Here is a 57,671-nt window from a genome sequence, read left to right on the forward strand (position 1 = left end):
ATGAAGAATCGACACGCGCCCTGCAAGCGGCAGGCGATACGCCGTCAATATCTGCCCGATACCGATGTTCCGGAATTCCGGCCTCGGTTTTTTTACGGCTTCAGCCATGCTAGACCCCTACTTGTAGTCACACTAATCCGCAATTTTAGCGCCTTTTCATATCGCGCTGCAGCGAAAACCCCGACAGGTCCGTTGCAGCACGCGCAATAAAGGCACCGTCAAAAGGCACGCGCACGAGATGCCACGCCTTCATTCAGCCCGATTCAACTCAGATCGTTCTGATAGTAATACCCGGTTGTGACATACCAACCTCGCCGGACTTCCACCGGCCTGTCACCGTAGGTATAGGACACGCGCTCCACCGACAGCAGCGGGAAACCCGCCGGCACGTGCAGCAGATCGGCCACCGACGGCTCCGCCGCTACCGCGCGGATTTTCTCCGTAGCGCGGATCATGCGCGTGCCGAATTCCGTTTCGAACATCGCGTACAGGGGCCCCTTGTACTCCGAAAGCCGCTCGAGCGTCAGTCCGCGAAATACGGCACCAGGCAGCCAGATTTCGTCAAGCACGGTGACTTCGCCGTCGAACTGCAGCAGACGCTTGATCAGAACTACGGGATCGGCCGGCTTCAGATCGAGTTGCCGCGCGATTTCCGCCGACGCTCGCAGACGCCGGCATTCGAGCAGCCGGCTCACGTGCGGATGCTCGGCGCCGTCATCAGCCAGTAACCGGAGAAAGCGAAACTGCGCACGATCCTCGTTGTGCGTCGCAACAAACGTGCCTTTACCCTGACGGCGCACGAGGAGATTCTCGGCGGCAAGTTCGTCGATCGCTTTGCGCACCGTGCCCTGGCTGACCTTGTATCTGGCCGCTAATTCGACTTCACTAGGAATGATCTCCCCGGGCTTCCATTCGCCGCTTTCGAGGCTCTGCGTTATCAGCCCCTTGATCTGCTGATACAGAGGGCTAAAAGTGGGCGACGCAGCGGGGACGTTCGCGGATACACCTTCGCCAGCGGCCGTTTGACCGTTCGGATTCGTGGTGTTGGCCGGGTTGGAATTCATGCGCGCATTTCATCATAAAGGGCTGGGCCGCGTCCAGCGTTTCCCCGGCAATAGATGTGTCTTATATAAGACATAAGATAAGGTTGACTTTGCGTCTGCCGACTCCTACACTCCTTGTCGAGCAAGGGTTTGCGGGGTTTTTTGGCAGTTGCGATCTGCATTCGTTTCGCAGCGCCGCGACGCACCGGCAGCCACTCTGCACCATGCTGTTCCCACGCAGTCCAGGTTTCGATTCGCCGCCATTCGTTGGTCAGACGCTCGCCGAAACGCGCTGTTTGCAGGAGCCGCAAGGTGCAGCGGCTACGCGGCGCCTCGCTGGTCCGCTCCCGCCCTCTCAGAGAAATACCGGGCCGCCCCCAAGTTTTCGCGTGCGGGCCGGACCAGCCGCGAAACGGCGGTCTGAGAGCGCTCGGCAGTACAGGTTTCCGGCATGGCGGTCTTGGCGCAGCGCCGCTGTCGGTCCGCAATTCATGGGCTGACAGCGGGCGTCCGCAAACACTGAATTCCGCCGTGTTTCACAACGCTTCGAGGAACGCGCATATAGAATGGCGTTTTCCCTAGCGTCTAACGCATCGTCCTGGAGATTTCTCAATGGCTAAGCCCGCAAAGCGCGTTGCCGTCACCGGCGCCGCAGGTCAAATTGCTTACTCCCTGCTGTTCCGCATCGCCAATGGTGATCTGCTCGGTAAGGACCAGCCGGTTGTGCTGCAACTGCTCGACCTGCCGCAAGCGCAAGGCGCCGTCAAAGGCGTCGTGATGGAACTGGATGATTGCGCATTCCCGCTGCTGTCGGGCGTCGTGATCACGGACGACCCCAAGGTCGCATTCAAGGACGCTGACGTCGCCCTGCTGGTCGGCGCACGTCCGCGTTCGAAGGGCATGGAGCGTAAGGACCTGCTGTCGGCCAACGCTGAAATCTTCACAGTTCAGGGTAAGGCGCTGAACGAAGTCGCGAGCCGCGACGTGAAGGTGCTGGTGGTCGGCAACCCGGCCAACACCAACGCCTACATCGCGATGAAGTCGGCACCCGATTTGCCGAAGAAGAACTTCACCGCCATGCTGCGCCTGGACCACAACCGCGCGCTGTCGCAACTGGCCGCGAAGTCGGGCAAGCCGGTCGCTTCGATCGAAAAGCTGGCTGTGTGGGGCAATCACTCGCCGACCATGTACCCTGACTTCCGCTTCGCAACCGCAGAAGGCCAGAGCCTGACGAAGCTGATCAACGACGACGAATGGAATCGCAACACGTTCATCCCGACCGTCGGCAAGCGCGGCGCGGCGATTATCGAGGCACGCGGTTCATCGTCGGCAGCGTCGGCGGCTAATGCTGCAATCGACCACGTTCGCGACTGGGTGCTCGGCACGAACGGCAAGTGGGTCACCATGGGTGTCCCGTCGGACGGTTCGTACGGCATTCCTGAAGACATCATCTACGGTGTGCCGGTGATCTGCGAAAACGGCGAATACAAGCGCGTGGAAGGTCTGGAAATCGACGCGTTCTCGCGCGAGAAGATGGACGCCACGCTGCAGGAATTGCTGGAAGAGCGCGAAGGCGTTCAGCATCTGCTCGGTTAAGCACCTGATGCAGAACAACCGGAACTCCGTAGCTTCATCGCAGCGGGTTCCGGTTTTTTTCGTGCAAATCGAGCGAAGCGAGCCAATCTGGCGCTTCGCGCGGTTCGCACCTGATTCGAACGCGTTTTGCCTGTCTGTACGATCGGACAGAACGCGCCCGAATCGGTTTTCCCTCAACAAAAGCCCACGCTCCTGACGCCGAAGATGCGCGCCCTCACACCCGCCGAAGTGCTGTTTGACGGCGAAGTGCCGCCCGCTGTGCTGCCTGCCTGCGACCACTACGCCGGCAGCGAAAAGCTGATGCTGAAATCGCTCGCGTTACAGCAGCAACTTGGCCCGGTGTTCGACATCACGCTCGACTGCGAAGACGGCGCGCAGGTCGGCCGCGAAGCGGAGCACGCGGAACTCGTCGCGTCGCTGCTCGGCAGCGAGCATGACCGCTTCGGCCGCGTCGGGGTGCGGATTCACGACTTCGACCACCCGCACTGGCGCGACGACGTCCGCCTGATTCTGCGCGCGGCAAAGCGTGCGCCCGCCTACATCACCCTGCCCAAGATCCGCAACGTACCCGACGCCGCCGAAATGGTCGCGTTTATCGAGGCCACGCGGCGCGAGCTTGGCGTCGCCAGAGCAGTGCCAGTGCAATTGCTGGTTGAAACACACGGCGCGCTGACGCGTGTGTTCGATCTTGCCGCGTTGCCCGGTGTCGAAGCGTTGAGCTTCGGTCTGATGGACTTTGTTTCGGCGCACGACGGCGCGATCCCCGATACCGCAATGCGCTCGCCTGGGCAGTTCGATCATCCGCTGGTGCGCCGGGCCAAGCTCGAAATTTCCGCCGCGTGCCATGCGTACGGCAAGGTGCCGTCGCACAACGTCAGCACTGAAGTGCGCGATATGAGCGTGGTTGCAAACGACGCGGGACGCGCACGCAACGAGTTCGGCTACACGCGCATGTGGAGCATTCACCCTGCGCAGGTCGAGGTAATCGTGGCCGCGTTCGCGCCACGCGACGAAGAAATCGCCACCGCCACCGACATTCTGCTGGCCGCGCAGTCCGCCCAATGGGGACCCACGCGCTATCGCGACACGTTGCATGACCGCGCGAGCTACCGCTATTACTGGTCGGTGCTGCGCCGGGCGCAATCCACTGGCCGGGCCGTTCCGCAAGATGCAGCGCCGCTTTTCGGGGAAGCAGCGCAATGAGCAAACAAACAGGAGAGTGCGGGAGATGAGCGAGACAACGCAATCCGCCGGCGCACCAGGCGGCTTTAAACCGAAGAAATCTGTCGCGCTGTCCGGCGTGACCGCGGGCAATACGGCACTCTGCACGGTCGGCAAGACCGGCAACGATCTGCACTACCGCGGCTACGACATTCTCGACATCGCGGGCAATTGCGAGTTCGAGGAGATCGCGTATCTGCTCGTGCACGAAAAGCTGCCGACACAGGCCGAACTCACCGCCTACAAGACGAAGCTCAAGGCGTTGCGCGGCCTGCCCGCCAATGTGAAGGCCGCGCTCGAATGGATTCCCGCTGCCGCGCATCCAATGGACGTGATGCGCACTGGCGTCTCGGTGCTCGGCACCGTGCTGCCGGAGAAGGACGATCACAACCTGCCCGGCGCGCGCGATATCGCCGACAAACTGATGGCGTCGCTCGGCTCGATGCTGCTCTACTGGTACCACTATTCGCACAACGGCAAACGCATTGAAGTGGAAACCGACGACGATTCGATCGGCGGCCATTTCCTGCATCTGCTGCATGGTGTCGAGCCGTCGAAGTCGTGGGTCGATGCAATGCATGTGTCGCTGAACCTGTATGCCGAGCATGAGTTCAACGCGTCGACGTTCACGGGGCGCGTGATCGCGGGCACCGGTTCTGACATCTACTCGGCAATCACGGGCGCAATCGGCGCGCTGCGCGGACCGAAGCACGGCGGCGCGAACGAAGTCGCGTTCGAGATCCAGTCGCGCTACCAGACGCCGGACGAAGCGGAAAGCGATATCCGCCGGCGCGTTGAGAACAAGGAAGTGGTGATCGGCTTCGGTCACCCGGTCTACACGATCTCGGACCCGCGCAACAAGGTCATCAAGGAAGTGGCGAAGAAGCTTTCGAAGGAAGCGGGCAACAACAAGCTTTTCGACATCGCGGAAAGACTCGAATCGGTGATGTGGGAAGCGAAGAAGATGTTTCCCAACCTGGACTGGTTCAGCGCCGTGTCGTATCACATGATGGGCGTGCCCACGGCAATGTTCACGCCGCTTTTCGTCATTGCACGCACGGCCGGGTGGAGTGCGCACATCATCGAACAGCGGATCGACAACAAGATCATTCGCCCGAGCGCGAATTACACCGGACCTGAGAATTTGAAGTACGTGCCGCTAAATAGGAGAAAATAGCGGTCGCTGTGCGCTTTCAAGGCGCGTGCAGTTCAACCCCGCGGCCGCCAGGACCGGTAGCCCGCGCAATGTTTAACTGAAATTAGATAGAAAGGTTTTCTCCCATGAACAAGCTGTTGATCGCCGCCGTCGTCGGCGCCCTGTCCACCACAATGTTGACCGTCGCGACCGACGCCGCCGCAGAAACGGCGACTGCCGCAAAGCCGGCTGCCAAGAAGGCTGTTGCAAAGCGCCCGCAACCGCGCCGCCTCATCAAGCGCAAGGAAAACCCCGCCAAGGAAGCCAAGGTCGATCCGGTGCCGGAAGGCGCGGAAAAGTGGTCGTGCAAGGAAGGTCTGGCCTTCGAACTGAAGGGCGACATGAAGCGTGACCAGATCGTCACGGTTCACTGGGCGAACAAAAACTACAACCTGCCGCGCGAAGCGACCACCACGGGCGCAGACCGTTTCCACGACGCCGCAACCGGTATGGATCTGGTCGTGATCCCGACCAAGGCCATGCTGTTCCAGGACAAGGACAGCTCGCGTCTGGCCGACGAATGCCAAACGGCGGCGATGGCGCAGGGCGCACCGGCCCCGACGCAGTCGAACGCAATCAACAAGCTCGGCAACTAATCACGTCGTCAGGAAAGCTCCCCGATGTCCGCTCCGATTTCCAACGTGCGACCCGATCCGGACAAAGTCCTGGTCGATATCGTCGATTACGTTCTGGATTATCAGATCGACGGCACGCTCGCGCTGGAAACCGCGCGTCATTGTCTGATCGATACGCTCGGCTGCGGACTCGAGGCGCTTACCTACCCCGCCTGCACCAAGCTGTTGGGACCCATCGTGCCGGGCACGATCGTCCCCAACGGTGCAAAGGTGCCGGGCACGCCGTTTCAGCTCGATCCCGTTCAGGCCGCCTTCAACATCGGGGCCATGATCCGCTGGCTCGACTTCAACGACACCTGGCTCGCCGCCGAATGGGGGCATCCGTCGGACAATCTGGGCGGAATTCTCGCGACAGCCGACTGGCTCTCGCGCACTGCCATCGCAGCCGGCAAAGCGCCGCTTGCGATGAAAGACGTGTTGATCGCAATGATCAAGGCGCACGAAATTCAAGGCTGCATCGCGCTCGAAAACTCCTTCAACAAGGTCGGGCTCGATCATGTATTGCTGGTAAAGCTCGCGTCGACGGCGGTAGTCGGTCAAATGATCGGCCTCACGCGCGACGAGCTGATCAATGCGGTCTCGCAGGCGCTCGTCGACGGGCAAGCGCTGCGCACGTACCGCCACGCGCCGAACACCGGCTCGCGCAAATCGTGGGCCGCGGGCGACGCGACCTCGCGCGCAGTTCGTCTCGCGCTTATTTCGAAGACGGGCGAGATAGGCTATCCGTCGGTGCTGACCACGAAAACGTGGGGCTTTTACGACGTGCTCTTCAAGGGCAACGAGTTCAAGTTCCAGCGCCCGTACGGTTCCTATGTGATGGAAAACGTGCTGTTCAAGATATCGTTTCCGGCCGAGTTCCACGCGCAAACCGCTGTGGAAGCGGCGATGTCGTTGCATGCGCAGCTTCAGCTGCAAGGCAGGCGCGTGGAAGACATCCGCAAAATCACTATCCGCACGCACGAAGCCGCGCTACGTATCATCGATAAAAAAGGTCCGCTCGACAATCCGGCCGACCGCGATCATTGCATTCAGTACATGATTGCTGTGCCGCTGATCTTCGGCCGACTGACGGCTGCGGATTACGAAGACGCAGTCGCGCAAGACCCGCGTATCGACGTGCTGCGCGCAAAAATGGCATGTGTGGAAGACCCGCAGTTCACAAAGGATTACCACGATCCCGAAAAGCGTTCGATCGCCAATGCACTGACGATCGAATTCAACGACGGATCAAAGTTCGACGAAGTCGTAGTCGAATACCCGATCGGTCACAAGCGTCGTCGCGAAGACGGAATTCCGTTGCTGGTGGAGAAGTTCAAGACCAACCTCGCGCGCCGCTTCCCGGTCAAGCAACAACTGGCGATTCTCGACGTGTCGCTGGATCAGGCACGGCTCGAAGCCATGCCGGTCAATGAGTACGTCGATTTGTACGTCATCTAGTCAAGTTAAGTACTGTAGTTCCGCGATCAAACCAAGGAAAACACCATGGCCCACAACCTCCACAAAACGCTCAAGGAATTCGACAGCGGTTCCGGCAAAGGCAAGTTCTATTCCCTGCCGCAACTCGGCAAGGCACTGAACATCAAGATCGACCGCCTGCCGGTTTCGATCCGAATCGTGCTGGAATCGGTGCTGCGTAACTACGACGGCAAGAAAATCGCCGAAGAACACATCACGCAACTGGCGAACTGGAAGCCGACCGCTCCGCGCGTCGACGAAATCCCGTTCGTCGTGTCGCGTGTCGTGCTGCAGGACTTCACCGGCGTGCCGCTGCTCGCCGACATCGCGGCAATGCGCGGCGTGGCGCAACGCGTGGGCAAGAATCCGAAGTCGATCGAACCGCTGGTCCCGGTTGATCTGGTGGTTGACCACTCGGTGCAGATCGATCACTTCCGCGAAAAGAATGCACTCGACCTGAACATGAAACTGGAATTCCAGCGCAACAACGAGCGCTACCAGTTCATGAAGTGGGGCATGCAGGCATTCGACACGTTCAAGGTCGTGCCGCCGGGCGTCGGCATCGTTCACCAGGTGAACCTCGAATACCTCGCACGCGGTGTGCACAAGAAGGCCGAAGGCGCGGACACCGTGTACTACCCGGATTCGCTGGTCGGCACCGACAGCCACACCACGATGATCAACGGTATCGGCGTAGTGGGCTGGGGCGTGGGCGGTATCGAAGCTGAAGCCGGCATGCTCGGCCAGCCGGTGTACTTCCTGACGCCGGACGTGGTCGGCGTGAACCTGAAGGGCAAGCTGCGCGAAGGCGTGACGGCGACCGACCTGGTGCTGACCATCACCGAACTGCTGCGCAAGGAAAAGGTTGTCGGCAAGTTCGTCGAGTTTTTCGGCGAAGGCACGCGCTCGCTGTCGCTGCCGGACCGCGCGACGATCGGCAACATGGCGCCGGAATACGGCGCGACCATGGGCTTCTTCCCGGTCGACGAAAAAACCATCGACTACTTCAAGGGCACGGGCCGCACGGACGCCGAAATCTCGGCGTTCCAGAACTACTTCAAGGCTCAGAACCTGTTCGGTATTCCGAAGGAAGGCGACATCGACTTCACGAAGGTCGTGACGCTGGATCTGGGCACCGTCGCGCCGTCGCTGGCTGGCCCGAAGCGCCCGCAAGACCGCATCGAAATCGGCAATGTGAAGTCGACCTTCAGCGACCTGTTTTCGAAGCCGGTGGCAGAAAACGGCTTTGCCAAGAAGGAAGCCGATCTGGACGCGCAGTACACCACGAGCAACGGCGTCAACGTGAAGAACGGCGACGTGCTGATCGCCGCGATCACGTCGTGCACGAACACGTCGAACCCGAGCGTGCTGCTGGCCGCCGGCCTGCTCGCGAAGAAAGCTGTCGAAGCCGGCCTCACGGTCGCTCCGCACATCAAGACGTCGCTGGCTCCGGGATCGCGTATCGTCACCGAGTACCTGACGAAAACCGGCCTGCTGCCGTATCTGGACAAACTGGGCTTCACGCTGGCTGCGTACGGTTGCACCACCTGTATCGGCAACGCGGGCGACCTGACGCCGGAACTGAACGAAGCCATTACGAAGAACGACATCGTCGCGGCAGCGGTTCTGTCGGGCAACCGTAACTTCGAAGCGCGTATTCACCCGAACATCCGCGCGAACTTCCTGGCCTCGCCGCCGCTGGTCGTGGCTTACGCTATCGCCGGCAATATCACGCGCGACCTGATGACCGAACCGGTCGGCAAGGGCAAAGGCGGCAAGGACGTGTACCTCGGCGACATCTGGCCGACCAGCGACGAAGTCAACGACCTGCTCAAGTTTGCGCTGGACGCGGACGCGTTCCGCAAGAACTACGCGTCGCTGACCAAGAAGGGCGACCTTTGGAGCAAGATCGAAGGCGAAGAAGGTCAGGTCTACGACTGGCCGAAGTCGACGTACATCGCCGAGCCGCCGTTCTTCGGCAACGATTTCTCGATGACGCCGGCCGACAGCATCGCGGCAGTCAAAAACGCGCGCGCATTGGGCATTTTCGGTGACTCGGTCACGACCGACCACATCAGCCCGGCTGGCTCGATCAAGGAAGACTCGCCGGCAGGCAAGTGGCTGAAGGAAAACGGCGTGCAGAAGGCCGACTTCAACAGCTACGGCTCGCGCCGCGGCAACCACGACGTGATGATGCGCGGCACGTTCGCGAACGTCCGGATCAAGAACCTGATGATCCCGGCGAAGGCAGACGGCTCGCGCGTGGAAGGCGGCCTGACGATTCATCAGCCGAGCGGCGAACAACTGTCGATCTACGACGCAGCGATGAAGTACATCGACGCCGGCACGCCGACCATCGTGTTTGCAGGTGAAGAGTACGGCACCGGTTCGTCGCGTGACTGGGCTGCAAAGGGCACGCAATTGCTGGGCGTGAAGGCTGTGGTCGCACGCAGCTTCGAGCGGATCCACCGTTCGAATCTGGTCGGCATGGGCGTTCTGCCGCTGCAGTTCAAGGGCTCGGATAGCGTGCAGTCGCTCGGCATCACCGGCGAAGAAACGTACGACATCGAAGGCCTCGGCGCAGACTTCAAGCCGCAGCAGGAAGTGACGCTCGTGATTCGCGGCAAGGACGGCAGCGAGAAACGCGTTCCGGTGCTGCTGCGTATCGACACGCCGATCGAAGTGGACTACTACAAGCACGGCGGTATTCTGCCGTTCGTACTGCGTTCGCTGCTGGCCGCTTAAGCATCGCGGCAACGCAAACAGCTTGGCTGTTTTGCAGGGGCTGCGTCCTGTGGAGGGCGCAGCCGACTTTCAAAGCCCGACCTTGGTCGGGCTTTTTTTTCGTCGATTATTACTGTGAGTGGCCCGTCTGGAACGCCGCCGGGTTGTCGGTGATCCGGCGCTGCGTCATGTGCGCATTCCAGTCGATGTCGCCCGGCGCAGGCCCACTTGCACGCACACTGACATTTGCGCGCCGCTGCTGCACAGCCCAATCGCGCAACGCGGCGCGCTCCACGGAATCGTTCGCAGACGATTGCGATGTAGCCGTTCCCGGCTGGCTCGACAGAGACAGGCGCACCGGAGATTCGATAGGACGACTCAACCGTGCATGCTGTTCGATCTCTGCGTCGATTGCGTGACCCACCGCAGTCGATCGACGGAGCTTCGCGACACGGTCAGCCGCGACGGTATGGCGGGACTTGTTCGCTGACCGTTGCGACTCCGCGCGCTGGGACAGGCTTGGCGTCTCGACAGGATGCACGGCATCCGGCGACGCAGCCTTTACTGACGACAACGCGTGCGTAATCGTTGAATGCGTTTCTACTGCTTCTGACGCGGTTTGGGCCAACTCAGGCCGAACATTCGCTAACGGATTTACTATGACGGGGCCGGCTTGTATCGCCGCGGTAGACGGTCTCGCCGCCGGTTCAAAGCTGCCGGCGACTTCGTGTGTGGAACATGTCGCGAGTAGCCAAGCGAGCGCTATGCTGCAACTCACGAAGATGGCCGCGCTCAGAATATGGTCCGACCGTGACGACCTCGGCCGTGTGTGATCTGCCTGGAGGTAACGTTTCGCTTCAGCCAATTGTTCATCGAACCGATGCGAATCGTCTCGCCGCTGTGGCAGCTTGTAGAGGAACAGAATTCTTGGGTTCTGCGGAATTCGACCGCGATGGTTCGCAGATGCTGCATATCGCGGCACGCCCGGGATCGCCGCTTGAGGCGCGCGTTGCTGTCTGTGCGACGTCGACCGCCGCCACGATCCGAAAGGCGGAGGCAGACCCGACAGCGGGCGTGCACTGGGAAGCGCCAGAGCGCCCTGTATCAACGCCAGCGGCCTATTCATGATGATGTGTTCCGGTGTGGATAAGACGCTGCTTCCAGTTGCGCGATCAAAGTCCTTCCACGCGCTATGAGTGCGTCAATCGAGTCGGCATTGCGCTGAGACAGCGAGGTACTCGCGTGCCGCAGTGCGTGCATTAAATGCTGTGCGCCCACGAGACCCACTGCGCCACTCACTCTGTGCAGCAAGGCCGGCAATTGCGCCGATTCGAGTTCGCAACGTAGGTCGCTTAGGCGGCCGAGATCGTCACGCATCGCTCGACACCAGCCGTTCAGAAACGCGTCCAGGTCGATGCCTTCGTCCGCGAGCGCGTCGAGATAGCCGGGATCAAAAGGCTCCGTCGGCTCAGAAAGCTCGACGGGCTCGAAAGCACGGTTGAAATTCGTCTTATCCATACCCCAAAAAATCTAGTCGACCAGCTTGTGCAACGATGCGAACTCAATCAATGCCGCCAGCGATGACAGCCCAAGTTTCTCCTGAATGCGGCCCTTGTAGGTGCTCACTGTTTTGTCGCTCATGAACAGCGCGTCGCCGATCGACTTGTTCGACATGCCCTTCGAAAGCATCTGCAAAATGACGAGTTCCTTGTCGGAGAGCAACATGATTCTGCCCTCATCACCGGTCGGCGACACGCCCGGTGTAATGGTCGCGCCGTCGGGCGCGACCGGAAATACGGTGTAGCCTGCGAGCACCGCCTCCACGCCGCGCATGATCTCCTTCATCTCCTGCGATTTGCCGACAAAGCCATGAACGCCCGAGCGCATTGCGCGCGGCGCGAAAGTGGCCGGGTCGTGCCCCGACAGCACCATCACGCGGATCGACGGATGTGCAAGTTTGAGCCGCGGAATGACGTCAAGTCCGCTGATACGCGGAATGTCGAGATCCAGTATGACGAGGTCGGGCTTGTGCTGGCGAGCCATTTCGACGGCGGTCTGTCCGTTGTCCGCCTCGATCACTTGTTCGACGCTCAGCAATTGCATTAGCTGCAACCTGACGATCATCCGAAACGCTGGATGGTCGTCGATAATCAGAATAGTTGACATGTGTTGCGTTCCTCCTGAAAAACATCCAATGCCGGTTGCGGCCCATCACGGCCCTTGCAGACCATTGCGGCCGCCTGCTGCCATGCGCCACATGCGTGTGGACTACGACGTCCGGCGGCGATACAAAGGCACGTTAGGGAGCGGCAACGACGCGCTCGATCTCCACGCGGCGATTCGGTGCGAGACACCGCACCAGATCATCACGCCTGGTTTGTCGGCACTCGATCAGTTGATTTGCGCTGGCGAGGCCGCGAGTCGCAATCGGCGAGGTAACGCCGCGAGTGCGCAGATACCGCGCTACCGTTTCTGCACGTTGCAGTGACAAACTTTGATTACGCGCGGTGTCGCCGAGACGGTCGCTGTAGCCGGTGATTGTCAAACCGCCAGGCGCCGCATCCGACTTTAATCCGCGTGCCACTGCGTCAAGCGCGCGCCTTCCCGCGGGCAGCATTGCGACGTCGTTGCTGCCGTTGAAACGGAACAAAGCATCGGCGCGTAACGTGACTGTCCTGGGCGATTTTGCATTCGGCGCCGCTGCACTCGTGGCGACGTCCCGCTTGCATTGCAACACCCTTTCAGCTGACTTACGCAAGTTGTCCTGAATATCTGGCAGACGCTTTTCGGCATTGGAGAAGCTTCGCATCCATGCGTCGTGTCCAGCTTGCATGAGCTCTACTTCGGCGCACGCCAGCGGCGGTTGCGCCTCGTGACACGACGCGACGGCCGGATCCGACTTGATGGTATTGACGATCTGCCAAAGATCGGGACGCACAGTGGACACGGTGCGCAGCGTAGGATTAGCGGCGGATACCGGCTTGCCGCTTTCCAGACCCATGGTAATGACCGCCGCCTCGCCGATGGCTTCTTCGGCGAAACCCCAATGGTCGCCGGCCTGCCGCGTTTGTTGAGCAGCGTTGATCCAGCATTGCGCCTTCGCGCGAAAGTAATCGTTCGGTTGCGGCGGCATGCGGTCGAGTCGCGCTTGCAACGAGGCCAGCGCCGAAGCGCCGTTATGGACAATTGCGTAGGTTTGGACCCATTGCGGGTTGGCGGCGCCTGCGGCCTCGTCTTGCGAGGCGCCAACGCCGGATCTGAGCAGAGTGGAATCCTGGATACCGAGCCGGGCGCGCGCGGCGTGGTCCGCGCAAGCTGTCAGCGTCAGCGCGCACACAAGCACGGTTAGCGGGGTTTTCATTAAATGTCTGCGTCTCGCGCATCTTCTTATCGAGGGATAAAAGTATGACGAGACGGACAAGCCCGCGGAATGGGATGAATCTTAGAACAATGTCAAGAGTTGTCGAATGGCGTGCTGCCTCAATGAATCTGGCGATACACGCGGGCCCACACTTATGCCCTGATCGCCCGCGCCGCGTTGCGGCCACGAAGCCACTCGAGCGCCAGCAACAGGCAGGTCGAAAAAACAATCAGGATGGTGGCGAGCGCCGCAATAGTCGGGCTGATATTTTCGCGGATGCCGGTGAACATCTGTCGCGGCAGCGTCGTCTGATCGGCGCCCGCAAGAAACAGCGTGACGACGACTTCATCGAACGATGTCGCAAACGCGAACAGCGCCCCGGAGATCACACCCGGCGCGATCACAGGCAGCGTGATGCGGAAGAACGTCTTCACCGGATTCGCACCGAGCGACAGACTCGCGCGCACGAGGTTGTAGTTGAAACCCTGCAGCGTCGCGGCCACCGTCGTCACGACGAACGGCACACCGAGCGACGCGTGCGCGAGAATCAGGCCGATATAGGTATTGGCGAGACCGAGCGGCGCGAAGAACAGATACATGCCGACGCCCACTACGACCACCGGCACGATCATCGGCGAAATGAGGATTGCCATGAGCAACCCCTTGCCGCGGAAATTCGCCTTTGTAAGTCCGATTGCGGCAAGTGTGCCCAGCACGGTCGCGACTACCGTCGCGGACGGCGCGACGATGAAGCTATTCTTGGCCGCCATGCGCCACTCATCAGACGCAATCAGATTCTGATACCAGCGCAGCGACCAGCCCGGAATCGGATATACCAGAAAAGTACTCGATGAAAACGACAGCGGCACGATCGCAAGCACGGGCAGGATCAGGTATAGCAGCGTGAGCACGGCGAGTGCGCGCAACGCGAAATACCATACGCGCTCGATCAGCGACGTATGTGGCGCAAAGAGGGGCTTGGCAAGTTTCATGGCGGTGGGCTCCGTTCAGCCAAGGCTCAGCGATGAGCGCGTGAAGCGTCCGTAGATCGCATACAGCACGAGCGTGGCGGCAAGCAGCAGCCCGCCGAGCGCGCATGCCATGCCCCAGTTGATCGTCACGTTGGTGAAGTACGCGACGTAGTAGCTGACCATCTGGTCGTTCGGTCCACCAAGCAGCGCCGGTGTGATGTAGTAGCCAATTGCCAGAATGAAAACCAGCAACGCGCCCGCGCCGATGCCCGGATAAGTCTGCGGCACATACACACGCCAGAATGCGGCGAACGGATGACTGCCGAGCGAGACCGCCGCGCGTTGATACGTGGGCGGAATGGACTTCATCACGCTATAAAGCGGCAGGATCATGAACGGCAGCAGGATATGCGTCATCGATATGTACACACCCGTGCGGTTAAACAGCAGCGCCAGCGGATCGTGCAGCAAGCCGCTGCCGATCAGCGCTTTGTTCACGAGCCCTTCGCTCTGCAAGATCACGATCCATGCGGCGACGCGGACCAGGATCGATGTCCAGAACGGAATCAGCACGAGAATCATCACGAGATTCGCGCGACGCTCGGGCAGCGTCGAAATCCAGTAAGCAAGCGGGTAACCGAGCAGCAGCGCAAAAAGCGTGACTGCCGCGCCGATCACGAAAGTACGGCTGAAAACGGCGAGATAGATCTGCTGGTCGGGATCGGTCGGGATGATATGGCCGAACGCGTCCTGCTTGTGGTCGAGCGAAGCAAGCAGATAGAACGGCGAATACGGGCTGCCGTTCTTCGCGATGGCCTGCCAGTACGCAATATTGCTCCAGCGTTCGTCCAGTTCGGCGAACTTCGCGTGGAACTGGGCGGGAGATAGTTGCAACGGCTTGTTGTTGTCGTCGACGAACGGCATGGCGCGCGCCGACTTGGCAACGAGCGACCGATAGCCGGGAATCTCCACGTTGAGCCGTCGTGCGAGCGCGCCCATGCCGTCGCTGTCGGCGATCGCGGTGAGATCGGTCGCCAACGCGGCGTATGCGGTATCGGGCGGCGGCGTCTTGCGATCCCAGGTGCTCAGAGCGCTGAGCGTATGTGGCAGCGCGTTCACGACTTCCGGATTCTGCGCGGCACGCGTCAGCAATGCGCCTATCGGCACGACGAAGATCAGCAGCAGAAAAATCGCAAGCGGCGCGATGAGCAGCAACGCTGTGGCGCGCTTTTTCGCTTCCGCGGCCTTCAGTTCACGCTTGAGCCGGCCGGTCGATTCCGGCGTCGAATCGGCGGCGATCGTCATCGTAGTCACACCCGTTCTCCTGTCGACGGCAGTTAGCGCTTTAGCGCTTACTGCCGTCCCATGCCTCGAAACCCACGCGCGCCGAACCCACCCCTGCGCGCGCTTCTTCACATGACCCGCTTCCTACTTCGAAGCCCACGACGAAAAACGCTGCTCCAACTCATCGCCATGATCCGTCCAGAACGACAAATTCTGCAGAACCGCGTTCTTCCCGTTGGCCGGCGAGTTCGGCAGGTTCGCTAGCGTCTTCGCGTCGAGCGCCTTGATCGCCGCCACGTTCACCGGACCATAGGCGATGTGGTGCGCGTAGTCCTGCTGCGGCTTCGACGAAATCGTAAAGGCGATGTACTTCTCGGCGAGCGCCTTGTTCGGCGAGCCCTTCGGAATCCCCCAATAGTCGAGGTCATAAATGCTGCCATTCCACACGACCTTCAGGTTCTTGCCTTCCTTCTGCGCGGCATCGATCCGGCCGTTGTACGCCGTCGACATCACCACGTCGCCGGCCACGAGGAATTGCGGCGGCTGCGCGCCCGCTTCCCACCACTGGATGTTCGGCTTCAACTCGTCGAGCTTCTTGAATGCGCGGTCCTGACCTTCCTTGGTCGCCAGCACCTTGTACACGTCTTTCGGTGCAACACCGTCGGCCATCAACGCAAATTCGAGGTTGTAACGCGCGCCCTTGCGCATCGCGCGCTTGCCGGGGATCTTCTTCACGTCCCAGAAGTCGGCCCAGCCTGACGGCGCAGTCTTCAGCTTGTCGGCGTTATAGGCGAGCGCCGTCGACCACACGAAAAAGCCGACGCCACAAGTTTGCGGCGCCTCCGGAATCAGATCCGATTTCTTGCCGATCTTCGACCAGTCGAGCTTCTCGTACAGACCTTCGTCACAACCTCGGCCGATGTCGCCCGATTCGACCTCCACCACGTCCCAGTTCACGTGCTTGGCCTCGACCATCGCCTTGACCTTGGCCTGCTCACCGTTGTATTCGACAGCGGTCACCTTGCTGCCGCTCTGCGACTCGAACGGCTGGTTGAAGGCCGCCTTTTGTGCGTCCCCGTTCGCGCCGCCGAAATTCACGACCGTCAGTTCGGCCGCATTGACCTGCGCCGCGCCGAGCGCGAGCGCCACAGCACCGACAGCGACGGCGCAGCGCGATTTCCCGATCTTGTTCATGGTGTGTTGCTCTCCTTTGGTGGTGGTTTCAAGCATCATTCATGCGACTTTTTTATGTGCTGCTGACCGCTCTTCTCATGCAATCATGCGCGCGTTTCACGCAATCACGCCCCCGCGAATACCCGCAGATGCTCGGGCGCAAACTCGAGCGCGACGGGCGAGCCAGGTGCGAACGTATTGAGCGCATCGGTGCCGAGCGGCACCTTGACGAAGCACTCGTCCTGCTGCGGCAAGCCGCAACGCATGCGCACGTGGTCGCCAAAATAGATGAGTCCACGCGCTTCGCCGCTGAGCGCATTGGCGCCCGCCCGCGCCGCGCCGTTGCCGTGACTCGCGAGCTTCATGCGTTCAGGACGGATACACGCAACTGCCGGCGTGCCCGCCCGCGCGCCGCCGATGTTGCGACCAGTCAGCCGCGTACCGTCGACGAGGTGAAACTCGCAATACTCTCCGTCCACGTTTGCGATCGTGCCGCGCAGCTTGTTGCTGTCGCCGATGAAGTTCGCGACGAACTCGTTGCACGGCGATTCGTACAGACGGTCCACGGTGTCGAGTTGCTGCACGATGCCTTTGTCGAACACGGCGACGCGATCGGACATGGTCAGCGCCTCGCCCTGATCGTGGGTGACATACACGAACGTCACGCCGAGCTTCTCGTGCAGCGACTTCAGTTCGTATTGCATGTGCTCGCGCAGCTGCTTGTCGAGCGCGCCGAGTGGTTCATCCATCAGCACGAGCTTGGGCTCGAACACGAGCGCCCGCGCGAGCGCGATGCGCTGCTGCTGCCCGCCGGAAAGCTGCGCCGGATATCGCTTAGCGAAGCTTTCCATGCGCACCATCTTCAGCGCGTTGTTGGTGCGATGAGCACGCTCTTCGGCCGATAGCTTGCGCACCGTCAGCGGATACGCGACGTTCTGCTCGACTGTCAGATGCGGAAACAACGCATAGTTCTGAAACACCATGCCGATGTTGCGCTTGTGGGGCGGCACGGTATTGAGCAACGTGCCGTCGAGCCAGATCTCGCCGCCGGTGGGAAATTCGAAACCCGCGAGCATCATCAGGCAGGTTGTTTTGCCGGAACCCGACGGCCCGAGCAGCGTCAGGAATTCGCCCTGATAGATGTCCAGATCCAGTTGTTTGACGACCAGCGTTTCGCCGTCGTACGTCTTGCGCACGCCTCGAAAGCTGACGATCACTTCATCCGTTTTCATCGCCGTAGTCTCCTCTGCCTGTCCGGCCGGCTGCCTTAGATAAGCAGCGGGCTTACATCGATTGCGTGGCCCACTATAGACCGTTACGGTTCTACAATATGGAACCATTTCATTATTCCGGATAGAACCACTTGGATACGATCATCTTGTCGGATTGGCTCGCCGCCAGGCTTGATCGCGCGGCCGCCGAGCCGATCTACCGGCAGACTCTGCGGTTGATGCAGCAGGCGATCCTCGCCGGCCAGTTGCCGCCGGGCACCAAGCTGCCAAGCTCGCGCACGCTTGCCGAAGACCTCGGTATCGCGCGCAATACGGTGCTGCACGTGTACGACCAGCTTACCGCCGAAGGCTATGTGATCTCGACCACGGGCAGCGGGACGTATGTCGCCGACACGCAGCCGGACACAGCTGCCGTCAACGCGCGGCGCAAGCCGGCGGTCACGGCAGTGGACTCGGAAGGCAAGCCGGTCGCGGTTGCAGGCAAGACGGCAAAGCGCGATCTGAACGATCTGTCCAATCGCGGCCGGCGCCTGATCGGTCAAGCGGGCGTGTCTGCAAAACAGTGGGGCGCGTTCATGCCGGGCGTGCCCGACGTCGCCGAATTTCCGGCTCGAACCTGGAGCCGCCTGCAAGCGCGCTTGTGGAAAGAAGCCAATCCCGATCTGCTGACCTATGCGCCGGGCGGCGGCTACCGGCCGCTGCGCCGCGCGTTGTCCGACTATTTGCGGGTCGCGCGTTCGGTGAATTGCACGCCGGACCAGATCATCATCACTACGGGTATTCACCAATCCATCGATCTCGCGGTTCGATTGCTGACGGACGTCGGCGACCGCGCGTGGGTCGAAGAGCCGTGCTATTGGGGCGCGCGCAGCGTGCTGCAGTCGTCGGGGATCACACTCGTTCCGGTGCCGGTCGACGAAGAAGGCCTCAATCCGCGCGAGCAGGATTTGCAGCAGCCGCCGCGTCTCGCGCTGGTCACGCCGTCGCATCAGTATCCGCTTGGAATGGTGATGAGCCTCGCGCGCCGCCGCACGCTGCTCGAATACGCGCGCCAGCACAACGTGTGGATCATCGAAGACGACTACGACAGCGAGTTTCGCTACGGCAGCCGGCCGCTAGCGTCGCTGCAGGGTCTCGACGACGCAGGTCAGGTGATCTACGTTGGCAGTCTCGGCAAGATGCTGTTTCCCGGCTTGCGCATGGGCTACATGATCGCGCCGGAGCATCTCGTCGATACATTCCGTATGGGCATCGCCGAGCTTTATCGCGAAGGTCAGTTGATGCAGCAGGCGGTAATGACAGACTTCATCATGGACGGTCATCTCACCTCGCATGTCCGGCGAATGCGAGCGTTATACGGTGAGCGCCGGCAGATTCTGATCGATGCGATTACGGCGCGGTTCGGCACCGAACTGCCCGTCATGGGCGACGAGGCCGGTTTGCATCTCGTGCTCGGACTGCCCGATCATGCCGACGATCGCGCGGTTACGGCGGCAGCGTTCGACGCCGGCGTGATCGTGCGGCCGCTCGCGAGCTACTACAGCAGCGATCCGCCCGCCATGCGCGGACTGCTGCTCGGCTACGCGTGCGTGCCGAACGAAAAGATCGGACCTGCGTTCGACACGCTCGCACGCGTGATCGAGCAGACGGCGCTGAAGAAGCCGACGCGCGCGGCCTGAGGGCGATGCAAGGGGGAGCGCGCGAAGGCGTCGCTCACTTCAGCCCAAAATCGACCCGCGTCGTCGCACCTTTGTCGTTGATGCCGTCTGCGTCCAGCTTCGGCGCGACGATAAACACGCGGCTGCTGTCGATCTTGCCGTCCAGATACTGCTGCACGCTCTGCGCCCGCTGTTGCGCGAGCTGCCGCAAGCTGGCCTCGTCGATCGGCGCGTTGGCCGCGAGCGCGCTCTTCATATCGTCGTCGGGCATGCTCTTCGTCAGGCCGACGAAATTGCGCGGCTTCTTGAAGTCCGCGGATTTATAAGCCTTGGTCAGGTACTTGTCGTATTCCTTCGGATCGACAGTGACGCTCGACAAGTCCACGCTCTGGCCGTTGCCCACTACGTCCTTGATTTTCTGCTGTTTGACGAGGCGATCCACATAGCGCGCGCGCAATGCGGGCTCGTCGAGTTTCGGATCCACGCGGCCGATCAGGTCCATTTTGATCGACGGTTTGGAGCCGAGCGCCTTCACAATCGTGTCGAGCTTCTTGTTGTCGTCTTCCGTGAGTTGCGCCGAGCCCGGTTCGAATTCCACATAGCCCAACTCTTCGCCACTTCCGCCGAACGCATGGGCAATCAGCGAGAACGGCGCGGTGACCGCCTTTTGCAGCAGATTGAGCACCGCATGCCAGATCAGCCCGCCGATGCTGAACTCGGGATTCGACAACGAGCCTGACACGGGCAGATTCACATCGATTTCGCCGCGCGAATTCTTCAGCAGCGAAATGGCGAGCCGCACCGGCAGTTTGGTCGCCGTGTCGTTTTCGACGTGATCGCCGAACGTCAGCTGATCAATGAACAAATGGTTGTCCGCGTTCAGCTGATCGTTCTCGAGCTTGTAATGCAGATCGACGTTCAACTTGCCCTTGGTGATCGGATATCCGGCATATTTCGCGGAATACGGCGTGAGATTAGTCAGTTCGATGTCGTGTGCGCTCGCGGTCAGATCGAGCGCCGGCTTCGCAATCAGCGGATTGACCGTGCCGCGAATGGACAGCGGACCGTTGGCCGCCAGCTTCGCCGCGATCTCAACAGGCGCAGACGTGGTCGACTGTGTGCCGAACGCGCCTACCGTGCCCTGAATGCCGACCAGGTTCGCCGTGTAGTTCGGCTTGATGAAGTTATCGGTGTACGTTACACGGCCTTGCTGCAAGACGAGTTGGCCGAAATGCAGCCTGACTGGATTTTGCGGAGGTGTCGCGGCCGTCACTGTCGCGGGCGCAGCGGACGACGCAGGCGCGGATGCAGAGGCCACCACGGGCGCCGACGAGTTGACGACAGCCGACGCCGTGGGCGGCGTCAACGGCACCGGTTCGGCACCGCCCTTGTTGTTCTTGTCGCGCGTGAGCGACTGCGCTGCGCCGCTTTCGTGCGCGACCACGTCGGTGAGATTCAGCTTGCCTTGTGCGTCGAGCAGCACGCGTCCATAGAACCTTGTGAAGGTGACGCGCTCCGCGTCCACCGACGTGCCGTGCTCGTCGTAATCCGCTTTCAGCTTCGACAGCGCGAGCGACCGCCATCCCGCGAACGGGTCCGACGTTGCCTTGTCGAGCATCCGAACGTCGACAAGCGCAACGTCGCCGCGATAACTCGCCTTCAACGACTTCGCCTGGCTCAACGCAAGATCGCCGCTGGCATTCAGCAGCGCGCTCGCGATCGCAGCGTTCAACCTGCTGCCGAAATACGGTTCGAAAGCCGCCGCGTCGAGCCGGTTCGCGTTCACCTTGACGGCGACCTTCAGCGGCGTTGCGGTAACGTCGCCCTTGAGGTCGAGCGTGCCTTTCCCATTCAGCGTGGCTACCAGTTCGACCGGCAGCGGGCGGCCAAGGTCGTTGCTGATCTGCTGCACTTTCAACTGCAGCGGCGTGATGCCCAGTCTCACCGGCTGCGGCGTGGTGTTGTCAGTGAAATTGGCTGTGGCGTCCTTGACATTCAGTTCGCCGATCTTGTAGCGCCACGCCGGTCCTTCGGCTTGTGCTTTCTTCGCCGCATGAATCGCCGTGCGCGTCGGCTCGGCTTCATGAGCCGCCCCGAGCGACGCAAGGTTGATGCTGCCGTCTTTCAGGCGTTGCACGTCGACTGCGAGGCCTGTTGTGTCGACACTCGTGACGTCGGCCGTGCGGGCATTCAGGTCCACCTGCTTGACCTTCACGCTGCCTTGGGCGAGCGCGATGAGCGGCTCTCTACCGCCGCGCGCCGCCACTTTCAACGAACGCATGTCGAGTTGCGTATCCGCGATCATCACGGCAGCCGGGGACTTTGACCAGTTCGCGCCGATATTCGCCGTCGTGGAAAGCGCGCCGTCCGTCACTTGCGCAGTGGTCGCGGCGTCGAGATACGGTTGCAGCAGCGGCAAATTCAGTGACTTGACGTCGAGCTTCGCGCTCGCGGTCTTAGCGGCGAGGCTCAATGCCCCGGCCACGCCGAGAGACCCGCCGCTGCGCTTCAAGTCGGTATTCAGCGTGTAATGCGCGGGCGCGGTGGCCAGCGTGGAAAAATCGGTCAGCGTGACAGCGAGCTTTTCCAGACCGACGTCGACGGGGCGCGACGCGGCTTCGTCTCGCACGTTCACCGTACCGTCATTGAGCACAAAACGTTTGATCGAGAGATCGAGCGGCGGTGCAGGCTTCGCGGCGTCTTTCGTGGCGTCGGTCTTTGCGGCACTGTTCGCGTCGCTTGCGCTCGATGCCGCCGCCGGCGCGCTCGCCGACTCAGCTACCGCTTTTGCAGCGGCCGGCGCGGGTGCGAACATCCGCTCCACGCTCAGCACGCCGCTTCTGTCACGCGCGAGATTTGCGCTTGGCGCGTCGATACGAATGTCGTCGAACTGGTAGAGGCTTTTCAGCGGTTCGAGCGTGCGGGCGGCGACATGCACGGCGCGCGCAGCAAAAAACGGCGCCTTGCCCGGGTCCTGCACGTTCACGTCGTTCAGATCGACGGTGCCGGCGACGCGCAGCGTCGGCGCGTCGTTCGACATGACAAAGTTCAGTTTCAGATCGGTAGACAGCTTGCCCGACTGCACGATCACAGGCAGCTTTGTCGGCACGTATGAGATCAGGCGCGGGACGTCTAGCCCGTCGAAGCGCAACGACACCTCCGACTCACGCGACGCAGAGAACGGCTTCGTCTTGCCGTCGATGGCAAGCGGACTGCCGTCGATCCGCGCGCGCAGCAACGGCTCGACAAAAATATCGGTTTTGGAAGGCAACGTGGCGATAAACGGAATGCCGAGCTTCCATTGATCGATTACGTGAGTGGCGCCGAGCAGTTTGTCGTCGAATGTGATCTGGCCGTTCTCGAGACGAATATTCGATACGGAAAAGAGCGTCGGCTTGGTATCTGGCGTGCTCGGCTGCTTCGAAAATTTTTCGATCAGATCGGTGAAATTGAAGCGCTGCGCGTCGTAGCGAACCACATGGAAGCGCGGCGAGTCGAGCTGGACTTCGTCAATAATCGGCGCTGCGCGAAACAGCGAACTCCACGACGGCTGCACGATGAGCCGTTCGATATCCACGAAATTGCCGGCGCCGCCGCGTTCGCCGATATGTACGCGGTCGGCTTCCAGTTTGAGCGTGTAGGGATTGAGCGCAATGCGGCCGATAGTTGCGGGCCGGTCGAGCTGCTTGCTGAGTTGCTGTTCGGCGATGTGGCGAATCAGCGGCGGCGCCGCGAAAAAGCCCAGCAGACCGAACAATACGATGAAGATCAGCAGACCTGTAATGACGCGCCGTGTGCGCCGCGATTGCGCGACGTCGCGCATGGTCCGCATGGAAGAGGCGAATGATGCTTTATTGATGCTTGCCATGCTCGGTTTTGGGTAATGCGGCGGCAAGCCCGCCGCTAAACGAAAATCCCGCAAGCGGCAGTATAAGTCGTGAATCTTTCGTGGGATATAAATGTAAGCTGAGCTTACACAATTGCTCGCGCGATAGAGCCGCGCGTCCGTCACTCATATGCTGCCGTGACGGACGCGCTGATCGGCCTTCGAATCTCCCGGACCAGCGTGCAGCAGACTCGTGCGAATTACTGACGCACGACGGCCGGAGGTTGCCAGGTGCCGTCGGTGGCTTGAGGCTTCGGCGCGTACAAACGCAGCACCAGTTGCAGATCCGCGCGCGGCGCCGGCAGCCAGTTGCCGCCCTTGCCGCGCGTGGACGACACGGTCACGTCGAGCGATCCGTCGCGATTGCGGCGCGCGCCGTTGCGATCGCCCACCGCAATACGCGCCGGCGCACTTTCGCCGAGCGCGCCGTCTTTCGTGTAAGCGGTGATCGACCAGAAGCCGCGCACCGGCGGCAACTGATTCGGCTCAAAGTGAATCACGTAGCGATTCGCGCCGTTGAGTGCGTGACCGTCGCTGTCCTGAGTGACGACCGCTCGCACTTCGTCGTCTTTGGTGCCGATGCCGGGCTGCGCGTACGCGGCGTATGCGCGCAGTGCGTAGTCGGGGCCATAGTTGCCCACGCCATCGCCGAACCAGCTCCAGCCATTTCCGGTCAGCAAGTTCGACGGCGGCGTGACCACGCGTTCGTGACCGTCGGCGAGCCCGGCTGCAATTGCCTCCGATGCGCCAGGCAGCTTGACGGGCTGGTCCGGCGTCACACCAAGGTCGGAGAGGATTTTCAGCGCATGCGGATCGGCGGGCTCGGGCGGGTTGTCGGCCAGCGCCTGCGCGAGCCGGTTGAAGAAGCCATTCGCGTCGAGCGCTGCGACTTGCGCGGCAGGCGTGCCCGATGCGTTCGCGGAAGCGGCGGCATCGGCACTGCTACACGGCGGCGTAATCGACGCCGAACGCGCGTCGCCCACATAGACGGAAAGCGGCGCGACGCGGATCGCCCGTTGCAGCTTGCGAACCGCGGTCAGATCACGCGTGCCGTTCGACTGGATGCGCACGCTCACCCATGCGTTGCGGGTCGGCACATCGACGCGCTTCACGTTTTTCGGCAGATCGCCCTGCCAACCCGGTCCGACGAAGGCGATGGCTTGAGCCTTGATGCCAGCCGCGCGGGTGGCGAACTGATCGCTCGTCGACCAGACCACGTTGGTCCACATGTCGAGCACACGAGCGTCGACGTAGCGGCCATGCGAATCAGGCAGCGCGATGATCACGGGTTCCGCGCCGACATCCAGCCAGCCGGTCGAATCCAGCGTATCGAGGCTCGGCTGCATCGGATTGGCCGCGCCGATGGGCGGCAGCGCCTGCGCATGGCGCAGCGTATTGAGCGGCGCCCGGCCGGGGTCGGTGCCGACTGCCGCGTCGCGCGCGACGCCCATCAATACCAACGGATAGCCGAACACGTATGAATCGGCGACTTCGTCCTTGATCCAGCCAGTGGATTTTTGCGTCGTGGAAGGCGTCGACGCACAACCGGTGAGGAATGCGAGGCCTGCGACGGATGCGCAGGTCCAGTAATTCGAAAACAGTGCTCGGCGATTTTTTATCATTCGTTCAGTGGGCGGAACATGCTGTCCAAAAGGGAGACGCCGGCGCGAGCGCAACGGTGCTCGCGCGGTCTCCCAAAACCCAGCGCAGCCAGTCCGCGTCGCATCGCCGACAACATCGCGTTGTATCGTATCCGCGCTTCTCAGGCAAGCGCAAAGGCGTGAATAGCATTTTGTTTCCGAAGCGCGGCGCGATTTCCGGTAACGACGGCTCGCCGCCTGTTCCGGAACGTCTCGAAGTCGCGTTTCAGGCATGAGCTTGACCTTCCCATTATGGGAAGGTCAATACTAGGCTTCATCATGCCGCTCAATGCCGCCAGCCTGCCCACCATGACCGAACTTGCCACTGCTCCACACGACGCCGACGCCACCCCGACTCGTACCGCCGAACTCGAAATCGGCGGGATGACCTGCGCCTCTTGCGCGATGCGCGTCGAGAAGGCGCTGGCGAAGGTGCCGGGCGTCGCCTCCGCATCGGTGAATCTGGCCACCGAGACCGCGAGCGTCAACCTGACTGCAGCCGCAGCCGCCGCCGCGTCGGACGCGCTGATCGCCGCCGTCAAGAAAGCCGGCTATGAAGCCGCGCTGCTCGCGCCGCCGGACGCAGCGCCGGAACCAGCCGATGCCGACGTTGCGAGCGCTCCCGAAACGACCGCTGGCGCCGCCGTCCCAACCGCCGCCGAGCGCAAACGCAGCCAGACGCGTCGCGAACTGGTAGCCGTGCTCGTCTGCGCGTTGCTGACCTTGCCGCTCATCGTGCCGATGCTGGGCGAATGGTTCGGCGTGCACGCGATGCTCCCGCCGTGGCCGCAATTCGGCCTCGCGTCGATCGTGCAGCTCGTGTTCGGCGCGCGCTTCTATCGCGCGGCTTACCGCGCCGTGCGCGCCGGCGCCGGCAACATGGACCTGCTGGTGGCGCTCGGCACGTCGGCGGCCTATGGCATCAGCGTGTATCAATTAGCCACTCATCCGGACGACGCGATGCATCTTTACTTCGAAGCGTCGGCCGTCGTCATTACGCTGGTGCGCTTCGGCAAATGGCTCGAAGCACGCGCCAAGCGCCAAACCACCGACGCAATCCGCGCGCTGCAGGCGCTGCGTCCCGACCGGGCCCGCATTCGCGTCGGCGCGGACGAGCGCGAAGTGCCGCTCGCGCAAGTCAAGGTGGGTACGGTCGTGATCGTGCGGCCGGGCGAACGGGTTCCGGTAGATGGCGCGGTGCTGGAAGGCCGCACTCACATTGACGAATCGCTGATTACCGGCGAAAGCATGCCCGTGGCCAAACAGACTGGCGACGCGGTGACCGCCGGCTCCATCAACGGCGAAGGCGCCATAGCGGTCACTACAACCGCGATCGGCGCCGAAACGACACTCGCGCGGATCATTCGCCTCGTCGAGAGTGCGCAGGCGGAGAAGGCGCCGATCCAGCGGCTCGTCGACCGCGTCAGCGAGATTTTCGTGCCGGCGATCCTGGGCATTGCCGCGCTCACGCTGATCGGCTGGCTGCTGGCCGGCGCCGGCGGCGAAACGGCCATCCTGAACGCGGTAGCGGTGCTGGTGATCGCCTGCCCCTGTGCGCTCGGACTCGCGACGCCCGCGGCGATCATGGCCGGAACCGGCGTCGCGGCGCGCCACGGCGTGCTCATTAAAGACGCCGAGGCGCTGGAAACCGCGCATCGCGTGAATGTTGTTGCGTTCGACAAAACCGGCACGCTGACGATCGGCCAACCATCGGTGACAGTGTTCGAACCGGTCGGCAGCATAGACCGAGACGAAGCACTGGCGCTCGCCGCCGCCGTGCAGCGCCAAAGCGATCATCCGTTGGCGCGAGCCGTCGTCAAGGCACATGAAGCGGCGGCGCCCGGTGCGCGAGTGCTTACTGCGAGCGCCGCACGGGCCGTTGCCGGTCGCGGCGTCGAAGCGGACGTCGAAGGCCGCGCGCTAGCGCTCGGCAGCGCGCGCTGGCTTCGCGAACTTGGCATCGGCCTGCCGCCGGAAGCCGAGGCGCGCGCCCGCGAACTCGAAGCCGCGGGCAATACGGTGTCTTGGCTCATGCAGCGCGATTCACAATCAGGTGTCGCGCTCGCGCTGATCGCATTCGGCGACACGGTAAAGCCGACGGCGCGCGCCGCAATCGACAGGCTCCGGGCAATGGGCGTCAAAAGCGTGCTCGTGACCGGCGACAACCGGGGCAGCGCGGCGAGCGTTGCAGAAGCGCTCGGCATCGACGAATTTCATGCGGAAGTGCTGCCGGACGACAAGGCCCGCGTGATCCGCGACCTGAAAATGCGCAGCGCGGGCATCGTAGCGATGGCCGGCGACGGCATCAACGACGCGCCCGCACTGGCCGCCGCCGACATCGGCATCGCCATGGCAACCGGCACCGACGTCGCCATGCATGCAGCGGGCATCACATTGATGCGCGGCGACCCGGCGCTCGTCGCCGACGCGATCGATATTTCTCGCAAAACCTGGCGCAAGATCCAGCAGAACCTGTTCTGGGCGTTCGTGTACAACCTGATCGGCATTCCACTCGCCGCTTTCGGCTTGTTGAACCCGATGCTGGCCGGCGCGGCAATGGCATTCTCCAGTGTCAGCGTCGTCACGAATGCGCTGTTGTTGCGCACGTGGCGGGCCAAGGTTTGACGCCAAGGCGCTCGCCCCGAGCGCCTCACTATTACAGAAGGCTTCCACTTTCCTAAAGAAAGCGTCGATTGCGGCCGTAAACCAGACACGTTGCCGGAGAGTGCCTCCGCACTAGCCGTGCCTCGTTTGTCCCCTTTACTCCGCATACGCCCATGGAATTTCTCTCTTTGCGCCGCGCCAGCGTCGGCGCCCGGCTCGCCGTTCTGTCATGCGTGCTGGTGGCGTTGATTTTCGCCTCCTTCACGTGGGCGCTCACGCGCAGCGCCGGCAAGCAGGTCAGCGACCAGGTGCTCGAGCGCATCGCCGAAAAGGACCGCTCGATCGCCGCGATGATCACGTTGTTCGACAAGGCGTTGTCTACCGAAGTCGACCGCTCGACGTCGATGTTCGCGAGCTTCCTGCCCACTACCTACACGCTCGACGAAACGCAGAAGATCGACGTAAACGGTGTGGCCACGCCCACGTTCAAGGCCGGCGACAAAGTCCTGAACATGGATTTCAGCATTCCGGACCAGTTTCTCGAACGCAGCGGCGCAGTCGCGACCATCTTCGCCCGCACCGGCGACGACTTCGTGCGCGTGACAACATCGCTGAAGAAACAGGACGGCTCGCGCGCGATCGGCACGCTGCTCGACCGCAAAGGGCCGGCTTACGCGCTTCTCGTCGCGAACAAACCTTATACGGGGCTCGCAGCGCTATTCGGCAAGCGCTGGATCACGCAATACCGGCCGGTTACCGATGCAAGCGGCCGTGTGATCGGCGCGCTGTTTGTCGGCGTGAACGTCGATCAGGAAATCCAGCAGGTCGAAGACGGCATTCGCAACCTGAAGATCGGCGACAGCGGGTATTACTTCGTGCTCAACGCGTCGAAGGGCCCGGATCGGGGCAAGCTGATCGTGCATCCGGCCGCCGCCGGCCAGGCCGCGGACAATGCGAACGCGCCGTATCAGCAGATGCTCGACATGAAGGAAGGCCGGCTCGAATACAGTTCCGCCGACGCCACACTCGGCGAGAAAGGCGAGCGCAGCAAGTTCGTTTCGTTCATCACGGTGCCGGAGTGGCAATGGCTGGTGGGCGGCATCGCGCCGCGCGACGAAGTAATGGCCGATATCACCGCCACGCGCAATCGCTTCCTGGTACTCGGCTTTGTGCTGGTCGGCGTGTTCGCGGTCGTGTTCCTGTTTGCGGTGCGGCGCCTCGTCAGCCGGCCGCTCGATGAAGCCGCGAAGGCGTCTGAACGCTTCGCCTCGGGCGATCTGAGCGTACGCGTGGCGAAAAGCGCGAGCAGCCGCGCCGACGAGATTGGCCGCCTGATGCGCTCGATCGACGGCATCGGCGAAGGACTTGCACGCATTGTTTCGCAAGTGCGCAGCGCGTCCACCGATATGTCGCACGGCACCGAGAAGATCGCCACGGGCAGCGGCAACATTGCGTCGCGCATCGCCACACAAGCGAGCAGCCTTGAAGAAACGGCAGCGAGCATGGAGCAGATCACATCGACGGTGCAGCAGAACGCCGACCACGCGGCACAAGCGAACAACCTCGTCACGCGCGCTGCGGACGCGGCGCTCGAAGGTGGCCGTGCAGTGGAACGCGTGGTGTCGACGATGGGCGAGATCAGCCGCTCGTCGCAAAAAATTGCGGAGATCACGAGCGTGATCGAAGGCATTGCGTTCCAGACCAATATTCTTGCGCTGAACGCAGCCGTCGAAGCCGCCCGCGCGGGCGAGCACGGCAAAGGCTTTGCGGTGGTCGCCTCCGAAGTACGCGCGCTCGCTCAGCGCAGCGCGGCTTCGGTCAAGGAGATCGAAGGTCTGATCGCCGAATCGACGGCGACCGTGCAAAGCGGCTTCCAGATTGCCGAGCAGGCCAGCACGACGATGCAAGGCATCGTTCAGCAGGTCGGCCAGGTCCGCGCGATCATGGGCGAGATCAGCGTTGCGTCGCGCGAACAATCGGGCGGAATCGAGCAGGTGAACCTCGCGGTCACGCAGATCGGCGAAGCCACACAGCAGAACGCGACGATTGTCGGCGAAGCGGAAGACGCGGCTGCCGAACTACGGGATCACGCCGCGCGTCTTGCGCAAGTGGTCAGCGTCTTCAAACTGGAAAGCGGGCGGGACTGAGTCGCCGCGGATCGCGGGTGAGTTGCAGAAGCGTCGGTCGTCAGAATTCGACATCCAGTTCGTCGATCTCGTCGGCTTCCTGCTGCGCGTCCGCGATCCATTGCTGCATGTCGGGCAGAGCCATGATGCGCTGCCCGTATTCAGCGATATGCGGTTCGAGCTTCACGTCGTATGTCACGAAACGCGTCACGACCGGCGCATACATGGCATCCGCAGCAGTGCGCTCGCCGAACAGGAACGGACCGCCGTACTGTTCCAGACACTCGTTCCAGATAGTCACGATCCGGTCGATATCCGACTGCGCGCGCGCCCAGACCTTGAAGTCGGGGAAGTGCGCCTTGAGGTTCATCGGCAGCGCGGAGCGCAGCGAAGCAAAACCCGAATGCATCTCGCCGCAAATCGAGCGGCAATGCGCTCGCGCGCGAATGTCTTCCGGCAGTAATGCTGCTTTAGGCCTGACTTCGTTCAGATATTCGGCGATGGCGAGCGTGTCCCAGATCTTGATGCCGTCGTGAAACAGACAAGGCACGAGAATCGAAGGCGACAGAAGTAGCAGTTCGGCGCGCGCCGCCGGGTCGTCGATGGGCATCACGATCTCTTCGAACGGCAAGCCGCTAAACCGCGTCAGCAGCCAGCCGCGCAGCGACCACGACGAATAATTCTTGCTGCTGATGGTGAGCGTGGTATTCGCCATACGTATCCCCTCCTGATGAGGCGTTCAACCGACGCCCGACGGCGCACATGCACGTTGCCGTGCGCCGGTGCACCAAAGCGCGGCAAATCCGGACCGCTTTCACGACGCGCGCAAATGCTATGCCAATGTGCCGACGCGACTGCTGCCTGCAAACGCAATGGCATGTGACTTGCCTTCTATTCGGGCTCCTTCATTTCAACGCTCGCGCGCGGATGCATGAACCTGTTCGCCTATCCAACCTATCAAGCGTTCGCGGACATGATGCTGCCCATGCGTCACGGCGCGGCGCTGATGAACCGTTCGCTCGACACGTGGCCCGAGTTCGGCGCGACTTCGCATGGACGGTCGCTTCGCGCGGCTTGCGATCTGCTGACGCTCGCGGGCCTCACGCCCGTGCGGCCACCGTTCGAAATTGACAGCGTGATGATGGACGGCAAGCCTGTTCCGGTCGTCGAGGAAGTCGCGGCGCACACTCCGTTCTGCTCACTGCTGCACTTTCGCAAGCAGACGACGGTGCCGGCGCCGCAGCCACGCGTGCTCGTGATCGCGCCGATGTCGGGCCATTTCGCGACGCTGCTGCGCGGCACCGTGCGCACCATGCTCGCCGAGCACGACGTCTACATCACCGACTGGCATAACCCGCGCGACGTACCGCTGAGTCAGGGCCGCTTCGGGTTCGACGAATTCGTGCAGCACGTGATCGACTTCACCGAAACGATTGGACCTGGCGCGCATCTGCTCGCCGTTTGTCAACCGACCGTTGCGGCATTAGCCGCCGTCGCGCTAATGGCCGCTGACGACAATTCCGCACAGCCCGCCAGCATGACGTTGATGGCGGGTCCGATCGACACGCGCATCAATCCGACGCGGGTCAACGAACTGGCGAAAAGCAAACCGATCGAGTGGTTCGAGAGAAACCTGATTAGCGCGGTGCCGTTCGGCTTTGCAGGCGCGCATCGGCGCGTCTATCCGGGATTCGTGCAGCTGAGCGCGTTCATGTCGATGAATCTGAGCCGGCATCTCGACTCGTTCGAAACCATGCATTACGAACGGGCCAAAGGAGATCCGGCGAAAGCCGACACGATCTTCTCGTTCTACGAAGAATACTTCGCGACGATGGACCTGACCGCCGATTTCTACCTGGAAACCGTCGATACGGTTTTTCAACGGCACGCGCTGCCGTTAGGCGAACTCACGGTGATGGGCCGGCCGGTCGATCCGTCAGCAATACGCCGTACTGCGTTGCTTACCGTTGAAGGAGAAAAGGACGACATCTGCGCGGTTGGGCAGACGCTCGCCGCCCAGGACATGTGCGACAAGTTGCGGCCATACCTGAAGACACATCATGTGCAGACCGGTGTTGGGCATTACGGCGTGTTCAATGGACAGCGATGGGAGCGGCAGATTTATCCGCGAGTGCGGGCCGTGATTTACGACAACGAACCTCGCGCCGTGCTGGTGAGTTCGCATGCGCGTACGATCCGGCCGGTGCCCGCCGCGGCAGCCGTTGCCGCCGAACTCATGGCCGCGGCGCCAGTTGCGTCCGCGGTGGATTCCGTCGAACAGTTGGATGCGAAAGCGGTGGTTGTCCCAAATGCGCAGGATTCGGGGGAAAGCAGCGCTGCCGCTTCGGCCGCGAAGCCGCGGGCATCGCGTCGACGGCCGCCCGCAGCGCGGTGAAAGCCCGCTCGCACGCGCGGTCTGGACGCGGCGCCGTTTATGCGGTCGGGCGGAACATCTGAAACATGTTGCCTATCTCGGCGTAGTCCCCGCGATAACCGGCGCGCATGATGGGCTGCGCGGCGTGCGTGTCGAACAGACCGTCCTTCAAATACGCCTCGTTGATGTGCACGCCGACCACCTGGCCGAGCGACAGATAGTTGTCCATCGGCTTGCCGTCGAGACTATGCAGCCGCACCACCTGCAGCAGTTTGCATTCGAGTGCGGCCGGCGATTCTGCGACATGCGGCACCTGCACGTTGCGCCCAGGCGCTGGCGTGAGCCCGGCGAGTTGGAATTCGTCGACGTGCGGCGGAACGGGCGCTGACGAACGGTTCATCTGCTCGGCGAGCGGTTTCGTTGCCAGGTTCCAGACGAACTCGCCGGTCGCTTCGATGTTGGCAACGCTGTCTTTGCGGCCCTCGCTGCAAAAACCGATGATCGGCGGGGAGCTCGCGAACGCGCCGAAGAAGCTGTAAGGCGCGAGGTTCAGCGTGCCTTCGGTGTCGCGTGAGGAGATCCAGCCAATCAGCCGTGGCGCGACGATGGCTTTGAACGGGTCATGCGCAAGGTTGTGGCCGGCGGCGGGGTCGTAGAAGTAATGGGACATGGAGCGGAGCGTGAAAAAGGCGACGGGTATTTATACCGCAGACTGACGGGCGGCACATCGGGCCAGACCGAAAACCTGCGATGACTGCCGTACGACGCCACGGCAGCCACCCGCCCTCTCGTGGCATTTGTGCAAGTGCCGAGCCCTCGCTCGCTACCCTTGAGCAATGACGCGCTTGCGGCCTGCCTTGACTTGCGCGAGGTGTGCGTCGTCCCAGTCATAGAAGCCCGCGCCGCTGCGCACGCCGACACGCCCCGCCTGCACCTGTTGCCGCAACAGGTCGAGCACGTTTTCGTCCTTCGCCAGTTCGGGCATCAGATGCGTGGAGATGTCGAGGAAAGTATCCAGCCCGCCCATGTCCGCGGCTTCCAGCGGCCCGACTATTCCCCACCGGCGGCCCAGCGACGCTTTCATGACGCGATCCACCACGTCCGGCGTCGCGGCGCCCGAGCGCACGATATTGAGCGCCTCGCGCAACACCGCAACTGCAAGCGGTTGCCGACGAATCCAGGAATCGCTTTTGTGAGAACCACCGGTTCCATGCCGATTGCGCTCATCAATTCTGCGGTCTTCGCCGTGACGTCGGGCGCAGTCGCGCTTCCGGGCACCACTTCGACGAGCGGAATCATGTGCGGCGGATTCCAGAAATGCGCGATCACGAAACGCTCCTTTGCAACCAGCGGAGCGACGAGCTGATCCGGCGGGAAGCCGCTCGTATTGCTGGCCAGAATAGCGTTCGGGGCGAGAAGCACAGTCAGCTTTTCATACAGACGGTGCTTCAACTCGAGCACCTCGGGGATCGCTTCGATGACGAAATCCGCCGACCGCATGACGTCCAGTTCCGCGTGAGTCTCGATGAGGGCGAGCGCGGCCTCTTTGGCCTTCGAGTCGATGCGGCCGGCGTCGATCAATTCGTCGAGCACCGCTTCCGCCTTCGGCGCGACGCTCGCAAGACGCGCCGCGTCCACGTCGTGCACGACAGTCCGATATCCGTGCAATGCACTTTGCGTGGCGATGCCGACGCCCATCAATCCCGTCCCAACCACTCCTATTACTGCCTTCGCTGCCTTGCTCACGACCGCTCCCTTTGCTGACATCGACGAAAGCGTTAAAGGATAGCGCAGTACGCAATCCGACAATGCCGAATGCGACAAAGCCGGCCTTCCGCGAGGAAGAGCCGGCTTTGCCGGGTTCACGCCGCGCGAAGCGGCGCGGTCATGTGCGAATTAGTAGCGCGGGGGCGGACGATGTTCGTCACGACCGTGGTGACGCGGATCATAGTCGCGCGGATGGTGGCGCATCCAGTCGTCGTGATCCCAATAGCGGTGACCGTCGTAATAGCGGTCGCCATGCCAGCCGATGTTGATCGACACGCCCACCGGCATCATGTGCGGCTCGCCATACACGACCGGACCCGGACCGCGTTCCACGATCACGCGTTCTTGTGCCGACGCGCCGCCGGCTGCCAGCAAGGCGCCGCCTGCGAGCAAAGCTGCAATGATCGAACGCGATGTTTTGTTGAAGGCTTTCATAGTTCTCTCCCGTCAAGGTTGAATCGAGCCAGCGCCTTGCAGATCGGGCTTCGAAGTTCCGGCCCGTCAAGGACGCCCTGCGCTTGAAACCAACTTTAGCGACGCAACTCGCATGAAGACGTGAGCACTTGTAAGCGCACATTTCAAAGAAAGGGACGGATTGGGGAACCGTTATTCCGGTTCCGACGTCCGTCCGCATACGACTTTCGCGGCAATTCGTCCGGCTCGCGGGTTGCCAATAGGTGAGGCGCCGTTACATTCATTTCGGCCGGGAAATATTCGGCGACGAAAACAGCGTCGCCAAAGATAGATCGACGCCCGAACGAATGCCCAAATGAAACAAAGCCACGGTGCGCCTTCGCGGACCGTGGCTTGAATGACGCACGCGCATTGACATGCGCACCCGGCGCGACGAGCGCGCCCGGTTTCCAGACCTGTTATTAGTCGGACAGCTTGATGCCGAACAGCGTGGCTTGCGCCTTGCGCTGACGCTCAGCTTCCCGCGAACGCGCTGCGTACGAGTAGTCCGAGTCAAGCGGCAAGTGGGGCGACGCAAAGAGGTCGCTGACCTTTTGGAACAATGCAAAGATGAAGCTCATGGCGACTCCCGGTTGATTACTGCATTTGCTAGGGTTTTCCCTTAAGAAGCATTATAGGGTTTTCCCTAGGAAAAAGCTAGTGCAATGCAACATTAATTCGATGCGACGCGCTGTCGCGGCCTTTGGACAGTGATATTGCGTTGCAGCATTACAACGTCCCTGTTTTTATCGACGGCTTCGGTTGCGCGGCGATGGACATGGACGCGGGCGGGGGCTTGGCTTCGAGATGGCTAAGTGACGCCCGGCTAGCGCGCTCTTGAGGATTCCCGAGTCGTTCGCACGCCTTTTACCGTGGACCGCATGGGGCGAGGGGATGGAAGCTGCCGCCGCGGCCGGCGTTTCGCCGGCACGGCAGGCAGCCGTTCGCAGGTTGTCAGTGCGAATTCGCCGTTTTCGGCTTTCTGATGTGCCGCGCGTGCACGGCGCGCTGGCCGTTCGCGGATTCCGGAGCCATGAGCGCCTGCTGCGGTGCGGGCGCCGGTGTGAGCGTGGGCGGGGCGGCATGGGCGGCTGCATTGGCCATCGCCATTTGTGTGTCGAGCACGCTGGCCATCGCGGTCTGCTGGCTTTGCAACATCTGTTCGATCCGATGCTGTTGCGCGGTGGTTTCGCGGGTGAGGCGCATAAGCAGCATGGTCTGCGTAATACCGATCGCGACCGTCATGAGCAGCGCGCCGACCACGATCGACAGCATCCATTTCATCCGACGCGAATGGTCCGTCGCTGCACGGCGCTGGTCGGAGATCACGCCGTACAGCGCGTCGACGGTGTCGGCAAAGGCCGTTGCCCGCGCACGATCGAGTTCCGGGGCTGCGCGCTGCACGGCAGCGGCAGTCGCAGCGGCTTCCGCTCGTTGCGCTTCTTGCCAGGGAGCGGCAAACGCTGAGCCCACGTCGGCGGATGAAGCCGTGGCCGACGTCTCACGCGTTGAGCGGTCCGCTTCCGCCGATTCGTTCGCGTTGCGCGCCGATGCCGATGCACTGACTTCACCCTGTGCGCTCGCGGCGGACCCTTCTGCTACGTCCGCCTGATCTGCAACCGCCGCTCCCATCTTCCTGCCCGAAGCCGAACGCTGCGAAGATTTGCCGCCAGCCTCCAACCGGTTGCCCACCGCGGATCCCACCGTCTCGACCTCCCGCTCGGCTGCCTGACGCAGCGCGGTGACACTGCGCGCCACCATCGCGGCGGCCATCGCGGGGGACAGCGGAGGAATAGCCTCGCGCGGCGATACTACTGCGTCATTCTGGTCATTCAAACGGGCAGCCGGCACCGGATGCGCGGCGTCTGGCCCGGTCACTGTCGAGGGCTCGATTTCGAGACCGCTCAATTGCAGGTCTATTCGGGCCGGTTCATCGGCCTTGGCTGCTCGAGGCGCACGGCGCGCCGCTTTTGCGTCGGCCGACGTGCTGTCGCTCGGCGTATCGAGCGCGCCCACGGCGGCCAGCACGACATCGGGCAGTTCGAAGCCGTGCAGCGTGCCCTGGCGAACGTCGATGTTCATCGCTTCCAGCGTGGCACGCGTCGGATCGTCGGGGAACAGGTCGAGCGTACTGTCGTCGCGCGAGACGTCGCTCAGTTGTGCGAGGCGTTGTGCCGAGCGCGCGGCGCGCGCCAGCTTTTTTTCGGTTTCGGTCGAGACCGTGGCCTCACGCCGCTTCTTCGTGGAAGCGTCGCGCCGAGGCCGGGATTGCGTGGATACTGCGGAATCTGCCATAGAGAAAAGAGCGGTCGTCGCGGGGAGCGGGCGCCGGCACCGCTCGTCAATGCCATTGGAATTTTTCGAGACCGCATTGTCGCATGGCGCCCCCCGCCACCGAAGCCATTCGCCGACGTTTTTCCGGTTTCAAGACGACGCGTCGTCCTGCCTGAACTCCCTGACACCGCGCAGTTGGCGCAAGCGCGTGCAGATCGCCTCGTACTCCACATTCGACACGCGATTCAGCGTAATCATGACTTCGTCGCATTCCGGTGTTTCGTCGCTTTGCTGCATGACGAACTGTTTGACGCGCGGGCTCGCTGCACCGAGCTCGTCATGCAGCGAGTGAAACGTCATGGCGCCGCGCTCGACGAGCATGGTCACCTGGCGTCGCTGCTTGACCGTGATGAACCGCCGCTCAAGGGGCTTGATGCCCGCGAGGATGATCAGAATGATGATGGTCGCCGCGATCGACGCCGTATAGAGCCCGCCGCCGACCGCCAGCCCGATCGCGGCGACCGACCACAGGCTCGCCGCCGTCGTCAGCCCGCGGACGATTTCGCCGCGCAGCAGGATCGAACCGGCGCCGAGAAAGCCAATGCCCGAAACAACCTGAGCCGCCATCCGCGAGGGATCCAGCACGACATGCTCGCCTGTGAGCACTTCGGCGAAACCATAGGCCGATACGATCATGATCAGCGCCGAACCCACGCATACCAGCATATGCGTGCGCAATCCGGCCGCCCACGAAAGACGTTCGCGCTCGAAGCCGATGACGCTGCCGAGCGCCGCGGCCAACACCAGGCGGGAGACGAGTTCGAGGTTACCCAGCATCGCGTTCTCTCCTTCTTGAAATTATTTGAGCGTTTTCCTCGTCGATTTTGGGCGCCGGATGCGTTCGGTTTCCATTATGCTAAGCCGCAGGCCGCCGCTGCCCCACGCTTGTCCCATGCGTGTCCCATGCTTGCCCCGCGTCTGCAACCCCGGCACGTGTGCCGGTGCGGCCGGCAATTGCACTACCGCTTGACGTACGCTCGCTGACACGAGCGCATTGAAACACCGCGTTTGAACATCGCGTTTGAAACATAACTATGCCCAGCAACAACCCTGACTCCGCCCCGGCCAACGCGCTCGCCGCGGGACTGCGCGAGCACTTCAACAACGTGATCCTGCCGATGTGGCGCGGGCCCGGTTTCAACGGAGCGCTCAAACTGCCGTACGAAGCGCTCAGCGCGGAGCATCACCTTCCAGAGCCCGCGCAACGCTATCGGGCAATGGCCTGCGCGCGCCAACTCTTTGTGTTCTCCGAAGCCGGCGACGCAGCCCACGCGCAAGTCCTGTTCGACTCCCTTACGCACACTTTTCAGGACACGGAACACGGCGGTTGGTTCTACAGCGTCGATGAGCAAGGCGCTCCGCTCGACACCGCGAAAGACCTGTACACACATGCGTTCGTCGTCTTCGCCTGTGCGGAATATGGCCGACGCTCCGGCAATCGCGACGCGCTGGAGATCGTGCATCGCACGTCCGCGCTGATTCAGTCGCATTTTTCCGCTGAAGACAATCTCTTCAATGCCGCGCTCACGGCCGACTTCGCCGCAGTAACCGGCAAACCGGTTCAGAACCCGTTGATGCATTTAACGGAGGCTTGGCTCGCGGCCCGCGAAGCGACGCGCGACAACGCTTTCGACGCCGCACTAAGGCGCCTGGCCGGCGCGGTCGCTCGTCACTTCGTGCATGCGCCGTCGGGCTGCATCGCCGAATTGCCGATTGGCACCGACGACAATCGCCTCGAGCCGGGGCATCAGTTCGAATGGTTCTGGCTGGCCAAGCGGGCAGGCGCGCTATTCGAGGGATCAGATCTGATGGAAACACTGACGCGCGCGTTCGATTTTGCGCAACGCAATGGTGTGGATCAGGAAACGGGCGGCGTCTGTGCGTCGCTCGATGAAAACGGTCGGATCAAAGATCCGACTCAGCGCATCTGGGCGCAAACGGAGTATTTGCGAGCACTAGCGAGCCACGACGAAGCTGTCGTGCGGGCCGATCTGCCGCGGCAAATCGAACTGTTCCAGCAACGTTTCTTGCGGCCGCAAGGCTGGGTCGAATGCAAAACTTCAACGGGTGAAGTAGCGCGCGCCGACATGCCGTCGACCACGCCTTATCACCTCGCAACGGCTTTCAACGCGTTGCCGGCCTGACACGGCAGGCCGACGTACAAGCGAGGCGAACGCTCTTTTTAGCGGCCTCGCCCTCAGTCGAGATCCGCCAAACATTCGCCGCGGCGCGACTCACTCCCGCCGCCCGGTCGCTCAATACTCTTCGCGCTGCCAAGGGCCCCAATCGGCGCCGGCCGATCTGGTCCGCATATACGTTGCGCTTTGGCCAGTAGGCGTGTCGGACGTGCCGCCTTGCGGCTTGCGCTCGGTGGTGTGGAGGGCAAAAGCCTGGCGGTCGTCGGCATCCACGGTGATTCGGCCGACAGGGTCCGGTGCGTCGTCTTGAGGTGATTTAGACTCCAATACCGCGAGATAGGGGGTCAAACGGCTCCAGAACGACGTAAGTTCTTCTTGCAAATAATGTGTCAATGTTTTTCCTGGAAGAGTAATACAAGCAGTTTACCCTACGCGGAGGCACGTCCTTTTTTGTGCCCTCGACGCCTCGAAAAGGCCGAAGCCGGGGAATACCCGAATACTGGTTGATTGGCGTCCATCATAAAGACGTGATACAACTCGTACTTCGCGCTCGATCTCGATTTGAGAAATAGCGGTCGCGAATGCAATACACAACATTTACTGGATCAAAAATGGCAACAGGTACTGTGAAGTGGTTTAACGATGCAAAGGGCTTTGGTTTCATCACGCCGGACGACGGCGGCGAAGACCTGTTTGCACACTTTTCTGAAGTTCAAGGCAGCGGCTTTAAGTCCCTGCAGGAAAACCAGAAAGTGTCGTTCGAAGTGAAGCAGGGCCCGAAGGGCAAGCAAGCTGCGAACATCACGCCGGCCTAAGTACCAACGGTACATTGAGGCACGCGTAGGCGCTTGCGCCTAATACAAGAATGGCCCGCTTCCGCGGGCCATTTTTCTTTTCTGGCTGCCCGATTTTTGAGCGCGAACCGTTTAAATCGCGCGCATTCCGGACACCGCAAATTCCCCGAATTCCGCCGGCGTTTCGTCGATCTGTTGTGTGCGCAACACAGCCGCCGAAATTTCGAACACGGAAACAGCCTGCTTCAATTGCTGAGTCTGTTGATGCAGCGAAGCCGCCGCTGCCGCAGCCTGCTCGACGAGCGCCGCGTTCTGCTGCGTCATCTCGTCCATTTGCACAACCGCCTGGTTCACCTGCTCGATGCCCGTGCTTTGCTCGAGCGACGACGCACTGATTTCAGCCATCATCTGCGTCACGCGCGAGATCGAGGCGGACACGTTGCTCATCGCTTCGCCGGCATGCTCGACGAGCGCCGATCCGCCCTGGATCTCGGCGACCGATTCGCTGATCAACGTCTTGATTTCCTTGGCCGACTGCGCGCTGCGCTGGGCCAGTCCGCGAACCTCGCCTGCCACGACTGCAAAGCCGCGGCCCTGTTCGCCTGCGCGCGCCGCCTCGACGGCCGCGTTCAGTGCGAGGATATTGGTCTGGAACGCAATGCCGTCGATCACCGAAATAATCTCGGCGATCTTGTCCGAGCTCTGCGCAATGCCGCGCATCTTGTCCACCACCTTGTCGACCACTTCGCTGCCGCGCGAGGTTGCCTCGAGGGCCGTTTCGGCGAGCGCGTTTGCTTCGCGCGCGTGATCGGCGTTCTGACGCACTGTGGCAGTCAATTCTTCCATGCTCGACGCCGTTTCTTCGAGCGATGCGGCCTGGTTTTCAGTGCGTGCGGAAAGATCGGCGTTGCCGGTCGCGATTTCATCGGCGCCGAGGTGAATAGAGTCGGCCGCCTCGCGCACGGTCTGCACGGTGCGCGCGACGCTCGCCTGCATCTTGGCAAGGCCTGAGAACAGCCGGCCGATTTCGTTGGTGCCCCGGGCTGCGATCGGCTGATCGAGACGCCCTTGTGCGATCCGGTCGAAGTGACGGCCCGCTTCCTCCAACGGTGCGACTACGCCACGGCGCAACGCCATATGCACCGCGAACGTCCCGCCGACCAGCGCCAGCAGAATCACAATGCTGACGACCCGGAACGCGGCCATGCGCGCGTCGATGGAATCGAGCGACGCGCGGCTCGCCGAATTGCCGAACTGCGTGAAGTTATGCAACTCGGTCAGATAGCCGTCCTGGAACGATTGCGTCGGCTGGTCGAGAAACGCCTGAATGTTGTTTGCGTCCAGAAACTGCGCCAGTTCCGTGAGCGCGCCATGCAGCTTCTTGTAGCGCTCGGCGAGGGCTGCGGCACGGGCGCCGTTTTCGTCGCTCGTTTTCGGGGCGCTCATGAACGCGTTGAACGATTGCTCGGCGGCCGTCAGCTGCTCGCGCGCATGCTGAACGATTTCGGTCGGCTCCGCGCCGCCGCGCACCATGCGCGTACCGGCACGCGACAGGTTGATGCGGGCGTCCATCAGATGCTGCGTGGTTTCGTTGACGGCATCCACCTGCTTGAGCGCGATGTTCGAAAGGTCGCCAACGTCGTCATGGGTACGCGTGAGCGACCAGAAACCGAGACCTACCGTGACAAGCTGGAAAACGCAGAATGCGGCCAGAACACACAACAGGCCGGATGCGACCTTGATCTTGCTGAACATCGTGAACACCTGAAGGCAGAGAATGACGGGGAGTACCTCAGGGTTAACGGCAGCACCATTCTTTGCTTAAGGTCAAAAACTCCAAAGATCGCCTTACGTCGCGTTTACGTCGGCCAACGTCTGCATTCCTACCGTGGCAAGCAACAATGCGGGGCAGATATTTCCGATTCACCTTGACGGCGCGCGTTGGCGCTTCCTAGAGTGGGTAGGGACTGACGCGCGTACGCCAGTGCGCACTGCCACCGCAGGCCTTCCTCGAAGGAATCACAATGACCGACCTACTCGACCGGGCGCGCGGCGCACTGCACGCCCAGCCGTTCAGCATGCTGTTAGGCGCAGAGCTGATGCACACGGGCACCGACGAACTGACGCTGAGCCTGCCGATCCGCGACGAGTTGCGGCAGCAGCACGGCTTCGTGCATGGCGGCGTAGTCAGCTATCTGGCGGACAACGCGCTGACCTTCGCCGGCGCACTATCGCTCGGGCCCAAGGTCGTGACGGGGGAATACAAGATCAATTACTTGCGCCCTGCGGTGAACGGCACGCTGATCGCGCGGGCGAAGGTGGTGTATGCGGGCCGCCATCAGGCGACCTGCCAATGCAACATCTTTGTGATGGATGGCAACCGCGAAAGACTCGTCGCGGTTGCGCAAGGCACGGTCAACCGGATCGGCGAGAACGGCGATCACGAACCGGCGAATTGACGCTAAAGCTTCAAACGCTCGCCGCCGGCTCGCAGTGACTTACTCCGCTGCGTAGGTCTTCTGCGTTTGTTCGCCGAGACCTTCAATGCCGAGACGAATCGTCTGGCCGGGCTTCAGATACACCGGATTCGGCTTGACGCCCATGCCGACGCCCGGCGGCGTTCCCGTGGAAATGACGTCGCCCGGTTGCAGGCTCATGCACTGCGACACGTACGACACCAGCTTGGCAACACCGAACACCATCGTCTTCGTGCTGCCGTTCTGATAGCGGTGTCCGTCCACTTCGAGCCACAGGCTGAGGTTCTGCGGATCGGCGACTTCGTCGCGCGTGACCATCCACGGGCCGATCGGGCCGAATGTATCGAAGCCCTTGCCCTTGTCCCAGGTGCCACCGCGTTCGATCTGCCATTCGCGCTCCGACACGTCGTTGATCACGCAATAGCCTGCGACGTAATCGAGCGCGTTCGCTTCGTCCACATACTTGGCCGGTTTGCCGATCACCACGCCAAGTTCCACTTCCCAATCGGTCTTCTTCGAGCCGCGCGGAATTTCCACGTCGTCATTCGGACCGGAGATCGCGCTCGTCCACTTGTTGAAGATGACCGGCTCAGCGGGCACGGGCAGATTCGACTCGGCCGCGTGATCCGCGTAGTTCAAACCGATGCAGATGAACTTGCCGATCTTGCCGACGCACGGGCCCATGCGCGGATCGCCGTCAACAACCGGCAGCGAAGCCGCGTCCAGCGCGCGCAGCCGGGCGAGGCCCTCGTCGGTCAGCGCCGCACCGTCGATGTCGGCAACTACGCCGGACAGATCGCGGATCTTGCCTTGCGCGTCGAGCAAGCCCGGCTTTTCCTGGCCTTTCGGCCCATAACGAAGCAGTTTCATCGTTGCACTTTCCTCTGGGTTCAGTGGTGTTCGGTTGTTACGTCAGTGCGCCGGCTTGCGACGCCCTGTATCTATGCGTCAGTTCGACCAGCCGCCGTCGATCACATGAGCGTGACCCGTGGTGAACGCCGATTCGTCCGACGCGAGATAGAGCGCCAGCGCAGCAATCTCCTCGGCCTTGCCGATTCGGCCCATTGGCTGGCGCGCGACGAACGCCGCCTGCACAGCTTCGAGCGTTGCACCTTGCGCCGCGGCCTGCGCCGCGATCCGCTGTTCGAGCGACGGCGACGACACTGTGCCCGGGCAGATCGCGTTACAGCGTACACCACGCGTGACGAAATCCGCGGCAACCGACTTGGTCAGCCCGATCACCGCCGCCTTCGACGCGCTGTACGCAAAGCGATTCGGCACGCCCTTCACGCTCGACGCCGCCGACGACATATTGATGATCGAGCCGCCGCCGCGCTCCAGCATGGCGGGCAGGAATGCGCGAATCATCCGGTACATTGCCTTCGCATTGAGGTCGAACGCAAAGTCCCAGTCTTCCTCGCTGCATTCGAGGATCGAGCCCGCGTGCACGAAGCCTGCGCAATTGAACAGCACGTCGATCGGGCCGACTTCTGCGGCCAGCGCCTTGATGGCCTCGCCATCGAGCACGTCCAGCTTGCGCGCCTCGACGGGCTTGCCCGCGAGCCCGTCAATGCGGATGTCGGTGGCGATCACGCGCGCGCCTTCGCGCGCGAACATTTCGGCGGTTGCGAGGCCGATGCCCTGTCCCGCCGCGGTGATCAATGCTGTTTTGCCGGCCAGTCTTTGTGTCATCTACGACTCCAGTTGAATGGGCTAAACGTGTTCGTCACGTCACAGTCGATAAAACGCGGCGGCGTTGCCGCCGAAAACCGCTTCGCGCTCGCCGTCGTCAAGCGACGCAAGCAGCGTGTTGGCCACTGAATGCCACAGCAGATAATCGCCGTTCAGTTCGAGCACGGGCCAGTCGCTGCCCCACATCAGCCGCGCGGGGCCGAACGTAGCAAGCAGGTGCTCGACGTATGGGCGTAGTGTCTCTTCGGTCCAGCCCGGCGATGCCTCGGTCGCGAGCCCCGACAGCTTGCAGTGCACGCCCGGCAGCTTCGCGAGCCGCGCGATCGCGTCGGCCCATGTTTGCCAGCCGGCCTGACCGTAGCGGATGGGCGGCTTGGCGCCGTGATCGACCACGATGCGCAGCGACGGAAAACGCCGCGCGAACGTTTCCACGTGGTCGACATGCCGTGCGTAGATCAGCGCGTCGAAGGCAAGGTCGTGCGCGATCAGCGCTTCGACGGCAGGCGCGAGATCGGGATTCGCAATCCATGTATCGTCGGGCAGGTCTTGCAGCATGGGCCGCACGCCCTTGAACTTGGGCTCTTGCGCGAGCGCTCCGATCAAAGCCGGGGCGGTAGGCAGCAGGAGCGGCACCCAGCCGACCACGCCGGCAATGGACGGCTCGTCGCGCGCAATGTCGAGCAGATAACGCGTTTCGTCGATGGTCGGCGCCGCCTGCACCACGACCGTTTTCTCGATGCCCGCCCTCTCTCGCAACGGTTTCAGATCCGCCGGGCCGAAAGGGCGGTACAGAATTTCGAGCTCCGGCGTAAGCCATTCATAGTCGCCGCGAGCGGGGTCCCAATAGTGCTGGTGAGCGTCGATATGCATCTTCACGTTCAGTTCTGTGGCGCGGGCGCACGAGGGTCGAGCAAGCCTTCCTCGCGCAACGCGGACCACAAGGCCCCGGGAATCGGCAACTCGAACGACGCAGCGTTCTCACGCAATTCGTCGGCACTGCGCGCGCCGGTCAGCACGGTGGCGACCGCCGGATGCGCATACGGAAACTGCAGGGCTGCGGCGGCGAGCGGCACGCCGTGGTTGCGGCAAACTGTCTCCAGTCGCGCCACTCGCTCGATGACTTCGCGCGGCGCCTCGCCGTAATTGAATTTCAGATCGCCTTCGACGCCGCGCGCCAAAATGCCCGAGTTGAACGCACCGCCTAACAGGATGCTGACGCCGCGCTTTTCGCACGCCGGCAAGAGGTCGTCGAGAGTCGCCTGTTCGAGAAGCGTATAACGGCCCGCGAGCAACGCGCAATCGATATCGAACTCGGCCATCGCGTCGAGTATTACAGCGCCTTCATTGACGCCGAGTCCCACCGCCTTGACGGCGCCGGCCGAGCGTAGTTCGTCGAGCGCGCGAAAACCACCGCCTTCAGTCAGTTGCCGCCAGTAGTGAGGATTGTTCTCGCCGTGCGTGACTCGCCCAATGTCGTGGACCAGCAGAATGTCTATATCGACGATACCCAGGCGCTGTTGGCTATCTTCGAACGAACGCAGAATACCGTCGTGCGTGTAGTCGTAAATCGCTTCGAAGGGCAATGGATCCTGCCAGCCTTCGCTGCCGTCGTAGGGATTGGTGCGCGGTACGAAACGGCGGCCTACTTTCGTCGACAACACATATTCGCTGCGTGGATAGCGGCGCAAAGCGTCGCCAAGACGATGCTCCGCTTTGGTGTGGCCGTAATGCGGCGCGGTGTCGAAATAGCGCACGCCGGCGTTCCAGGCGGCCGCGACGGTGGCGTGTGCTTCTTCTTCGGACAGATCGCGGTAGAGGCCGCCGAGCGGCGCGGTGCCGAGGCTCAATCCGGTTACTTGCAATGCGCTGCGGCCAACGCGGCGGCGTTGCTGGATTTTCGAACCGTTCGTTGCAGTCATTGAGCGTGTCTCCTTCTTGCTCCAGTCGCATGCAAGTGGTTGCTGTTGCATGCTCTTTTTATCACACGGCAAGGCAACGCTCAGTGCGGCGCCACAGTAACCACGCGTCGAGGCGCGACGGTGTTCGACGGCAAGCATGCCGGCCCGACCGGCTCGAACGTCTTGTACGTAAGAATGAATTCCTGATGACCCAGCATTTCCGACTTGGAAGGCGCACCCTGCGACACCGCCACCGTCTGCTCGAACACTTCGCGTCCCACTTCGTCGAGCGTGCCGCGGCCTTCCAGAATACGGCCTGCGTCCACGTCCATGTCGCCAGCCAGGTTGCGATACGTGGCGGGATTCGCGCATATCTTGATGACCGGCGAAATTGCCGAGCCGACCACCGAACCGCGTCCGGTCGTGAACAGAATGACATGCGCACCGCACGCGATCAGTTCGCCGATTTCCGCGTTGTCGCTGATGTTCGGGAAGCCGAACCGTGGCTCGCCGTCCGGCACCACATCGAGCAGATAAAGGCCGCCGGTCGGCGGAATATCGCCCGGCTTCACGATGCCCGCAATCGGCGACGCGCCGCTCTTCGCATACGCGCCTAACGATTTCTCTTCCTGCGTGGTGAGGCCGCCGTCCGCGTTGCCGACCGCAAAACTACCGTGGCCGAGAATCGAGTAATAGCGCGCCGCTTTCGCGACGCACGCGACAATCGCGTCGCCCAGTTCCGGTCGCGCGGCGCGGGTCTTCATATGGAATTCGCAGCCTACCAGCTCGCCGGTCTCTTCGAAGATGCAGGTCGCGCCCGCGTCGATCAGATGATCGAACGCACGGCCAACCGCCGGATTCGCGGTGATGCCGCTCGTGCCGTCCGAGCCTCCGCAGATCGTACCGATCACCAGCTCGCTGAGCGCCATTGGCACTTTCTGTTGCGCGGCGAGTTGCTTGCGCGCGCCGCGAATCCAGTCGACGCCATATTGGATCGTGCTGCGCGTGCCGCCCTTTTCCTGAATCGTCAGCACTTCGACGGGGCGGCCACTCGCGCGAACCACGTCGACGAGATAGTGCTTGTTCATGCTCTCGCATCCCAGCGAGACGAACAGCACCGCGCCGACGTTCGGATGCGTTGTGAGCCGCTCGAGCATTTTCTCCGCGTACTCATTCGGATAGCAGCCGGGAAAGCCGATCAGATGAACCGGCGGCTCGCGCCCGGCAGATCCGTCGGCAAACGTGTCGCCGAACGCGTCGAGCGGCTCGCGAAACTCTGTAACGATCTCGCGCGCCACATGATGCGCGCACTCGACCAGATACGCGACCGCGACGACATTGCGAATGCCTTTGCGGCCGTCGCTGCGCGGATACCCTTGCAACATGGGCTGCTGCGCGGAGGCAGTTGCTACGGAAGTCTCAGTCATGGTCGTTCCACCGCAGCGCGAAGCCGCGTCGTTATGCGCGAATCAGTGATGTACGAATTGATGACCGGCGTCGTGCGTATAGGTCGGCAGGTAATCGCTTTCGAGGTTGTGGGTATGCAGATGCGCCCCGCGCTGCACCGCTTGCGTCACGTGGCCGATCACTGCGCCGTAGCGCAGCACCTTGTCGTCCTTCGCCAGATCGCGGCGCGCTAGCTTGTGCCCGAGTTCGATGGTTTGCGGGAGAGTCACGTTCTCCCCTTCGATCTCCAGTTGCGTGCCGGCGTCGAGCCGCGCCGCCGCGATCAGGCAATTGTCCTCGGGACTGAGCAGGATCAGACGCGGATCCGTTTGCGGGCGACTGGTCAAATGAGTTCTCCGTTAGACCGTGGCGACGCATGCTAGAAGCGGACATGCTAAATTCACCAATGAACGCATTATTCATATATGCACTTTTCGAAGTCAAGGGAAGTGCACTGCACCAATGGTCCGTGTTTTCCCTGGACGCATCCGCTCGCAGGAATCGGCCGCCGCACTTACACTCAAGCGCCAGGTACGAACAGCTCACGGAATTACCGCACGATGGACGCAGAAGACAAAGACGATGCCGACCGTTATCGCGCTCCTGCGCTCGACAAAGGTCTCGACATCCTGGAGTTGCTTGCGGAGCAGAAGCAAGGCCTCACGCGCGCCGAGATCACCAAGCTGCTTGGACGCAACGCGAGCGAGATGTACCGGATGCTCGAACGTCTGGTCGCCCGGCAATACGTGGTGCGTTCCGCGAGCGGCGATCGTTACTCGCTGAGCCTCAAGCTGTATGCGCTCGCCCATCGTCACCCGCCGATGAACCGGCTCATCTCCGAGGCGTTGCCGCTCATGCAACGTTTCGCGGACGCCGCCGAACAGTCGTGTCACCTCGCCGTGTACGACCGCGGCAATCTGCTTGTCATCGCGCAAGTGGACGGACCGGGCACCTGGGGCATGTCGGTGCGGCTCGGATCGCGGGTCGGCCTGATCGACACTGGCTCGGGCCGCGTAATGCTCGCATTCCAGACGATCGAGCAGCGCGCGCAGATGCTCGCCGAGCACACCAAGGTGAAGGGCGAAGTGACGATAGACCGCGACGCACTCGAAGCAGCGTGCGAACGGATTCGCGCCGCGGGTTTCTCGCAGAAGGACAGCCAGCAGACGTTCGGCGTGACCGACGTGACGTTTCCGATTCTCGGCCCGTCCGGCCAGGCAATCGCGGCGCTTACGTGCCCTTATCTGAAGCGTATCGACGAATACGTCGCGCCTACGCTCGCAGCCGCGACTACGCTGCTGCGCGAGACGGTTCAGGCGCTGTCCATGTTCAGTGAGAAGGGTGTCTGACGCGTGGCCGCCTGAGTCGATGCAGACCGCTCGCGCGCATGGTTTAGAATGGCGACCCTCTCAAAAATGTCGCCGCATGAATCCGTTCATGCGCGCCCTTCGATAAGCAATGGCGAAACTTCTGACCGATTCCGAATTCCAGCGTTTTTCCGAACTCCAGCAGAAGCAATCGAGCTTCACGATCACGCCTGCAGAAGCCGACGAACTCCGCGACATCGTCGCTCATGCGCAAAAGCGGCGTGACGACCGTGCGGCAGCGATGAAGAGCATCGAGACTTTCATCCAGCAATTCGACATCAGCCCCGACGAACTGTTTTCACCTGAGCAGATTGGTGAAGCCGCGCGCACGTACGGCCTGATTCCCGCAGCCAAGAAAGAACGTGTGCTGCCGCCCTCGTTCACGTTCAACGGCAAGCCATATCAATGGACGACGCGTCAGTTGCCGGACGATATCCGCGTGCCGCTGTTCGATGCATTCAAGGCGGGGCAGTCGGTGAAGTCGTTTATCGCGACGCCGAAGGATTCGAGCCGCTGCGCGGCAACCATCGCGCGGCTGGAACGCGAAACCGGTGCGGTGTATGCGGATGCGTGGCTGGACGAGTTGGCCGTCACGCGAGCGCAGGTCGATGAAGCGGCTGCGAAGATGCCGGCCTGATCGCCTGCTGTTGCGGAGGTGCTCGCACCTTCGAATCAACGCGCGCCGCGCACAGTCGCGGCGCTCTTCTCCTGCTCCGGCTCTTTCTCCAGCGCCATCCGGAAGCCCACCACACTCGGGTCTTCCGTTGGCGTGATCGTGAAGCCGCTCGCTCTCGCGAGCGCGATCATCGCAGTGTTCTCCCGCAACGCCTCGCCGACAAGCCAATGTATACCGCGCGCACGCGCATACCGGATAATTCGGTCGGTCAGCAACCGGCCAAGCCGTCGCCCTTTCTGATCCGAGCGAATGGCAACTGCGAATTCTGCCGTTTCGTTATCCGGGTCCGCCACCGCGCGCACCACGCCGAGCGTGCGCGCCAGGCCCTCGTCGCTTTGCACTGTCGCGACCAGCGCCATTTCACGGTCGTAATCGATCTGCGTCATGCGTGCGAGCTGCGAATGATCGAAGCTGCCTACTGCACCGAAAAACCGCAGCCGCAAATCCTCGGGCGTCATCGCTTCGACGAAGTCGTGATGCGCGGCCTCGTCTTCGGGGCGAATCGGCCGCACCGTTATACGCAGACCTTGCCAGTCGAGTGTCTCCTCGAAGCGGCGCGGATACGGCATGATCGCGAGGCGGCTGCGCGTCGGCGCGATTCTCAGCGTGGGTGCGACAACCGTCACATGATCGCGGTACACGCGCAGCGTGAGCGTAAGACCAACGATTTCCCTGACGTCGCAGACGGCTTGCGAGAGCGCCGTCAAGGCGGCTAGCGCAGGCTCCGGCGCGATCAGCCGCGCATACGGCGACCGTGTGACGATGTCGCGGGCGAGCGTCGGATTGAGCGGCGGCAGACCATAGAGTCGCAGCGGCTCGGAAACACCATCGGCGGACGGCGCCGTGAAGCGGAACACAGGACCGAAGTTGTCGTCGTCATGAAGCTCCACGGCGATGTCGACTACCGGCTTGCGCTCAGACGGCGGGCTGGTTTCCGCACAGTCCGATTCGCGCGAACTTTGCGCCGCGTCGGGACGCTCGCCCACGCCCGCTGTATTCGCTGTCGGCACCGTTTCTATGTCGAGCCCGAAACGCTTCAACAAGTCCGCTGCCGCTTCACCGGTTAATTCGCGCTCTCTCGCAGCAAGCGCGGCGCGAGCCTGCGCCTGTGCGGCGTCGATCGCGTCGGGGACTTCGGCTGGCAAGCCCTCCGGCGTCTGCATCAGCAATTCGCGCCCCATCCGGTAATCGACGAGACGCGCGAATGCGCGGGCGAGCCGCTGCGGCGTCGTGTGAACCGGAATTCCTTGCGCATGCAACGCGTCGCGCGTAGCAGCGTCGAGTCCGCCAAAGAAGCATGCGAGCAGTCCGCGATACGCGTACCGCTGATTTTCGATCAGCGCCTGCGCCACGTCGCCGACCGGCGCGCCATGTGTCGAGGCATGCACGACGAACGCCGTGCCGGTGCCGCGATGCTCGGCAAGCAGCTTCAGCGCCGTGCCGAAGTGCTCGGGACGAGCGTCGTCGCCGAGTTGCAGCGGGTTGCCGCCTACCGCATGCGGCAGCGCCTCCTGTAGCGCCTGCGACGCTTGTTCCGGCCACGGCGCGAGCGTATCGCCTGCGGCGGCGAACGCGTCGCACGCAAGCGTCGCGAGGCCACGGTCGCTAGTGATCAGCGTCGCGGTCGCACCCGCTGCGACGCGGCCCACGCCAAGCGTTTCGATTTCGTCGAGCAGGTCGTCGAGCGCGTCGACGCGTACCATGCCGGCGCGGCGAAATGCGGCGGTATAAAGCCCGTCGGCGGGATCGGCGCGGCCCGAACGCAGAGCAAGCACGGGCTTGTTGCGCGCCGCCGCGCGAGCCGCCGACATGAATTTGCGCGCCGCCTTCACGCTGTCGAGTTCGAGCAGAATTGCGCGCGTGCCTGGGTCGCTCGCCAGATAGTCGAGCACGTCGCCCGCGTCGACATCCGCCTCGCCGCCCAGCGCGATCGCGTGCGAAAAACCGAGGCCGCGTGCATGCGCCCAGCCGAGCACTGCGTTGGTCAGCGCGTTCGACTGCGAGACCCACGCCACGCCGCCCGCCTTCACAGTGCAGGACGGCGCGCCGAAATGCGCGCGCAGCGCCGGCGTCACTACGCCGAGACTGCCCGGTCCAACAATCCGCAAAAGATGCGGCCGCGCCGCCGCCAGCGCATGCCGCAGCGCGAGTCTGTCGTCGTCGCATCGCATCTCGCCGACAATAATCGCCGCGCGCGTCCCTAAACCGCCGAGTTTGTGAATGATCGAAGGCCAGCTAGCTGCCGGCGTGCAGATGAGTGCCACGGTGGGCGCTTGCGGCAAGTCGCCGACATCGCCGATTACCGGGTGCCCGCTCAGCGTTTCGTATCTCGGATTGACCGGCCACAGCGGTCCCTCGAAGCCGCCTTCCAGCAAGCGCGCCCAGACCATCGCGCCGGTGCTGCCCGGCCGCTCGGAGGCGCCGATCACGGCGACAGATTTGGGTCGGAACAACGCGTCGAGATTGCGAACGGTCACAGGCGCTCCGCAGATGAAAATGGCGCGCCGCTCGGACGTCGACGCGCGCGTGTTCCTCAGCATAGGCGAAGAGCGGCCATCGCGCGGCGCTTCTCGCGCACCAGCCACAGCCCTGGCAATCGGAGGTTGACCGGCGCAACCGCGCATTGGGATTTTTTTAGCGCGCGCAGGCAAAATGCAGTGCTTCAATGCGACAATTGCAGGCGATCCGCGCGCCTTCACATCGGCCGCACTGCCCCGCACGATCCAAGAGACAGAAGGTGATGTATGCGACGCTTGCCATCGCTCATCGCGTTGCGCTTTTTCGAGGAAACAGCGCGCCACATGAGCTTTAACCGCGCGGCGAGCGCGCTATGCGTGACGCAAGGCGCCGTTAGCCGGCAAATCAAACTGCTCGAGGAATCGCTCGGCGCGAAGCTGTTCGAGCGCGATCACAAAGGCATTCGCCTGACGCCCGTGGGGCTGCAATTCCTGCCTTGTCTGTCGGACGCGTTCGACACCATCGAGCGCGGTTTCCGGCAAATCACCGCGGCAAAGGGCCGGCGCCGTCTCGTGGTGGCCGTACCGCCTACCTTCGCGACCCAATGGTTCTCGCCACGGCTTGGTTCACTCGCCGATGAGATGCCCGACGTCGAATTGTCGATTCGCACCGAGCCGACCGCCGACTGCCACTGCACGATCCGCTTCGGCCGTCATGCATTGCCCGACGCACATTCCGAATTGCTGATGACCGAGCGCCATGCACTGGTGGGCGCGCCGATGCTGCTCGGCGAGCCGCTCGACAGGCTGCTTGAACACATGCCCGCGCTGCACGTGCTGCACAACGACGCGAGGCTCGACCTGTGGCCGAACTGGCTCGCCACAGCAGGGCTGCCCGCGCGTTACGCGGACAACGGCATTGAATTCTCGACGCTGGAACAGGCGATCCGCGCCGCGCGCAAGGGCGCGGGCCTCGCTATCGTCGACAGAAATATGATCGTCGAGGAACTGGCGGACGGCAGCCTCGCGCAGTTCTCCGATGTCGAAGTGGCCGGCCCGTTCGGCTACTGGCTCGACGTCGCGCCTCAGCACGCCGCCCTCGAATACGTGCAGGCGTTCGCGGGGTGGTTGCGCGAACAAGTACTGAACATGGGCTAGCGGCCATTCCGTCAATGGCGAGCCGAAAGCGAGCCTCGAAATAAAAAAGCCGCGTGCATGACACGCGGCTTTCTCTGATCTGAACAGGCTCCGCCAGCCACATGCGCTGGCGGACGGGCTTAACTGGTCACATTGCCTTCTTGAACGGCGCGCCCGAATGCTCGCGCAACTCGTTGAACACGATTTTCGGCCATGCCTTTTGCGCAACTTCGATCTCCGACACATGCGAGGCCAGATACGTGGGCGCGTCGGATGCGTCGAGCGCGATGCGTGCAGCGTATGAGTCGGTGAAGCGGCGCAGTTCCGCAGGGTCGTCGCACGTCACCCAGCGGGACATGCGGTAGCGCGCGGGCGCCATGCGCACGTCGACCTTGTATTCGGTCGACAGACGGTGCGACACGACTTCGAATTGCAGTTGGCCAACCGCGCCCAGAATCATCAAACCGCCCACTTCGGGACGGAACACCTGAATCGCGCCTTCCTCGCCAAGCTGCTTGAGCGCCTCGCCGAGTTGCTTTGCGCGCATTGGGTCGACCACCTCGACGGTCTGAAAGATTTCCGGCGCGAAGAACGGGAGTCCGACGAACTGCAACGCCTCGCCTTCGGTCAGCGTATCGCCGAGGCTCAGCGTGCCGTGATTCGGAATACCGATAATGTCGCCCGGATACGCCTCACTCACCGTCTCGCGCCGCTGCGACAGAAACGTCACAACGTTATTCGCGCGAAAAGTCTTGTTCGAACGCGTCACCTTCACGGCCATGCCGCGCTCGAAACGCCCCGAACACACACGAATGAACGCCACGCGGTCGCGGTGCGCCAGATCCATGTTCGCCTGCACCTTGAAAACGACGCCGGTGAACTTCGGCTCGTCCGGCATCACCGGACGCTGCACCGTCATACGCATCGACGGCGGCGGCGCCAGGTCGACCAGCGCGTCGAGAATTTCCTTCACGCCGAAGTTGTTGATCGCCGAGCCGAACAGCACCGGCGATTGCTGACCGGCAAGAAACTGCTCGCGGTCGAAATCGGGCGTTGCGCCGGTGATCAGGTCGATCTCTTCCTTTGCCTTGGTCCAGCTATGGCCGAAACGACGCTCGCCTTCTTCATCGCTCAACGCTTGCAGCGTTTCAACCGCGCCGCCGGCCGTGTCCTGCCCGGCCCGGAACACACGAACCTGATCGCGCTGGATGTCGTAGACGCCCTGGAATTCCTTGCCCATGCCGATCGGCCACGTGAACGGCACCGCCGCGACACCGAGATGCTGCTCGATCTCGTCGAGCAGTTCGAGCGGCTCGCGCACCTCACGGTCGAGCTTGTTGATGAAGGTGACGATCGGCGTCTTGCGGCTGCGGCACACTTCGAGCAGCTTCAGCGTCTGCGCTTCGACACCGTTCGCGCCGTCGATCACCATCACGGCCGCATCCACCGCCGTGAGCACGCGATACGTGTCTTCGGAGAAGTCTTCGTGGCCCGGCGTGTCGAGCAGATTAATAACCGCGTCGCCGTACTCGAACTGCATCACCGAACTCGCGACGGAAATGCCGCGCTGCTTTTCGATTTCCATCCAGTCAGAAGTCGCGTAGCGATTGCTCTTGCGGCCCTTAACGGTGCCCGCAATCTGAATCGCGCCCGAAAACAGCAGCAGCTTTTCGGTCAGCGTGGTTTTGCCCGCGTCCGGGTGGGAAATGACCGCAAAGGTGCGGCGGCGTTTGAGTTCGGAGACTGACATCGGGTCTGGCGGTCACGGATAGGGGTTCGGCGGTCTTCGGAAGCTTGTGGCCTCCGGGCTGCCACGCGTGGCGCGGCGGCGTCGAGCTGCGGGAGTCGGGTCGGGAACCCGCATCACTATGGCAACCGGGCCGCGTCGGAAAACAGGTCGGGAACGAGCGTTCGACAATACGGATAATCGCCAGCGCAGAACAGCGCAGGGAACGAATGATACACGCCGGGACGGCGGACGTGGGAAAGCCGCCCGCGAGGGGCGGCCGGCCGGCGCTACTGTCAGAAACGTTCGCCGGGCGGTGAAGCGGCTACCTTTGGCCCGTAACCGCGCCGCCGCCGGGCCGCACGCTTCGTGTCCTACTAGCCGCCGCACGCTTCGGTCAACGTCAAATGTTTAGTCTCCGGCGCCCAGGCAATCGAAACGATCATGCCGACCAGCAGCACGGCCGCGAGCACGAACATTGTGATGTGAAAGCCGAGCGTGGCGATGCCGAGCGGCAACAGAAACGTCCCCACTGCGGAGCCGAGACGGCTGCAAGCAATGGCCAGTCCGACACCGCAGGCGCGTACTTCGGTGGGAAAACACTCGGGCGGGAACACGCCGACCAGGTTTGAGAATGCCGACATGGTCAGCGTGAAAATGCCGAACGCGACAATCATGGCGAGCGTCGCCGATTCCGGCAGCAAGCTGAGCGCGATCAGCGACACGCACGTCACCGCGAACGAGCCGATCAGGAAAACGCGCCGCGGCAGTTTGATCGTGAGCCAGATACCGATCAGCGCGCCGAGCACGAGAAAGCCGTTCAGCAGCAAATCCGCGCCTGAATCGTTGTTCAGATGAATCGCCTTCAAGATGGTCGGCAAAAATGTGTAGACCGCGAAATACGGAATCACGAGGCACACGAAAAACGCGCAGTTGAAGATAGTCCGGCGAATCAGGTCTTTCTCGAAGAGACGCATGAAGCCGCCAGCCGATTGCGCGTGCTGGTCGTGAGCGCCGTCGAGCGTGACGTTCTCGCCGAAGTGCTTGAGCACGACCGACCTCGCCTCCGCAATCCTGCCTTTGCCGAGCAGCCAGCGCGGCGACTCGGGCGTGCCCATGCGCAACACCAGCACGATCAGCGCCGGAACGCCCGCAGAGGCGAGCAGCCAGCGCCATGCATCGGGCGAGGCGTCGGCGTAATGCATGCCGAGCACGTTCGCCACCACGTAACCAATCGTCCACACGACGCTGAACGACCCGAGCAATGTTCCGCGATGCTTACGCGGCGAGAATTCCGCGAGAATCGCATGTCCCACCGCAAAATCGCCGCCCATGCCGAAGCCGATCAATACGCGCAGCAAGCAGAGTTCGAAAGGCGAGTGCACATAGAACTGCGCAAACGCGGCCACGGTGATGATGACAAAGCTCAACAGAAAGATTTTTTGCCGCCCGAGCCGATCCGACAGCCAACCGAACACGAGGCTTCCAAAGAAAATGCCCATCAGCGCCGAACTGCCGATCATGCCCATCCAGAATGCGTCGAGTGGCATTTGACGATTCATCGCGGCCAGCGCGTAGCCGATCGTGCCGAGCGCGAAACCTTCGGTGAAATGCGCGCCGAACGTGAGGCCGGCGATCTTCACGTGGAACGCGTTCAACGGCACGTCGTCGATGGAAATGGGGCGGTTCGCGGACGGCGCCGCAGCCGGGAAAGTGGGGGCGAGGCCGAGAGGGCTCGCCTGGACATCCTGATTACTCACGCTGTCTCCTTGATTTATTGGCTTTTTCGGGCGGCGAACGCGATGCGCTTCCGCCCGTATGAGGTCTGACGATCAGCGTCCGAGCCCGCCCATCATCATGTATTTGAGTTCGGTGTATTCATCGAGCCCATACTTCGATCCTTCGCGGCCGAGGCCCGATTGCTTGACGCCGCCAAACGGCGCGACTTCGGTGGACAGAATCCCTTCGTTGATGCCGACCATGCCGCTTTCGAGCGCCTCGCCCACGCGCCATGCACGCGCCAGATCGCGCGTGTAGAAGTACGCGGACAGCCCGAACGGCGTCGCGTTCGCCGCGGCCACGGCTTCGTCTTCGGTCTTGAAGCGAAAACACGCGGCGACCGGTCCGAAGGTCTCTTCCTGCGCAATCAGCATCGAACTGGTTGCATCGACCAGAACCGTCGGCTCATAAAAGGTGCCGCCAAGCGCATGCGGCTTTGCGCCGGTCAGCACCTTCGCGCCCTTTTGCAACGCGTCGGCCACATGCGCCTCCACCTTCGTCAGCGCGGCCTGATTGATCAACGGCCCTTGTTCGACGTCGCCTTGCAACGCGTTGCCCACGCGCATCTTGCGCGCCGCCTGCGCGAGCGCCAGCGTGAACGCATCGTAAATGCCGCCCTGCACGTAAAAGCGATTGACGCACACGCAGGTTTGTCCCGTGTTGCGGAACTTGGACGCCATCGCGCCTTGCACGGCGGCGTCGAGATCCGCGTCGTCGAACACGATGAACGGCGCGTTGCCGCCCAACTCCAGCGAGAGCTTCTTCAACGTATCCGCCGACTGCTTCGCGAGCAGCTTGCCCACGCGCGTGGAGCCCGTGAACGAGAGCTTGCGCACTACGTCGGATTCGGTGAGCGCGCCGCCAATTGCGACGGCATCGCCGGAGACCACGTTGAACACCCCCGGCGGAATGCCCGCCTTCTCTGCGAGCACGGCCAGCGCCAACGCGGACAGCGGCGTTTCCTCGGAGGGCTTGAGCACCATCGTGCAACCGGCCGCCAGCGCGGGGCCCGCCTTGCGCGTGATCATCGCGAGCGGAAAATTCCACGGCGTGATGGCCGCGACCACGCCGACCGGTTCGCGCGTCACGATGATCTTTGCGTTCGGATTCGGGCTCGGAATCACGTCGCCATATGCGCGCTTCGCTTCTTCGGCGAACCATTCGAAGAAGCTCGCCGCATAGCCGACTTCGCCACGCGCTTCGGCGAGCGGCTTACCTTGTTCGCGGGTCAATAGCACAGCAAGCGCATCGCGATGCTCGAGCATCAACTCGCCCCAACGCTTGACGCGCGCGCTGCGCTCTTTCGCCGTCAACGAGCGCCACGCGGGAAACGCCCGTTCCGCGGCGGCAATG

At 62.4% G+C, this 57,671-nt stretch carries 45 protein-coding genes and 2 pseudogenes (1 of these 47 running past the window's edge); 16 read left to right on the top strand and 31 right to left on the bottom strand.

What is annotated here, in order from left to right; translation table 11 throughout:
• Both J2W46_RS32320 and J2W46_RS32325 read right to left on the bottom strand, forming a co-directional pair.
• Positions 1-108, bottom strand: a pseudogene (locus J2W46_RS32320) (succinate dehydrogenase, cytochrome b556 subunit); the annotation flags it as partial.
• Between the two features lie 155 nt (positions 109-263).
• Entirely contained in the window at positions 264-1,064 is an 801-nt protein-coding gene (locus J2W46_RS32325) for a GntR family transcriptional regulator (protein WP_204523395.1), read from the bottom strand.
• Between the two features lie 591 nt (positions 1,065-1,655).
• Here J2W46_RS32325 and J2W46_RS32330 point away from each other — a divergent pair.
• From J2W46_RS32330 to acnA, 6 genes are all read left to right on the top strand, one after another.
• Entirely contained in the window at positions 1,656-2,639 is a 984-nt protein-coding gene (locus J2W46_RS32330) for a malate dehydrogenase (protein WP_020071600.1), read from the top strand.
• Between the two features lie 204 nt (positions 2,640-2,843).
• The gene (locus J2W46_RS32335; protein WP_310359737.1) at positions 2,844-3,842 is read left to right on the top strand and encodes an HpcH/HpaI aldolase/citrate lyase family protein; all 999 of its coding nucleotides are present in this window, start codon (positions 2,844-2,846) and stop codon (positions 3,840-3,842) included.
• Between the two features lie 25 nt (positions 3,843-3,867).
• Positions 3,868-5,037 (top strand): bifunctional 2-methylcitrate synthase/citrate synthase, encoded by a 1,170-nt coding sequence (prpC, locus tag J2W46_RS32340; protein WP_310069786.1) that lies wholly within the window; start codon positions 3,868-3,870, stop codon positions 5,035-5,037.
• A gap of 104 nt (positions 5,038-5,141) precedes the next feature.
• On the top strand, positions 5,142-5,651 hold the full coding sequence (locus tag J2W46_RS32345; RefSeq protein ID WP_020071578.1) for a hypothetical protein: 510 nt from the start codon (positions 5,142-5,144) through the stop codon (positions 5,649-5,651).
• Positions 5,652-5,675: 24 nt separating this feature from the next.
• Positions 5,676-7,127: a bifunctional 2-methylcitrate dehydratase/aconitate hydratase gene (locus J2W46_RS32350; protein WP_310359740.1), complete on the top strand. Its 1,452-nt coding sequence runs from the start codon at positions 5,676-5,678 to the stop codon at positions 7,125-7,127.
• Positions 7,128-7,172: 45 nt separating this feature from the next.
• Positions 7,173-9,890 (top strand): aconitate hydratase AcnA, encoded by a 2,718-nt coding sequence (gene acnA, locus J2W46_RS32355; RefSeq protein WP_020071576.1) that lies wholly within the window; start codon positions 7,173-7,175, stop codon positions 9,888-9,890.
• 109 nt (positions 9,891-9,999) lie between these two features.
• Here acnA and J2W46_RS32360 read toward each other — a convergent pair whose 3' ends face one another.
• From J2W46_RS32360 to J2W46_RS32395, 8 genes are all read right to left on the bottom strand, one after another.
• Positions 10,000-10,443 (bottom strand): hypothetical protein, encoded by a 444-nt coding sequence (locus J2W46_RS32360; RefSeq protein WP_310359745.1) that lies wholly within the window; start codon positions 10,441-10,443, stop codon positions 10,000-10,002.
• A 548-nt stretch (positions 10,444-10,991) separates the two neighbouring features.
• Positions 10,992-11,387 carry a hypothetical protein gene (locus tag J2W46_RS32365; RefSeq protein ID WP_087752113.1) on the bottom strand — a complete coding sequence of 132 codons (396 nt, stop codon included), beginning with the start codon at positions 11,385-11,387 and terminating at the stop codon, positions 10,992-10,994.
• 12 nt (positions 11,388-11,399) lie between these two features.
• Entirely contained in the window at positions 11,400-12,035 is a 636-nt protein-coding gene (locus tag J2W46_RS32370; RefSeq protein ID WP_310359748.1) for a response regulator transcription factor, read from the bottom strand.
• A gap of 133 nt (positions 12,036-12,168) precedes the next feature.
• Positions 12,169-13,230: an OmpA family protein gene (locus J2W46_RS32375; protein ID WP_310359750.1), complete on the bottom strand. Its 1,062-nt coding sequence runs from the start codon at positions 13,228-13,230 to the stop codon at positions 12,169-12,171.
• Between the two features lie 152 nt (positions 13,231-13,382).
• Positions 13,383-14,222, bottom strand: a complete 840-nt coding sequence (locus tag J2W46_RS32380; protein WP_027779949.1) for an ABC transporter permease — start codon at positions 14,220-14,222, stop codon at positions 13,383-13,385.
• Between the two features lie 15 nt (positions 14,223-14,237).
• Positions 14,238-15,515, bottom strand: coding sequence for an ABC transporter permease (locus tag J2W46_RS32385; RefSeq protein ID WP_310359758.1), 1,278 nt, complete (start codon positions 15,513-15,515; stop codon positions 14,238-14,240).
• Positions 15,516-15,629: 114 nt separating this feature from the next.
• Complete coding sequence (locus J2W46_RS32390) at positions 15,630-16,679, bottom strand: ABC transporter substrate-binding protein (protein ID WP_020068557.1); 1,050 nt, start codon at positions 16,677-16,679, stop codon at positions 15,630-15,632.
• Between the two features lie 104 nt (positions 16,680-16,783).
• Positions 16,784-17,890, bottom strand: a complete 1,107-nt coding sequence (locus J2W46_RS32395) for an ABC transporter ATP-binding protein (RefSeq protein ID WP_087753629.1) — start codon at positions 17,888-17,890, stop codon at positions 16,784-16,786.
• Positions 17,891-18,021: 131 nt separating this feature from the next.
• On the opposite strand from J2W46_RS32395, the gene pdxR reads away from it, so the two are divergent.
• Complete coding sequence (gene pdxR, locus J2W46_RS32400) at positions 18,022-19,569, top strand: MocR-like pyridoxine biosynthesis transcription factor PdxR (RefSeq protein ID WP_310069856.1); 1,548 nt, start codon at positions 18,022-18,024, stop codon at positions 19,567-19,569.
• A gap of 34 nt (positions 19,570-19,603) precedes the next feature.
• Here the strand turns inward: pdxR and J2W46_RS32405 are convergent, their stop codons facing one another.
• Both J2W46_RS32405 and J2W46_RS32410 read right to left on the bottom strand, forming a co-directional pair.
• Positions 19,604-23,416 carry a DUF748 domain-containing protein gene (locus J2W46_RS32405; protein ID WP_310359762.1) on the bottom strand — a complete coding sequence of 1,271 codons (3,813 nt, stop codon included), beginning with the start codon at positions 23,414-23,416 and terminating at the stop codon, positions 19,604-19,606.
• Positions 23,417-23,634: 218 nt separating this feature from the next.
• Positions 23,635-25,056: a DUF1254 domain-containing protein gene (locus J2W46_RS32410; RefSeq protein ID WP_310359764.1), complete on the bottom strand. Its 1,422-nt coding sequence runs from the start codon at positions 25,054-25,056 to the stop codon at positions 23,635-23,637.
• A gap of 327 nt (positions 25,057-25,383) precedes the next feature.
• On the opposite strand from J2W46_RS32410, the gene J2W46_RS32415 reads away from it, so the two are divergent.
• Entirely contained in the window at positions 25,384-27,699 is a 2,316-nt protein-coding gene (locus J2W46_RS32415; protein ID WP_374726909.1) for a heavy metal translocating P-type ATPase, read from the top strand.
• A gap of 152 nt (positions 27,700-27,851) precedes the next feature.
• Positions 27,852-29,825, top strand: coding sequence for a methyl-accepting chemotaxis protein (locus J2W46_RS32420; RefSeq protein WP_310069864.1), 1,974 nt, complete (start codon positions 27,852-27,854; stop codon positions 29,823-29,825).
• Between the two features lie 40 nt (positions 29,826-29,865).
• Here the strand turns inward: J2W46_RS32420 and J2W46_RS32425 are convergent, their stop codons facing one another.
• On the bottom strand, positions 29,866-30,519 hold the full coding sequence (locus J2W46_RS32425) for a glutathione S-transferase family protein (protein WP_131316367.1): 654 nt from the start codon (positions 30,517-30,519) through the stop codon (positions 29,866-29,868).
• A 216-nt stretch (positions 30,520-30,735) separates the two neighbouring features.
• Between J2W46_RS32425 and J2W46_RS32430 the strand changes: the two genes are divergently transcribed.
• Complete coding sequence (locus tag J2W46_RS32430) at positions 30,736-32,199, top strand: polyhydroxyalkanoate depolymerase (RefSeq protein ID WP_310359773.1); 1,464 nt, start codon at positions 30,736-30,738, stop codon at positions 32,197-32,199.
• A 37-nt stretch (positions 32,200-32,236) separates the two neighbouring features.
• Here the strand turns inward: J2W46_RS32430 and J2W46_RS32435 are convergent, their stop codons facing one another.
• The 6 genes and pseudogenes from J2W46_RS32435 to J2W46_RS32460 all read right to left on the bottom strand — a co-directional run bounded on the left by J2W46_RS32435 (position 32,237) and on the right by J2W46_RS32460 (position 37,509).
• Complete coding sequence (locus J2W46_RS32435) at positions 32,237-32,848, bottom strand: flavin reductase family protein (RefSeq protein ID WP_020068566.1); 612 nt, start codon at positions 32,846-32,848, stop codon at positions 32,237-32,239.
• A gap of 153 nt (positions 32,849-33,001) precedes the next feature.
• Positions 33,002-33,876, bottom strand: a pseudogene (locus tag J2W46_RS32440) (3-hydroxyacyl-CoA dehydrogenase family protein).
• A 198-nt stretch (positions 33,877-34,074) separates the two neighbouring features.
• Complete coding sequence (locus tag J2W46_RS32445) at positions 34,075-34,380, bottom strand: hypothetical protein (protein ID WP_087753636.1); 306 nt, start codon at positions 34,378-34,380, stop codon at positions 34,075-34,077.
• Positions 34,381-34,820: 440 nt separating this feature from the next.
• Positions 34,821-34,979: a hypothetical protein gene (locus J2W46_RS32450; RefSeq protein ID WP_020068569.1), complete on the bottom strand. Its 159-nt coding sequence runs from the start codon at positions 34,977-34,979 to the stop codon at positions 34,821-34,823.
• Positions 34,980-35,352: 373 nt separating this feature from the next.
• Positions 35,353-36,693 carry a hypothetical protein gene (locus J2W46_RS32455; RefSeq protein ID WP_310359780.1) on the bottom strand — a complete coding sequence of 447 codons (1,341 nt, stop codon included), beginning with the start codon at positions 36,691-36,693 and terminating at the stop codon, positions 35,353-35,355.
• Between the two features lie 129 nt (positions 36,694-36,822).
• Positions 36,823-37,509: an MgtC/SapB family protein gene (locus J2W46_RS32460; RefSeq protein ID WP_087753638.1), complete on the bottom strand. Its 687-nt coding sequence runs from the start codon at positions 37,507-37,509 to the stop codon at positions 36,823-36,825.
• A gap of 257 nt (positions 37,510-37,766) precedes the next feature.
• Here J2W46_RS32460 and J2W46_RS32465 point away from each other — a divergent pair, with 257 nt between their 5' ends.
• The gene (locus tag J2W46_RS32465) at positions 37,767-38,876 is read left to right on the top strand and encodes an AGE family epimerase/isomerase (protein ID WP_310359785.1); all 1,110 of its coding nucleotides are present in this window, start codon (positions 37,767-37,769) and stop codon (positions 38,874-38,876) included.
• 111 nt (positions 38,877-38,987) lie between these two features.
• Here the strand turns inward: J2W46_RS32465 and J2W46_RS32470 are convergent, their stop codons facing one another.
• Positions 38,988-39,263, bottom strand: coding sequence for a hypothetical protein (locus tag J2W46_RS32470; RefSeq protein WP_310359787.1), 276 nt, complete (start codon positions 39,261-39,263; stop codon positions 38,988-38,990).
• Positions 39,264-39,481: 218 nt separating this feature from the next.
• Between J2W46_RS32470 and J2W46_RS32475 the strand changes: the two genes are divergently transcribed.
• Positions 39,482-39,685 (top strand): cold-shock protein, encoded by a 204-nt coding sequence (locus J2W46_RS32475; protein ID WP_006047528.1) that lies wholly within the window; start codon positions 39,482-39,484, stop codon positions 39,683-39,685.
• A gap of 111 nt (positions 39,686-39,796) precedes the next feature.
• Here the strand turns inward: J2W46_RS32475 and J2W46_RS32480 are convergent, their stop codons facing one another.
• Positions 39,797-41,419 carry a methyl-accepting chemotaxis protein gene (locus tag J2W46_RS32480; protein WP_310359791.1) on the bottom strand — a complete coding sequence of 541 codons (1,623 nt, stop codon included), beginning with the start codon at positions 41,417-41,419 and terminating at the stop codon, positions 39,797-39,799.
• A 269-nt stretch (positions 41,420-41,688) separates the two neighbouring features.
• Between J2W46_RS32480 and J2W46_RS32485 the strand changes: the two genes are divergently transcribed.
• On the top strand, positions 41,689-42,123 hold the full coding sequence (locus J2W46_RS32485) for a PaaI family thioesterase (RefSeq protein ID WP_020068575.1): 435 nt from the start codon (positions 41,689-41,691) through the stop codon (positions 42,121-42,123).
• 39 nt (positions 42,124-42,162) lie between these two features.
• Here the strand turns inward: J2W46_RS32485 and J2W46_RS32490 are convergent, their stop codons facing one another.
• From J2W46_RS32490 to J2W46_RS32515, 6 genes are all read right to left on the bottom strand, one after another.
• Positions 42,163-43,011 (bottom strand): ureidoglycolate lyase, encoded by an 849-nt coding sequence (locus J2W46_RS32490; RefSeq protein WP_088176624.1) that lies wholly within the window; start codon positions 43,009-43,011, stop codon positions 42,163-42,165.
• 78 nt (positions 43,012-43,089) lie between these two features.
• Positions 43,090-43,833 carry an SDR family oxidoreductase gene (locus tag J2W46_RS32495; RefSeq protein ID WP_020068577.1) on the bottom strand — a complete coding sequence of 248 codons (744 nt, stop codon included), beginning with the start codon at positions 43,831-43,833 and terminating at the stop codon, positions 43,090-43,092.
• A gap of 39 nt (positions 43,834-43,872) precedes the next feature.
• Positions 43,873-44,703: an amidohydrolase family protein gene (locus J2W46_RS32500; RefSeq protein WP_310359862.1), complete on the bottom strand. Its 831-nt coding sequence runs from the start codon at positions 44,701-44,703 to the stop codon at positions 43,873-43,875.
• A gap of 8 nt (positions 44,704-44,711) precedes the next feature.
• Positions 44,712-45,752: an aldo/keto reductase gene (locus J2W46_RS32505; protein WP_087753644.1), complete on the bottom strand. Its 1,041-nt coding sequence runs from the start codon at positions 45,750-45,752 to the stop codon at positions 44,712-44,714.
• A gap of 80 nt (positions 45,753-45,832) precedes the next feature.
• Positions 45,833-47,158 (bottom strand): UxaA family hydrolase, encoded by a 1,326-nt coding sequence (locus tag J2W46_RS32510; protein WP_310359798.1) that lies wholly within the window; start codon positions 47,156-47,158, stop codon positions 45,833-45,835.
• 42 nt (positions 47,159-47,200) lie between these two features.
• The gene (locus J2W46_RS32515) at positions 47,201-47,524 is read right to left on the bottom strand and encodes a UxaA family hydrolase (protein WP_310359801.1); all 324 of its coding nucleotides are present in this window, start codon (positions 47,522-47,524) and stop codon (positions 47,201-47,203) included.
• Positions 47,525-47,737: 213 nt separating this feature from the next.
• Between J2W46_RS32515 and J2W46_RS32520 the strand changes: the two genes are divergently transcribed.
• Complete coding sequence (locus J2W46_RS32520) at positions 47,738-48,526, top strand: IclR family transcriptional regulator (RefSeq protein WP_310069894.1); 789 nt, start codon at positions 47,738-47,740, stop codon at positions 48,524-48,526.
• Between the two features lie 109 nt (positions 48,527-48,635).
• The gene (locus J2W46_RS32525) at positions 48,636-49,181 is read left to right on the top strand and encodes a hypothetical protein (protein ID WP_310359804.1); all 546 of its coding nucleotides are present in this window, start codon (positions 48,636-48,638) and stop codon (positions 49,179-49,181) included.
• A 35-nt stretch (positions 49,182-49,216) separates the two neighbouring features.
• Here J2W46_RS32525 and J2W46_RS32530 read toward each other — a convergent pair whose 3' ends face one another.
• Positions 49,217-51,697 carry a bifunctional acetate--CoA ligase family protein/GNAT family N-acetyltransferase gene (locus tag J2W46_RS32530; RefSeq protein WP_310359807.1) on the bottom strand — a complete coding sequence of 827 codons (2,481 nt, stop codon included), beginning with the start codon at positions 51,695-51,697 and terminating at the stop codon, positions 49,217-49,219.
• 267 nt (positions 51,698-51,964) lie between these two features.
• Here J2W46_RS32530 and J2W46_RS32535 point away from each other — a divergent pair, with 267 nt between their 5' ends.
• The gene (locus J2W46_RS32535) at positions 51,965-52,834 is read left to right on the top strand and encodes a LysR substrate-binding domain-containing protein (RefSeq protein ID WP_027779974.1); all 870 of its coding nucleotides are present in this window, start codon (positions 51,965-51,967) and stop codon (positions 52,832-52,834) included.
• 127 nt (positions 52,835-52,961) lie between these two features.
• Here J2W46_RS32535 and J2W46_RS32540 read toward each other — a convergent pair whose 3' ends face one another.
• From J2W46_RS32540 to J2W46_RS32550, 3 genes are all read right to left on the bottom strand, one after another.
• Positions 52,962-54,563: a peptide chain release factor 3 gene (locus J2W46_RS32540; protein WP_020068586.1), complete on the bottom strand. Its 1,602-nt coding sequence runs from the start codon at positions 54,561-54,563 to the stop codon at positions 52,962-52,964.
• 353 nt (positions 54,564-54,916) lie between these two features.
• Positions 54,917-56,299, bottom strand: a complete 1,383-nt coding sequence (locus tag J2W46_RS32545; protein WP_310359811.1) for an MFS transporter — start codon at positions 56,297-56,299, stop codon at positions 54,917-54,919.
• Positions 56,300-56,371: 72 nt separating this feature from the next.
• A protein-coding gene (locus J2W46_RS32550) for an NAD-dependent succinate-semialdehyde dehydrogenase (protein ID WP_310359814.1) crosses the window boundary here: on the bottom strand, positions 56,372-57,671 show its 3' portion. 140 nt of this gene lie beyond the right edge of the window; 1,300 of the gene's 1,440 nt are visible here — the last part of the coding sequence; the start codon falls outside the window, past its right edge; the stop codon is at positions 56,372-56,374.

The organism is Paraburkholderia strydomiana (assembly GCF_031456815.1).
In the GTDB taxonomy this organism is placed as follows: Bacteria; Pseudomonadota; Gammaproteobacteria; order Burkholderiales; family Burkholderiaceae; genus Paraburkholderia; species Paraburkholderia caledonica.

Bases quoted from the DNA above. Each gene is read 5' to 3' on its own strand.
- J2W46_RS32390 (WP_020068557.1), bottom strand. From the start codon at position 16,679: ATGAACAAGATCGGGAAATCGCGCTGCGCCGTCGCTGTCGGTGCTGTG.
- J2W46_RS32455 (WP_310359780.1), bottom strand. From the start codon at position 36,693: ATGGCAGATTCCGCAGTATCCACGCAATCCCGGCCTCGGCGCGACGCT.
- J2W46_RS32345 (WP_020071578.1), top strand. From the start codon at position 5,142: ATGAACAAGCTGTTGATCGCCGCCGTCGTCGGCGCCCTGTCCACCACA.
- J2W46_RS32510 (WP_310359798.1), bottom strand. From the start codon at position 47,158: ATGACTGAGACTTCCGTAGCAACTGCCTCCGCGCAGCAGCCCATGTTG.
- J2W46_RS32505 (WP_087753644.1), bottom strand. From the start codon at position 45,752: ATGACTGCAACGAACGGTTCGAAAATCCAGCAACGCCGCCGCGTTGGC.
- J2W46_RS32370 (WP_310359748.1), bottom strand. From the start codon at position 12,035: ATGTCAACTATTCTGATTATCGACGACCATCCAGCGTTTCGGATGATC.
- J2W46_RS32430 (WP_310359773.1), top strand. From the start codon at position 30,736: ATGAACCTGTTCGCCTATCCAACCTATCAAGCGTTCGCGGACATGATG.
- J2W46_RS32435 (WP_020068566.1), bottom strand. From the start codon at position 32,848: ATGTCCCATTACTTCTACGACCCCGCCGCCGGCCACAACCTTGCGCAT.
- acnA (WP_020071576.1), top strand. From the start codon at position 7,173: ATGGCCCACAACCTCCACAAAACGCTCAAGGAATTCGACAGCGGTTCC.
- J2W46_RS32410 (WP_310359764.1), bottom strand. From the start codon at position 25,056: ATGATAAAAAATCGCCGAGCACTGTTTTCGAATTACTGGACCTGCGCA.
- J2W46_RS32450 (WP_020068569.1), bottom strand. From the start codon at position 34,979: ATGAGCTTCATCTTTGCATTGTTCCAAAAGGTCAGCGACCTCTTTGCG.
- J2W46_RS32475 (WP_006047528.1), top strand. From the start codon at position 39,482: ATGGCAACAGGTACTGTGAAGTGGTTTAACGATGCAAAGGGCTTTGGT.
- J2W46_RS32395 (WP_087753629.1), bottom strand. From the start codon at position 17,890: ATGAAAACGGATGAAGTGATCGTCAGCTTTCGAGGCGTGCGCAAGACG.
- J2W46_RS32445 (WP_087753636.1), bottom strand. From the start codon at position 34,380: ATGAAAGCCTTCAACAAAACATCGCGTTCGATCATTGCAGCTTTGCTC.
- J2W46_RS32525 (WP_310359804.1), top strand. From the start codon at position 48,636: ATGGCGAAACTTCTGACCGATTCCGAATTCCAGCGTTTTTCCGAACTC.
- J2W46_RS32425 (WP_131316367.1), bottom strand. From the start codon at position 30,519: ATGGCGAATACCACGCTCACCATCAGCAGCAAGAATTATTCGTCGTGG.
- J2W46_RS32365 (WP_087752113.1), bottom strand. From the start codon at position 11,387: ATGGATAAGACGAATTTCAACCGTGCTTTCGAGCCCGTCGAGCTTTCT.
- J2W46_RS32330 (WP_020071600.1), top strand. From the start codon at position 1,656: ATGGCTAAGCCCGCAAAGCGCGTTGCCGTCACCGGCGCCGCAGGTCAA.
- J2W46_RS32465 (WP_310359785.1), top strand. From the start codon at position 37,767: ATGCCCAGCAACAACCCTGACTCCGCCCCGGCCAACGCGCTCGCCGCG.
- J2W46_RS32335 (WP_310359737.1), top strand. From the start codon at position 2,844: ATGCGCGCCCTCACACCCGCCGAAGTGCTGTTTGACGGCGAAGTGCCG.
- J2W46_RS32405 (WP_310359762.1), bottom strand. From the start codon at position 23,416: ATGGCAAGCATCAATAAAGCATCATTCGCCTCTTCCATGCGGACCATG.
- J2W46_RS32420 (WP_310069864.1), top strand. From the start codon at position 27,852: ATGGAATTTCTCTCTTTGCGCCGCGCCAGCGTCGGCGCCCGGCTCGCC.
- J2W46_RS32350 (WP_310359740.1), top strand. From the start codon at position 5,676: ATGTCCGCTCCGATTTCCAACGTGCGACCCGATCCGGACAAAGTCCTG.
- J2W46_RS32500 (WP_310359862.1), bottom strand. From the start codon at position 44,703: ATGCATATCGACGCTCACCAGCACTATTGGGACCCCGCTCGCGGCGAC.
- prpC (WP_310069786.1), top strand. From the start codon at position 3,868: ATGAGCGAGACAACGCAATCCGCCGGCGCACCAGGCGGCTTTAAACCG.
- J2W46_RS32520 (WP_310069894.1), top strand. From the start codon at position 47,738: ATGGACGCAGAAGACAAAGACGATGCCGACCGTTATCGCGCTCCTGCG.
- J2W46_RS32380 (WP_027779949.1), bottom strand. From the start codon at position 14,222: ATGAAACTTGCCAAGCCCCTCTTTGCGCCACATACGTCGCTGATCGAG.
- J2W46_RS32495 (WP_020068577.1), bottom strand. From the start codon at position 43,833: ATGACACAAAGACTGGCCGGCAAAACAGCATTGATCACCGCGGCGGGA.
- J2W46_RS32485 (WP_020068575.1), top strand. From the start codon at position 41,689: ATGACCGACCTACTCGACCGGGCGCGCGGCGCACTGCACGCCCAGCCG.
- J2W46_RS32490 (WP_088176624.1), bottom strand. From the start codon at position 43,011: ATGAAACTGCTTCGTTATGGGCCGAAAGGCCAGGAAAAGCCGGGCTTG.
- J2W46_RS32480 (WP_310359791.1), bottom strand. From the start codon at position 41,419: ATGTTCAGCAAGATCAAGGTCGCATCCGGCCTGTTGTGTGTTCTGGCC.
- J2W46_RS32415 (WP_374726909.1), top strand. From the start codon at position 25,384: ATGACCGAACTTGCCACTGCTCCACACGACGCCGACGCCACCCCGACT.
- J2W46_RS32325 (WP_204523395.1), bottom strand. From the start codon at position 1,064: ATGAATTCCAACCCGGCCAACACCACGAATCCGAACGGTCAAACGGCC.
- J2W46_RS32535 (WP_027779974.1), top strand. From the start codon at position 51,965: ATGCGACGCTTGCCATCGCTCATCGCGTTGCGCTTTTTCGAGGAAACA.
- J2W46_RS32460 (WP_087753638.1), bottom strand. From the start codon at position 37,509: ATGCTGGGTAACCTCGAACTCGTCTCCCGCCTGGTGTTGGCCGCGGCG.
- J2W46_RS32540 (WP_020068586.1), bottom strand. From the start codon at position 54,563: ATGTCAGTCTCCGAACTCAAACGCCGCCGCACCTTTGCGGTCATTTCC.
- J2W46_RS32375 (WP_310359750.1), bottom strand. From the start codon at position 13,230: ATGAAAACCCCGCTAACCGTGCTTGTGTGCGCGCTGACGCTGACAGCT.